The organism is Vibrio sp. OPT41 (assembly GCF_015163595.1).
Lineage (GTDB): Bacteria > Pseudomonadota > Gammaproteobacteria > Enterobacterales > Vibrionaceae > Vibrio > Vibrio alginolyticus.
The window spans coordinates 113160-170830 of record NZ_JADDYH010000016.1 but is presented as its reverse complement, the minus strand read 5'-3'; the positions used below and the strand labels follow the sequence as shown (position 1 = coordinate 170830).

At 45.5% G+C, this 57671-nt stretch carries 50 protein-coding genes and 1 riboswitch (2 of these 51 cut by a window edge); of the genes, 22 read left to right on the top strand and 28 right to left on the bottom strand.

Annotated features, from left to right (window positions below; translation table 11 throughout):
* Positions 1-259, top strand: the final stretch of a protein-coding gene (gene dhaR, locus IQP38_RS09630) for a dihydroxyacetone kinase operon transcriptional regulator DhaR (protein WP_193837536.1). Its footprint begins 1667 nt before the window's first position; 259 of the gene's 1926 nt are visible here — the last part of the coding sequence; its start codon lies off the left edge, out of view; it ends in the stop codon at positions 257-259.
* A gap of 80 nt (positions 260-339) precedes the next feature.
* Here dhaR and ptsP read toward each other — a convergent pair whose 3' ends face one another.
* From ptsP to dhaK, 3 genes are read right to left on the bottom strand one after another with little or no spacing between them, the layout of a single operon-like run.
* Positions 340-2739 (bottom strand): phosphoenolpyruvate--protein phosphotransferase, encoded by a 2400-nt coding sequence (ptsP, locus tag IQP38_RS09625; RefSeq protein WP_193837535.1) that lies wholly within the window; start codon positions 2737-2739, stop codon positions 340-342.
* 1 nt (position 2740) lies between these two features.
* Positions 2741-3376: a dihydroxyacetone kinase subunit DhaL gene (gene dhaL, locus IQP38_RS09620; protein WP_005379705.1), complete on the bottom strand. Its 636-nt coding sequence runs from the start codon at positions 3374-3376 to the stop codon at positions 2741-2743.
* Positions 3377-3391: 15 nt separating this feature from the next.
* The gene (gene dhaK / locus IQP38_RS09615; RefSeq protein ID WP_005379704.1) at positions 3392-4450 is read right to left on the bottom strand and encodes a dihydroxyacetone kinase subunit DhaK; all 1059 of its coding nucleotides are present in this window, start codon (positions 4448-4450) and stop codon (positions 3392-3394) included.
* Between the two features lie 353 nt (positions 4451-4803).
* Here dhaK and IQP38_RS09610 point away from each other — a divergent pair, with 353 nt between their 5' ends.
* Positions 4804-5886, top strand: a complete 1083-nt coding sequence (locus IQP38_RS09610; protein WP_005379703.1) for a glycerol dehydrogenase — start codon at positions 4804-4806, stop codon at positions 5884-5886.
* An 82-nt stretch (positions 5887-5968) separates the two neighbouring features.
* Here the strand turns inward: IQP38_RS09610 and glmS are convergent, their stop codons facing one another.
* Together glmS and IQP38_RS09600 are read right to left on the bottom strand one after the other, a co-directional pair.
* Entirely contained in the window at positions 5969-7801 is a 1833-nt protein-coding gene (glmS, locus tag IQP38_RS09605) for a glutamine--fructose-6-phosphate transaminase (isomerizing) (protein ID WP_033906046.1), read from the bottom strand.
* 110 nt (positions 7802-7911) lie between these two features.
* Complete coding sequence (locus IQP38_RS09600) at positions 7912-8673, bottom strand: DeoR/GlpR family DNA-binding transcription regulator (RefSeq protein WP_005379701.1); 762 nt, start codon at positions 8671-8673, stop codon at positions 7912-7914.
* A gap of 433 nt (positions 8674-9106) precedes the next feature.
* Here IQP38_RS09600 and pykF point away from each other — a divergent pair, with 433 nt between their 5' ends.
* Both pykF and IQP38_RS09590 read left to right on the top strand, forming a co-directional pair.
* Entirely contained in the window at positions 9107-10519 is a 1413-nt protein-coding gene (gene pykF, locus IQP38_RS09595) for a pyruvate kinase PykF (RefSeq protein WP_005379700.1), read from the top strand.
* Between the two features lie 157 nt (positions 10520-10676).
* Positions 10677-11363, top strand: coding sequence for a GntR family transcriptional regulator (locus tag IQP38_RS09590; protein WP_081008344.1), 687 nt, complete (start codon positions 10677-10679; stop codon positions 11361-11363).
* A gap of 54 nt (positions 11364-11417) precedes the next feature.
* On the opposite strand, the gene IQP38_RS09585 is transcribed toward IQP38_RS09590, so the two are convergent.
* The 8 genes from IQP38_RS09585 to IQP38_RS09550 form a co-directional block, all read right to left on the bottom strand.
* On the bottom strand, positions 11418-13298 hold the full coding sequence (locus tag IQP38_RS09585; RefSeq protein WP_005379698.1) for a GGDEF domain-containing protein: 1881 nt from the start codon (positions 13296-13298) through the stop codon (positions 11418-11420).
* A 110-nt stretch (positions 13299-13408) separates the two neighbouring features.
* Positions 13409-13903, bottom strand: a complete 495-nt coding sequence (gene ilvN / locus IQP38_RS09580; protein ID WP_005379697.1) for an acetolactate synthase small subunit — start codon at positions 13901-13903, stop codon at positions 13409-13411.
* Between the two features lies 1 nt (position 13904).
* Positions 13905-15629, bottom strand: coding sequence for an acetolactate synthase 3 large subunit (locus IQP38_RS09575; protein ID WP_193837534.1), 1725 nt, complete (start codon positions 15627-15629; stop codon positions 13905-13907).
* A 449-nt stretch (positions 15630-16078) separates the two neighbouring features.
* Positions 16079-17887 (bottom strand): AMP-dependent synthetase/ligase, encoded by a 1809-nt coding sequence (locus tag IQP38_RS09570; RefSeq protein ID WP_005379694.1) that lies wholly within the window; start codon positions 17885-17887, stop codon positions 16079-16081.
* Between the two features lie 293 nt (positions 17888-18180).
* Positions 18181-19140 (bottom strand): LysR family transcriptional regulator CalR, encoded by a 960-nt coding sequence (calR, locus tag IQP38_RS09565; RefSeq protein WP_005379693.1) that lies wholly within the window; start codon positions 19138-19140, stop codon positions 18181-18183.
* 553 nt (positions 19141-19693) lie between these two features.
* Positions 19694-20740, bottom strand: coding sequence for an MJ1255/VC2487 family glycosyltransferase (locus IQP38_RS09560; RefSeq protein WP_054576647.1), 1047 nt, complete (start codon positions 20738-20740; stop codon positions 19694-19696).
* A 3-nt stretch (positions 20741-20743) separates the two neighbouring features.
* On the bottom strand, positions 20744-21292 hold the full coding sequence (locus tag IQP38_RS09555; RefSeq protein WP_005379690.1) for a phosphatase PAP2 family protein: 549 nt from the start codon (positions 21290-21292) through the stop codon (positions 20744-20746).
* A gap of 152 nt (positions 21293-21444) precedes the next feature.
* Entirely contained in the window at positions 21445-22242 is a 798-nt protein-coding gene (locus tag IQP38_RS09550) for an SH3 domain-containing protein (RefSeq protein ID WP_138938987.1), read from the bottom strand.
* A gap of 517 nt (positions 22243-22759) precedes the next feature.
* Between IQP38_RS09550 and leuA the strand changes: the two genes are divergently transcribed.
* From leuA to IQP38_RS09525, 5 genes are all read left to right on the top strand, one after another.
* A complete protein-coding gene (gene leuA / locus IQP38_RS09545) occupies positions 22760-24307 on the top strand; it encodes a 2-isopropylmalate synthase (protein ID WP_005379685.1) in 1548 nt (515 codons plus the stop codon).
* A gap of 82 nt (positions 24308-24389) precedes the next feature.
* Positions 24390-25481 (top strand): 3-isopropylmalate dehydrogenase, encoded by a 1092-nt coding sequence (gene leuB / locus IQP38_RS09540; RefSeq protein WP_171344399.1) that lies wholly within the window; start codon positions 24390-24392, stop codon positions 25479-25481.
* Positions 25482-25675: 194 nt separating this feature from the next.
* Positions 25676-27076, top strand: a complete 1401-nt coding sequence (gene leuC, locus IQP38_RS09535; RefSeq protein WP_005379681.1) for a 3-isopropylmalate dehydratase large subunit — start codon at positions 25676-25678, stop codon at positions 27074-27076.
* Positions 27077-27087: 11 nt separating this feature from the next.
* Complete coding sequence (gene leuD, locus IQP38_RS09530; protein WP_005383071.1) at positions 27088-27690, top strand: 3-isopropylmalate dehydratase small subunit; 603 nt, start codon at positions 27088-27090, stop codon at positions 27688-27690.
* A gap of 335 nt (positions 27691-28025) precedes the next feature.
* Complete coding sequence (locus tag IQP38_RS09525; RefSeq protein WP_005383074.1) at positions 28026-28808, top strand: DUF547 domain-containing protein; 783 nt, start codon at positions 28026-28028, stop codon at positions 28806-28808.
* A 142-nt stretch (positions 28809-28950) separates the two neighbouring features.
* Here the strand turns inward: IQP38_RS09525 and djlA are convergent, their stop codons facing one another.
* Positions 28951-29805 (bottom strand): co-chaperone DjlA, encoded by an 855-nt coding sequence (gene djlA / locus IQP38_RS09520; protein ID WP_005383076.1) that lies wholly within the window; start codon positions 29803-29805, stop codon positions 28951-28953.
* Positions 29806-30071: 266 nt separating this feature from the next.
* Between djlA and lptD the strand changes: the two genes are divergently transcribed.
* The 6 genes from lptD to apaH all read left to right on the top strand — a co-directional run bounded on the left by lptD (position 30072) and on the right by apaH (position 36832).
* Positions 30072-32417, top strand: a complete 2346-nt coding sequence (lptD, locus tag IQP38_RS09515; protein ID WP_005379673.1) for an LPS assembly protein LptD — start codon at positions 30072-30074, stop codon at positions 32415-32417.
* A gap of 59 nt (positions 32418-32476) precedes the next feature.
* A complete protein-coding gene (surA, locus tag IQP38_RS09510) occupies positions 32477-33760 on the top strand; it encodes a peptidylprolyl isomerase SurA (protein ID WP_005379672.1) in 1284 nt (427 codons plus the stop codon).
* Positions 33750-34748, top strand: coding sequence for a 4-hydroxythreonine-4-phosphate dehydrogenase PdxA (gene pdxA, locus IQP38_RS09505; RefSeq protein WP_054579265.1), 999 nt, complete (start codon positions 33750-33752; stop codon positions 34746-34748). The genes surA and pdxA overlap by 11 nt, the downstream gene beginning before the upstream one ends.
* A complete protein-coding gene (gene rsmA, locus IQP38_RS09500) occupies positions 34745-35554 on the top strand; it encodes a 16S rRNA (adenine(1518)-N(6)/adenine(1519)-N(6))-dimethyltransferase RsmA (RefSeq protein ID WP_005379669.1) in 810 nt (269 codons plus the stop codon). The genes pdxA and rsmA overlap by 4 nt, the downstream gene beginning before the upstream one ends.
* A 75-nt stretch (positions 35555-35629) precedes the next feature.
* Positions 35630-36010: a Co2+/Mg2+ efflux protein ApaG gene (gene apaG / locus IQP38_RS09495; RefSeq protein WP_005379668.1), complete on the top strand. Its 381-nt coding sequence runs from the start codon at positions 35630-35632 to the stop codon at positions 36008-36010.
* Between the two features lie 15 nt (positions 36011-36025).
* A complete protein-coding gene (gene apaH, locus IQP38_RS09490) occupies positions 36026-36832 on the top strand; it encodes a bis(5'-nucleosyl)-tetraphosphatase (symmetrical) ApaH (protein ID WP_054579266.1) in 807 nt (268 codons plus the stop codon).
* 264 nt (positions 36833-37096) lie between these two features.
* On the opposite strand, the gene folA is transcribed toward apaH, so the two are convergent.
* The 6 genes from folA to rplU all read right to left on the bottom strand — a co-directional run bounded on the left by folA (position 37097) and on the right by rplU (position 41032).
* Positions 37097-37576, bottom strand: a complete 480-nt coding sequence (gene folA, locus IQP38_RS09485) for a type 3 dihydrofolate reductase (protein WP_054579267.1) — start codon at positions 37574-37576, stop codon at positions 37097-37099.
* A 9-nt stretch (positions 37577-37585) separates the two neighbouring features.
* Positions 37586-38059 (bottom strand): threonine/serine exporter family protein, encoded by a 474-nt coding sequence (locus IQP38_RS09480; RefSeq protein WP_005379665.1) that lies wholly within the window; start codon positions 38057-38059, stop codon positions 37586-37588.
* Positions 38059-38859 carry a threonine/serine exporter family protein gene (locus IQP38_RS09475; protein WP_005379664.1) on the bottom strand — a complete coding sequence of 267 codons (801 nt, stop codon included), beginning with the start codon at positions 38857-38859 and terminating at the stop codon, positions 38059-38061. Before IQP38_RS09475 ends, IQP38_RS09480 begins: the two co-directional genes overlap by 1 nt.
* Before the next feature lie 195 nt (positions 38860-39054).
* On the bottom strand, positions 39055-40230 hold the full coding sequence (cgtA, locus tag IQP38_RS09470) for an Obg family GTPase CgtA (protein ID WP_005383091.1): 1176 nt from the start codon (positions 40228-40230) through the stop codon (positions 39055-39057).
* A gap of 212 nt (positions 40231-40442) precedes the next feature.
* On the bottom strand, positions 40443-40700 hold the full coding sequence (rpmA, locus tag IQP38_RS09465) for a 50S ribosomal protein L27 (RefSeq protein WP_005383095.1): 258 nt from the start codon (positions 40698-40700) through the stop codon (positions 40443-40445).
* A 20-nt stretch (positions 40701-40720) separates the two neighbouring features.
* A complete protein-coding gene (gene rplU / locus IQP38_RS09460; protein WP_005383096.1) occupies positions 40721-41032 on the bottom strand; it encodes a 50S ribosomal protein L21 in 312 nt (103 codons plus the stop codon).
* A gap of 256 nt (positions 41033-41288) precedes the next feature.
* On the opposite strand from rplU, the gene ispB reads away from it, so the two are divergent.
* Positions 41289-42260 (top strand): octaprenyl diphosphate synthase, encoded by a 972-nt coding sequence (gene ispB, locus IQP38_RS09455; RefSeq protein WP_005383097.1) that lies wholly within the window; start codon positions 41289-41291, stop codon positions 42258-42260.
* A gap of 93 nt (positions 42261-42353) precedes the next feature.
* Here ispB and IQP38_RS09450 read toward each other — a convergent pair whose 3' ends face one another.
* Both IQP38_RS09450 and mdh read right to left on the bottom strand, forming a co-directional pair.
* Positions 42354-42545, bottom strand: coding sequence for a hypothetical protein (locus IQP38_RS09450; protein WP_005379661.1), 192 nt, complete (start codon positions 42543-42545; stop codon positions 42354-42356).
* Between the two features lie 113 nt (positions 42546-42658).
* Entirely contained in the window at positions 42659-43594 is a 936-nt protein-coding gene (gene mdh / locus IQP38_RS09445) for a malate dehydrogenase (protein WP_005379660.1), read from the bottom strand.
* A 359-nt stretch (positions 43595-43953) separates the two neighbouring features.
* On the opposite strand from mdh, the gene argR reads away from it, so the two are divergent.
* From argR to IQP38_RS09425, 4 genes are all read left to right on the top strand, one after another.
* Positions 43954-44424: a transcriptional regulator ArgR gene (argR, locus tag IQP38_RS09440; protein WP_005379659.1), complete on the top strand. Its 471-nt coding sequence runs from the start codon at positions 43954-43956 to the stop codon at positions 44422-44424.
* A 405-nt stretch (positions 44425-44829) separates the two neighbouring features.
* Positions 44830-45798: a TAXI family TRAP transporter solute-binding subunit gene (locus IQP38_RS09435; RefSeq protein WP_054579268.1), complete on the top strand. Its 969-nt coding sequence runs from the start codon at positions 44830-44832 to the stop codon at positions 45796-45798.
* A 291-nt stretch (positions 45799-46089) separates the two neighbouring features.
* A complete protein-coding gene (locus IQP38_RS09430; protein WP_005383099.1) occupies positions 46090-48669 on the top strand; it encodes a TRAP transporter permease in 2580 nt (859 codons plus the stop codon).
* A 45-nt stretch (positions 48670-48714) separates the two neighbouring features.
* Complete coding sequence (locus IQP38_RS09425; RefSeq protein WP_005379654.1) at positions 48715-49152, top strand: universal stress protein; 438 nt, start codon at positions 48715-48717, stop codon at positions 49150-49152.
* Between the two features lie 63 nt (positions 49153-49215).
* Here IQP38_RS09425 and IQP38_RS09420 read toward each other — a convergent pair whose 3' ends face one another.
* Positions 49216-50292, bottom strand: a complete 1077-nt coding sequence (locus IQP38_RS09420; protein ID WP_047101924.1) for an alkene reductase — start codon at positions 50290-50292, stop codon at positions 49216-49218.
* A 92-nt stretch (positions 50293-50384) separates the two neighbouring features.
* Here IQP38_RS09420 and IQP38_RS09415 point away from each other — a divergent pair, with 92 nt between their 5' ends.
* Entirely contained in the window at positions 50385-51332 is a 948-nt protein-coding gene (locus tag IQP38_RS09415) for a LysR family transcriptional regulator (RefSeq protein ID WP_005379650.1), read from the top strand.
* 18 nt (positions 51333-51350) lie between these two features.
* On the opposite strand, the gene thiQ is transcribed toward IQP38_RS09415, so the two are convergent.
* From thiQ to mpl, 5 genes are all read right to left on the bottom strand, one after another.
* Complete coding sequence (thiQ, locus tag IQP38_RS09410; protein WP_005379648.1) at positions 51351-52055, bottom strand: thiamine ABC transporter ATP-binding protein; 705 nt, start codon at positions 52053-52055, stop codon at positions 51351-51353.
* Entirely contained in the window at positions 52055-53641 is a 1587-nt protein-coding gene (gene thiP, locus IQP38_RS09405) for a thiamine/thiamine pyrophosphate ABC transporter permease ThiP (RefSeq protein ID WP_017820277.1), read from the bottom strand. The genes thiQ and thiP overlap by 1 nt, the downstream gene beginning before the upstream one ends.
* Positions 53642-53682: 41 nt before the next feature.
* Complete coding sequence (gene thiB, locus IQP38_RS09400; RefSeq protein WP_193837533.1) at positions 53683-54675, bottom strand: thiamine ABC transporter substrate binding subunit; 993 nt, start codon at positions 54673-54675, stop codon at positions 53683-53685.
* A 72-nt stretch (positions 54676-54747) separates the two neighbouring features.
* Positions 54748-54884, bottom strand: a riboswitch (TPP riboswitch).
* Positions 54885-54921: 37 nt separating this feature from the next.
* Positions 54922-55560 carry a flavin prenyltransferase UbiX gene (locus IQP38_RS09395; protein WP_033906022.1) on the bottom strand — a complete coding sequence of 213 codons (639 nt, stop codon included), beginning with the start codon at positions 55558-55560 and terminating at the stop codon, positions 54922-54924.
* A gap of 5 nt (positions 55561-55565) precedes the next feature.
* Complete coding sequence (mpl, locus tag IQP38_RS09390; protein WP_054576639.1) at positions 55566-56924, bottom strand: UDP-N-acetylmuramate:L-alanyl-gamma-D-glutamyl-meso-diaminopimelate ligase; 1359 nt, start codon at positions 56922-56924, stop codon at positions 55566-55568.
* Between the two features lie 312 nt (positions 56925-57236).
* Here mpl and fbp point away from each other — a divergent pair, with 312 nt between their 5' ends.
* On the top strand, positions 57237-57671 hold the beginning of the coding sequence (fbp, locus tag IQP38_RS09385) for a class 1 fructose-bisphosphatase (RefSeq protein WP_005383114.1). Its footprint extends 582 nt past the window's final position; only the first 435 of its 1017 coding nucleotides appear in the window; it begins with the start codon at positions 57237-57239; its stop codon lies beyond the right edge, outside the window.

Below are 57671 nucleotides of genomic sequence, written 5' to 3'. Positions count from 1 at the left end.
GCGAATTTTGCTTAACCGCAGTTCCAACTTAATCAAGCTGAACGATATTCCTGAAGACATTAAACTGAATTCTCGCCATACCGCAGAAAATACGCCAGTAATCACGTTAGAAGAAGCCGAGAGAAGAGCGATTGTTCAGGCTTGGAATCAGTGTGATGGCAAAATGCGTGATATGGCGAAAGCATTGCAAATTGGCCGCACGACCTTATGGAGAAAAATTAATAAGTTTGGGCTGCAGGAGCAAATGAAGCTGTATTAAGTCGTGAATTGGCGTTCCTATAACAAAAGTAAAACCGGCGTAAGCACGCCGGTACAGGTGTACTAACGATAAGGTATCGATTAAACATCGACAGACAACTGACGAATCTGCGCTTTTAGTCCCGGTAGCATGCTCGAACTGGCGCTGAATTTTCGCAACCCCACGCGGAGCAATGTTTCTGTGGCATTTGGATCGCCAGCCATCTCACCACACATACTAACCGGTATGCCCGCGCGATCGCCTGCTGCACACGTGAGCTCAATGGCTTTTAGTACCGATGGTTCAAAGTAGTTCACCAATTCAGCAACAGCAGCGTTACCTCGATCGGCGGCCATAACATATTGAGTCAAATCATTGGTGCCGATAGAGAAAAAGTCGACTTCTCGAGCTAACGCATCAGCATTCAACACCGCGGCTGGCACCTCAATCATAATACCAACGCGCAAATGAGTCGCATCCAAGCCGAGTTGGTTTGCTTGATGCGCCAACAGCACTTTTACTTTTCTCACTTCTTCAACCTGAGCCACCATCGGTATCATCAATTGAATATTCGGTTGCTCGTGAAAGGCTCTCAGAATGGCTCGAAGTTGAGCGGTAAACAATGACTCATGTTGAAGACACAACCGCACCCCTCTCAAACCTAAAAATGGATTATCTTCTGCTGGCATAGGATAAGCGGCTAAAGGCTTGTCACCGCCAACATCTAGACTACGAATCGTAAGTGGCTTATCACCAAGTGCGGCGGCAATATCACGATACACTTGGTATTGCGCTTCCTCAGTTGGCAACTCATCACTGTTTTGAAATAGAAACTCAGTCCGAAATAGACCAACGCCCTCAGCTCCTGATGTTAGTGCATCATCAATATCTTTCGGTCCACCAATATTGGCGAGTACTGGAATATGGACACCATCACAGGTGACTGCGGCTTGCTGAGCACTCGCTAATGCACGTTGTCGGATGCTTTGCCACTCAATTTGCTGAGCTTCTAATTCCTGCTGTACGGCATCTGAAGGAGAGAACCATAAATGCCCTCGGAAGCCATCAATAGTCACCACTTGACCAGCACGCACAGCATCAAGGCAGCCCTGAGCTTTAACGATGGCAGGAATCCCCATCGCACGAGCAAGAATCGCACTGTGAGAGGTTTTCCCTCCCTCACTCAAACAGATACCAAGCACTTTCGATTTATCAAGCCCGGCCACATCAGAAGGCATCAGGTCGCGGGCCAACAAAATACTCGGTTCCTGAATGTCGATGGCATTAGGCGTTACGCCTGTCATTTCGACCATAACTTGGCGTGCGATATCATGTACATCTGCTTCGCGTTCCCGCATGTACTGACTTTCTGCCTGGCGAAACTCTTCGGCCAACGTTTGCAGTGATTCTACCCAAGCTTGCTCGGCTATCATGCCCGTTTGAATTCGCGACTCGACCGATGCCCATAATTCTGGGTCACTGAGCATCATGCTATGAGCAGCAAATATTTCCCCTTTCGGCTGCTTCGCTTGCTCCTGCAAATGTTGAACAACCACGCCTATCGCACGCTTAACCCGTTCAATTTCATCTTGTTCACTTTGGAAATCACGTTCAGGCACTGCTGGCATTTCATGAGTAAAAAGGACAGCAGGAGCAGTAGCGATACCGTCATTGACTCGAATACCAACAACAGCACCTTCAATCTGATTTGAGGCCATGCCATCGAGCAGAGTATCTGAACTTTCTTCAGGTTCGATAATGCCTTGCTCAACCGCCTCTTTTTCTCCGAAGTGCTCATAAGCTAAGGCTTCAAATGCCTTGATTGCTTCACTGGATTGAGAGCCGAGTGCGCACAGCGTGATCGTCTCTTGGCTACGAACGCCAAGTTTCGCAATGCTGTTTAAGCTTTTCGCGTTCACACGGCGCTCGCCTTTTTTCAACCATAATTGGCAGTCAAAAGGCGCGAGTGCACCAACAATGGCCGCAGCGGGACGAGCATGTAATCCATGCGGATTTTGCACTACCCAATCAAATGTCCATTCTTGCTCAAAGTTCTCTGATACTGGCGCTATCTCAGCGGATGTTAGTGGCTGATCACCAAGGTGCTCTTGTTTTACGCTTAACGCATTCTGTGCCTCTTCGACTACCGTCGATAAAGGCAGTCCGGCGGCGGCAGCCACCGACGCCGCCATGGTTCCTTCAACAATAGGTGCCGAGATAAGGGTGACATTTTCCCTCACATGATCATCAATCAGGTCCAGAGCCATTTCCGTGCTAAGCAACGCGCTGCCAAGATCCATCAACACAACAACCCCTTGTTGATCTTGTACCTGCTCAATCGCTTCCATCACGGCAATGGCATCGGTTCCGATCGGGTTCTCTGGATCATCAATCCCAGCAGCAATCGCAAGCTTGGCTTTGCCTTGCGTCATTTGGGTGGCAAGTTCTGCCACCCCTTCGGCAAGTCGACGACTATGAGATACAACTACAATTCCCACCATCTTAATTACCTGCTATTGCCTGCTGTAGTGCTTTAATCATTAACAAAGAAGAGGTTGCACCGGGATCTTGGTGACCAATACTGCGTTCACCTAAATAGCTTGCTCGCCCTTTTTTCGCCAACATTTCAATCGTGGCAACCGCGTTCGTTTCTGCTAGCTCAACCATTTCATTAAGTAAGTGATCGGCGCTCATGCCATTTTCTAACGACGCCTTCACGCTAACTAAAACGGGTAACCAAACATCACACATGGTTTTATCACCCAGTTCCGCTTTACCACGAGACACCACGCCATCCACACCGCTTTTTAGTGCATCGACCAACTCTTCAAACGTTAGTTGCTCTCGGGTTCCGACAGCGGCAGCCGTGCGAATAAACAGCGTGCCATACAGCGGGCCACTTGCCCCACCGACACTAGAAAGCAAGGTCATGCCCGTATTCTTGAGAATGCTGCCGATATTTTGGTCCGCAAATTGCGGCAGTTTTTCAGCAACTTTTTTAAAGCCACGGTTCATATTGAGACCATGGTCTGCGTCACCAATATCACGATCAAGGTCGGTCAGAAAATCTTGATTCTCTTGATACGTTTTTGCACATAACTCTAGCCAGTGAACGATATGTTGTTTTTCAATTTGCATGTTTGCTCCCCCCTCTTACCACTTGATCGCGGCCGTATCGACAGGAGCATCGAACAGCTCCAACATCTCTTTATCTGCCTTCAGCAACGTAATCGAAACGCCTTCCATATCGAGTGACGTACAGAAGTTACCAACCATATTACGCACGATACGGAACCCTGCTTGCTCGCAGTTATGAGCCAGACGGCGGTACACTCCGTAAAGCTCTGAAGTTGGCGTACCGCCCATACCATTCACCATCACGATGTAGTCGTGTTCAGCGGCGAAAGGCTCAATGCTGGATTCCACTTCATCCCATTCACCTTCGTCACGATTCCAAATACGCAATGTGCGCTGATAAGGTGTGTTTTCAGCAACTTCAGCAAACATTTCATCCACTAACGTATCGACATCGGTGTATTTCACTCGCTTGATACCTGGTTCACCATGGATACCAACACCAAACTCCACTTCATCATCTTCCAGAACAAAAGATGGTTTACCTGCTGCGGGTACAACACAAGCATTAAGCGCCACGCCAAATGAACGACAGTGATTATTAACGCGACGAGCCAGTGCTTCACATTGCTCCAACGAATAACCTTTGCTCGCGGCAGCCCCAACTAACTTTTCAACCAATACCGTTCCAGCTACGCCACGGCGACCAGCAGTATACAGGCTGTCTTTGACTGCAACATCGTCATCCACCAACACCGACCCAACTTTGATGCCATCGGTATGAAGCAGCTCCACAGCCGTTTCAAAGTTCAACACGTCTCCGGTGTAGTTTTTAATGATAAATAGCACGCCTTCACCAGTATTCACTTGGTTGCCACATTCGTACATTTGATCTGGCGTTGGTGAAGTAAATACCTCTCCAGGGCAGGCGCCTGTCAGCATGCCTTTACCAATAAAACCTGCGTGCAAAGGTTCATGACCACAGCCACCACCAGAAACCAGTGCCACTTGCCCCGGTGTTTCCTCGTGCCACATGTAACGAGGTTCGTAGTTCGCTTTTAGCTCTGGGCGAGATAAAGCCAGACCTTCCATTTGCTGCAATACAACATCATCAACTTGGTTAATTAACTTTTTCATCGTTCTATCTCATTCCATTTATATTTTTATGTAGGGTATGAATTCATCTTAAACAGAGAAAATGCGTGCTCAACAAAAATCAATCCGTTTCATATTGAAACAAAAACTTCGGCATTATTGTTTCAATATGAAACGAAAAACGACAAATTTTCCTGAATAGTGATCGTCGCCATAAAGCATGCTGATTCTTATTACTTCTGGCAGTCGGTTTGACACAGAGGTCATAAAAGCATGGAACAAAACCAGAGATATCCTTCACCACTTACCACACCAAACCTAATATAAACCTTATCCCTACAATGGATATTCATTGCAGTCCAAAACACACATAAAAAAGGTTAAAGGTTTGAATTATGGACAAAATTATTATCAGCCCGAGCAAATACGTCCAAGGTGAACAAGTACTTACATCTATCGCTCACTATGTGAAAACATTGGGTGAACGTCCGTTAGTAATTGCCGATGAGTTCGTGACTAACCTGGTTGGTGATGACGTCAAACAAAGTTTTGCTGACGAAAAGCTTCCACTCACTATGAACATTTTTGGTGGCGAATGTTCGCGCGTTGAGATTGAACGCATCACGGACATTTGTGCCACTCAAAAACACGATGTTATTGTCGGTATTGGTGGTGGTAAAACGTTAGATACAGCAAAGGCTGTTGCGTTTTACACCAAAATTCCTGTCGTGGTGGTTCCTACCATTGCCTCGACAGATGCACCAACCTCAGCGCTTGCGGTGATATACACACCTGAAGGTGAATTTGCAGAATATTTGATGATCCCTAAAAACCCAGACATGGTCATCATGGATACGTCAGTCATCGCCAAAGCCCCTGTTCGCTTACTTGTATCGGGGATGGGCGACGCGCTTTCCACCTACTTTGAAGCTCGTGCCAACATGACTTCTGGTAAGGCAACAATGGCTGGTGGGTTAGCGACGCGTTCAGCACAAGCGCTTGCGAAACTTTGCTATGAAACCTTGCTTGAAGATGGTGTAAAAGCAAAAGCTGCGGTAGAAAATGGTGTGAGCACCAAAGCGGTAGAAAACATTATTGAAGCCAATACATACCTAAGCGGTATCGGTTTTGAAAGCAGTGGTCTAGCGGGTGCTCACGCTATTCATAACGGCCTAACTAAGCTTGAAGAGTGTCATCATCTCTATCATGGTGAGAAAGTCGCGTTCGGCACACTAGTTCAGCTGGTACTAGAAAACGCAGCGATGGAAGAGATTAATACGGTTCTTGCATTCTGCCGCTCTGTAGGTCTACCAACCAACTTATTTGATATGGGCGTTAAAGAGCTTAACCACGCTAAGTTGCGCGAGGTCGCCGAAGCCTCAACGGCCGAGGGAGAAACCATCCACAATATGCCATTCCCAGTGACGGCAGAAAATGTCTACTCTGCAATTCTAACCGCTCACCAGTTGGGTCAATAACTCACCCCCTTAAAGTGGGCTTAAATAAAAAAGCGGCACATACTCTCGCATGTGCCGCTTGGATTTTTGCTGTTAAGCGTAATTACTCAACCGTTACCGCTTTCGCCAGGTTACGTGGTTGGTCTACGTCCGTACCTTTGATCAGTGCTACGTAGTAAGACAGCAATTGCATTGGGATGGTGTAGTAGATCGCCGCCGTGATTTCACTAACGTGAGGCATCGTGATGATCTTCATTGTTTCATCGCCTTCGAAGCCTGCGTCTGCATCTGCGAATACATACAGAAGACCGCCACGCGCACGTACTTCCTCAACGTTTGATTTTAGCTTTTCAAGTAGGTCGTTGCTTGGTGCAACCACAACAACAGGCATGTCAGCATCAATCAGCGCAAGAGGACCGTGTTTTAGTTCACCCGCCGCGTACGCTTCTGCGTGGATGTAAGAGATCTCTTTCAGTTTTAGAGACGCTTCCATCGCGATTGGGTAGAACTCGCCACGGCCTAGGAACAATGTGTGGTGCTTGTCTGCAAAATCCGTTGCTAGTGCTTCAATTTCTTTCTCGAAAGAAAGTGCCGCGTTGATTTGCTTAGGAAGTGCATGCAGCGCTTCAACAATCTCTTTTTCTTTCTCTTTGCTGATGCGGCCTTGCTCTTTACCTAGTGCTGTTACCAGCATAAGTAGTGCAGAAAGCTGAGTCGTGAACGCTTTGGTTGAAGCCACGCCGATTTCGACGCCAGCGCGAGTCATGAATGCAAAATCTGATTCACGAACCAGAGAAGAGCCTGCTACGTTACAAATGGTCATCGCCGCCATATAACCTTTCTCTTTCGCAAGACGAAGTGCTGCTAACGTATCTGCAGTTTCACCAGACTGAGACAACGTAATAAGAAGGCTGTTTGGACGAGTCACAAACTTGCGGTAACGGAACTCAGACGCGATTTCTACATCACAGCTAACGCCAGCAATGTCTTCAAACCAGTAACGCGCTGTCATACCTGCGTTGTAAGACGTACCACACGCGACGATTTGTACGTGTTCTACTTTGCTTAGAATGTCTGCCGCGTGCACACCGATCGCGTCTGTCACAACAGAGTCTGCCGTGATACGACCTTCCATTGTGTTGATCAACGCTTTAGGTTGCTCATAGATTTCTTTTTGCATGAAGTGACGGTATTGGCCTTTATCACCTGCATCATGCTCTGCGTTAGATTCAACAATTTCACGCTCAACTGGCTCACCCGTTGCATCAAACACAGTGACTTCACGGCGAGTAATTTCTGCTACGTCCCCTTCTTCTAGGTACATGAAACGGCGCGTAACGTTAAGTAATGCAAGTTGGTCAGACGCTAGGAAGTTTTCACCTACACCAAAACCGATCACGATCGGGCTGCCTGAACGCGCTACTACGATGCGTGAAGGATCTTTGCGATCCAACGCTACCGTGCCGTATGCGCCTTCAAGTTGTTTTGCTGTTTTTTGTACCGCTTCTAATAGCGTTTCTGAAGTACGAAGTTCCCACTCAACCATGTGTGCGATAACTTCTGTATCCGTTTGCGATTCAAACACGTAGCCACGAGATTGAAGCAGCTCACGCAGCTCTTCATGGTTTTCGATGATGCCGTTATGGACAACTGCGATATCACCAGACATGTGTGGGTGAGCATTGATTTCAGAAGGTTCACCGTGCGTCGCCCAACGAGTGTGCGCAATGCCAGTTCCGCCGATCACTTTTGCTTCTTCTACTGCATCAGCCAATTCTTGTACTTTACCCAAGCGACGAACGCGCGTTAGGTTTGATTCGCCATCAACAACCGCAACGCCAGCAGAGTCGTAACCGCGGTACTCTAAGCGGCGTAGACCTTCAACCAAAATTTCTGCAACATCTCGTTGTGCTACTGCACCTACGATTCCACACATGTGTTTATCTCCGTTTGTAGTTTTGTTCTTCCCTAGCCATGATTTCAAATAGAGGCAGCAAGCAAAGGCCTTTATCCAGAGGGAAGTGAAATATGAAACTGATTACATCATTAGGCGCAAATGACTTTCACGCCATGTTGTTCAATCTGTACTTTATGCTCTGCTTGGATATCTGCATCGGTCACCAACACATCAACTTGATGCCAAGCGAGCTCTAAGTTTGGGATCTTACGGCCGATTTTTTCGGACTCTATCATTACGATCACTTCACGTGACGCTTCTGCCATTACCTTACTTAAGCCAACCAACTCATTAAATGTCGTGGTTCCACGCTCGAGATCGATGCCATCCGCACCGATGAATAGTTGGTCAAAGTCGTAAGCTCGTAATACAGATTCGGCTACTTTGCCTTGAAAGGACTCTGAGTGCGTATCCCAAGTACCGCCAGTCATCAGCAGTGTCGGTTCGCTCTCTAATTCATTTAGGGCGTTAGCAACATGCAACGAGTTGGTCATGACCACTAAGCCACGTTTGTCATTCAACTGTTGAATCAGCGCGGCAGTCGTGCTGCCACTGTCGATCACGATGCGATTATGATCGCGAATCAATGATGCTGCTGCTTTTGCTAAGCTTAACTTTCGAGTCGAAACATTAGCGCCCAATTCTTCGTGAATGACTTCCTTTGGGATAGCAATCGCACCGCCATAGCGGCGTAGAAGTTGGCCGTTTTTCTCTAAAGAAGCTAAATCCTTTCTAATCGTGACCTCTGAGGTTTCGAATTTCTGAGCAAGTTCATCAACGCTGACTTCTCCTAGTTCAGAAACCAAGTTAGAAATGGCGTGTCTTCTTAATTGAGTATTTCGTTTCGACATTTAAGTTTTGACTTTAAGTTTCGATGTGAAACTTATTATAGTCAAACCGAAACTTTCAAGTCCATTTATTTCGATCCAAAAAATTAATATTTCTCGATAAAACCTTGTCCTAAGACAATTCTTAAACAGTGATATTGGATTCATTCAGTGGTAGAATTCGCCACCGAAAAGAAAAAAAATTACAGAATTGAAGGCTATTTTTTTGCAACTTTCTGCATATAAAGTGGGATTAGTCACAAAAAGGTAACCAAAATCGCCGATCTTTTAGTCATAAAATGACTAAACTTGGTGAAAGACTTTCAGAATCTGAAGTTCTAATAATGAGACGAAAAATCGGTGGATGACAGGTACTAAATGTCATCAAAAACGTCCTGACTTCAGAGTAAATAACCGACTTTCAAATTGTAACTATACTTACCGGAGAGTATCTTCCATGAAAAAGACCAAAATCGTATGTACGATTGGCCCTAAAACAGAATCTGTAGAGAAGCTAACTGAACTAGTTAACGCAGGCATGAACGTAATGCGCCTTAACTTCTCTCACGGTGACTACGAAGAACACGGCACTCGTATCGCGAACTTCCGTAAAGTAATGGAAGCTACTGGCAAACCACTAGCAATTCTTCTAGATACTAAAGGTCCAGAAATCCGCACTATCAAGCTAGAAGGCGGTAACGATGTTGATCTAGTAGCAGGTCAAGAATTCACTTTCACAACTGACACTTCAGTTGTAGGTAACAAAGATAAAGTTGCAGTAACTTACGCTGGTTTCGCAGCCGACCTAAACGTAGGTAACACTATCCTAGTAGACGACGGTCTAATCGAGATGGAAGTTATCTCTAAGACTGAAACTGAAGTTAAATGTAAAGTTCTTAACAACGGTGCACTAGGCGAAAACAAAGGTGTTAACCTTCCTGGCGTTTCTGTAAACCTACCTGCACTATCTGAAAAAGATAAGAACGACCTTAAGTTTGGTTGTGAGCAAGGCGTTGACTTCGTAGCAGCTTCTTTCATCCGTAAAGCGTCTGACGTTCAAGAAATCCGTGAAGTACTTGCTGCAAACGGCGGCGAGAACATCCACATCATCTCTAAGATCGAAAACCAAGAAGGTGTTGATAACTTCGACGAGATCCTAGATCTTTCTGACGGCATCATGGTTGCACGTGGTGACCTAGGTGTTGAAATCCCAGCTGAAGAAGTAATCTTCGCTCAGAAAATGATGATCGAGAAGTGTAACCGTGCACGTAAGATGGTTATCACAGCAACTCAAATGCTTGATTCTATGATCAACAACCCACGTCCTACTCGTGCGGAAGCAGGCGACGTTGCTAACGCGGTAATGGACGGTACTGACGCAGTAATGCTTTCTGGTGAAACGGCGAAAGGTAAATACCCTGTTGAAGCGGTAACTATCATGGCTCAAATCGCGAACCGTACTGACTCAGCGCTAAAAGCTGAACTAGGTTCTCGTCTAGACAGCCCACGCCTACGCATCACTGAAGCAGTATGTAAAGGTGCAGTAGACACAGCTGAGAAACTAGCTGCTCCACTTATCGTTGTTGCAACTGAAGGCGGTAAGTCTGCACGTTCAGTACGTAAGTACTTCCCAACTGCAAACATTCTAGCGCTAACAACTAACAAGAAAACTGCTGCACAGCTAGTTCTAACTAAAGGTGTTACTCCTGTAGTTGTTGATTCAATCGAAAGCACTGACGCATTCTACGTAGCGGGTAAAGAACTTGCTCTAGAATCAGGTCTAGGTAACAAAGGCGATATCGTTGTTATGGTTTCTGGCGCTCTAGTTGCTTCAGGTACTACGAACACAGCTTCTGTACACGTGCTATAAGACTGAACTTTTAACACTTCAGTTTCTTGAGAAGGAGGGCTTATGCCCTCCTTTTTTATATGGCTTTCTTGCTCTCATAATAGGCTAATTGTATTATTTACCTCTATCAGAATTTCGTACTGTTTAATTTTATCGTCACGATTAAAGTTTCTATGAGGTGTATGTGTCTAGTCCCACTCTTACCGACAAAGTATTAAGAATGATCCGTCAGGATATTCTCGATGGCGAGCTTAAACCAGGTCAAAAACTCGTGGTTGCCGAACTCAAAGAGAAGTACAACGTAGGAGCGTCACCCATTCGAGAAGCATTGGTGCAATTATCTTGGAGCAAATACGTCAAACTCGAGCCGCAAAAAGGCTGCTGGGTTGCACCTGTATGTAAAGATGAGTTACATGACTTGTACGAAAGCCTGCAAATGGTCTCCGCATGCTTACTCAGTAAGGCAATTACGATTGGCGATGAAAAATGGGAACTGGATGTACTAACTGCTTATCACAAGTTATCCCGAGTAAAACCTGGCGAAAGCTTTTGCTGGAGGGAATGGGAAGAGCGCCAAAATCAGTTTCTTACTGCGCTGTTTGAAGGTGCTGGCTCTGTCAATATGTTTGGGTTTTTCCGCGATCTACTCACGCAAATTAAACGCTACCAATACTTCGCGATGCAGATTTTAGGCACAGGGAGCCCTGGGCACTGTAATCTCGATGAGCAAGAAATGCTGATGAAGGCATCGCTAGACAAAAAGAGTCAGGATGCTTTAGGTTATCTAGAGCGTTATTTGAGACAGTCAATACAGTGTATCGAAGCCGCCATCGACAACCAATGTCGCATACTGGCTAGCGAATAACGCTGAGACTAAAAAGCGGGGGTCTATCCCCGTTTTTTCGTTTTTGTAAAAGCACTAAGCAATATCATCATAACTATGACACAGCGATACGCAGTTACGCCCTGCACTTTTTGACTCATACAAAGCAATATCAGCACATTTATACGTTCTTGTACGATCAGAGGTTAAATCACTATACCCAGCACTGACAGTAATGCCTCTATCACTACGCATTTGAACCGCGACACGTAGCCTGTTCAATACAATTTCAGCCTCTTCTAGTGTTGTATGCGGCATGATCACTGCAAATTCCTCACCACCGACACGAGATACAAAGTCTGTGCTGCGGACTTCTTCTAGGAGGGTTTCTGCGACACTACAAATCACCTTGTCTCCTTCGTCGTGGCCTAGCTCGTCATTAATACGCTTAAAATGGTCAATATCAAACAACGCCAAACAAGCAGGAGGGCTATCAGGATAGCGTTCAATAATCCCCGCATATTGCGCCAATTGCTCTTCAAATTTTCGGCGGTTCCACAACCCCGTCAAGCCATCTTTTTCGCTTAGGTTTCGTAATTTTTCTTCTAACTCTTTTTGCCCAGAGATATCCACCAGCGACGTAATGTAATAACTCACTTTACCTGATTTGGTTAAATTCGCCTGAATACGCATTATTGCGGTAAAGACTTGATTAAACTTAGTTCGACAACGAATCTCCCCTTCCCATACGTGTTCACTCTTCAGTGTTTTCCAGATACTCAGGTTTGCTTCGAGATCTTCAGGTAAGAGAATTAAATGATGTGCACTCCAACCTTGGGCATGCTTGGTTGAGTAACCCATCATGTTTTCAAACTCTTGATTAACCATGATGATTCTATGCGAAGCATCCGAGATCATCACCGCAGTCATACCATCAAGAGCAGCTCGAGCCAACTTCGATTCCATACTATGACGCCGATAATGCAGAGCAAGGGCTGCCGTCGGCAAAGTGAAGCCGAGCACCAAACTTAGAACAAAAAATGCTTCTTGGATTAAGTCATCAATGTCCCTCTGAGCTCGGGATAATAACTGCTCATTGGTAAGATCAATAACCAGATGAAGAGGTTCGCTAGAAACAAACTGGATGGTGCGATACGCGACCAAATTCGAACCATTGTAAGCATAGCCCGAATCTTTTGAATTTAAACTACGCCAAATGTTTGGGTACATCCGGCCAAAATTAAATTGAGAGCGAGCGGGAATTATATGGCCATATAAACGAGCTGATTTAGGGCTATCAATGTAAAAACCGTCACTTTTAATCAGCTCAATATGGAAATCAAGCACTGACGAATAGTTGAGTCGAGAAGATAAATAGTCAATATCAACATTAAGGACGAGATACCCTTCGCGCTTTCCGTTAAGCGAAATAGGCATCAAAATGCGCAGTGACGGGCTATAGGGATAGACTAACTCGCCATACTCTCGTTCTAAACCTATCCCCCACGAAGCGATTTCGCCATCGTCTAAGTTCTTAGCGAATTGAAAGTAATCTCGCTCTGACTTATTTTGCAATTTGATCGCGGGCAACGCAGCGCCTGTTTCAATCTCATAATTAATCCTCACTTTTTCTCGACCAGAAACATCAAGAAAGCGAATTTGCTTATACAACTTTTGATTGATTGCGACCGAGATCCACATGTCTTCTAAGATGGAACGGTTCACCCGGTTAGGTTGGCGCAAATATTCATACAGACTTTGGCTGTGACCAAGTAGGTCACTGATCGTTTCGATTTGATCCTGAATATTGCTGTATTCACGGCCAGTATAGGCCAATTGATGTAACGCTTCTTGAGCGGTGTTCTCAACATTGTTTTCTAACAACGTCAGATATTTCTGATAGTAGTAAGCGGCAGTGAGTGCACTAAAAAATAGTGCTGTCGCCAATAAGGTGCCGACTCGCTTAGGTACTTTCACACGTCTAATGCCTATCATGCTTACTAAAACGACAATTATATCATTAATTGTTATTTTCTAAACAAAAAAGCCACTTAGATTAAGTGGCTTTTCTATATGCAATCAGAGAGTTAAGGTTTGAGGGCTCGCTCTCCTCGCGCAATGCCAACGACACCACTACGAGCAACTTCGACAACTTCGGTCACTTCGGATATCGCTTGAATGAAGGCATCTAGCTTTTCACTCGTACCCGCAAGTTGTACGGTGTATTGGGAAGCCGTGACATCCACGATCTGGCCACGAAAGATGTCTGCCGTCCGCTTCACTTCTGCTCGCGCAAAACCACTGGCTTTCACTTTCACCATCATCAGTTCACGCTCAATGTGCTCATACTCGGTGACTTCTTGCACTTTCAGCACATCGATCAATTTGTGTAACTGCTTCTGAATTTGTTCCAACTGCATCTCATCAGATGTCGTGGTAATGTTCATTCGCGACAGGGTTTCATCATCAGTCGGTGACACCGTCAAAGATTCAATGTTGTAACCACGTTGAGAGAACAAACCAACAACACGAGACAACGCACCTGGTTGGTTTTCCAATAGCAATGAAATAATGTGTCTCATATTAAGTTCTCTCCGTTTTGCTTAGCCACATTTTATCCATACCCTCACCTTTGATTTGCATCGGGTATACGTGTTCGGTTTCGTCTACGTTGATGTCCACAAACACCAGACGATCTTTCATATCCAACGCTTTTTGTAGCCCTTCTTCGAGCTGATCAGGCGTTTCGATACGAATACCGACGTGACCATAAGCTTCTGCAATCGCTGCAAAGTCAGGAACAGAACTCATGTAAGAATTAGAGTGACGGCCTTGATAAATAATGTCTTGCCACTGTTTTACCATGCCTAAGAATCGGTTGTTCAGGTTGATGATCTTCACTGGAATGTCGTATTGCATGGCTGTCGACAATTCTTGAATATTCATCTGAATACTGCCGTCACCAGTCACAACCACGACCTCTTCTTGTGGCATGGCAAACTTCACGCCCATGCCAGCCGGAAGACCAAATCCCATGGTGCCAAGACCACCAGAGTTTATCCAACGGCGCGGCTTATTGAATGGGTAGTACAGCGCCGCAAACATCTGATGCTGGCCCACATCAGACGCCACATATGCGTCACCATTAGTTAGCTTGTGCAGCGTTTCAATTACTTGCTGTGGCTTGATTCGTTCTGGAGAGGTTTCATAAGACAAGCAGTTGCGGTCACGCCATACTTGAATGTCATCCCACCATGCAGTGATAGCATCTTGATCATTTCCACTACCTTGCTCTGCAAGCAGCCCGAGCATGGTTGTCAGCACTTTTTCCGCAGAACCTACGATCGGCAAATCCACTTTCACGTTTTTCGAGATCGATGACGGATCGATGTCAATATGCATCACTTTTGCGTTTGGGCAGTACTTTTCAAGGTTGTTGGTTGTACGGTCATCAAAACGCACACCGATACCAAAAATAAGATCCGCTTCATGCATTGCCATATTAGCTTCGTAAGTGCCGTGCATACCCAACATGCCCAGTGAGTTTTTATGTGTACCCGGGTATGCCCCCAAGCCCATCAAAGTACTCACTACTGGTAGGTTCAGTTTGTCGGAAAGCTCTAAAATATGTTCATGGGCGCCAGAAATCACCGCACCACCACCGATATAAAGCACTGGTTTTTTCGCTTCTAATAGCGATTTAAGCGCTTTTTTAATCTGGCCTTTATGGCCCGACGTTGTCGGCTTGTAAGAGCGCATTGAAAGCGTTTCTGGATATTGATAAGGCAGTTTGATTTGCGGGTTCATCACATCTTTTGGCAAATCAATCACAACTGGACCAGGTCGACCTGTAGTCGCGATATAAAACGCTTTTTTGATTGTTTCAGGAATATCTTCCGCTTTTTTTACTAAAAAGCTGTGTTTGACCACTGGGCGGGAGACACCGACGATGTCACACTCTTGGAAAGCATCATTACCAATTAGGCTATTCGGTACGTTACCCGAGATAACGATCATTGGGATAGAGTCCATATACGCTGTTGCAATACCCGTAATGGTATTGGTCGCGCCCGGCCCCGAGCACACAAGTACGACACCCGGTTTACCGGTAGCTCGAGCGTAACCATCTGCCATATGAGTGGCGGCTTGCTCATGCCTTACAAGTACGTGTTTGATTTGATCGGTTTTGGCATGCAGTGCATCGTAGATATCCAAAACAGACCCACCAGGGTAGCCAAAGATCTGCTCTACGTGCTCTTCTATCAGAGATTGAACCACCATCTCTGCGCCTGACAACATTGCTGTCATAATTGCTCTCCTTAGCCAGTTTCCTCACCGTAAGGTCAACGGATTGGTCTGGTTTTACATAGTCTAGGTCTTATTCGTAGCCTAATCGAAATACTTCCACGTTTTCGGCTATGTCTTGCGTTCGTCATAACATCCCGCAAGGTTACCCAACAAATGTAACGTTTTATTATCAAAGGGTCTAATGAGAGATTGGTCTACTTTTTAAACAAGATACTAGTAATTAGAATGTTAGTAGGAATAGCAGCCACACATCTCCTATTTCACAGTACAACCTAAAAAATTAACGCTTAAAAAAAGAACATTATTTCATAAGCTTTTAGCTACAGGGTGCGAAATAGCGTTATTTGACGAGCAGAACAGAAAAAATCAATACAAACAAAAATCCCCAGCAATGCGCGATCACATCACTGGGGATTTTTTCATCAATATAAAATCTAAGTCAGCTTAAGTTACTTTTTATCCGACTTTTCCTTATACATTTCTTCAATTTCATCTTGGTATTTGTCATTGATGACTTTACGACGAAGTTTTTGAGTTGGCGTTAACTCACCATCATCCATAGAGAAAGCTCTTGGTAACAATTTAAACTTCTTCACTTGTTCAAACTTTGCCAACTCTTTTTGAAGATCGTTCACACGCTTCTCAAGCATTTCGACCACCTGGTGGTGCTTAATCAACTCAACGCGATCGTGATATTTGATATTCAGCTCTTTCGCGTACTCTTCTAGCGAGTCATAGCAAGGCACGATAAGCGCAGAAACAAACTTACGAGTATCCGCAATGACTGCGATTTGCTCGATGAAGTGGTCTTTACCAATCGCACCTTCAATCATTTGTGGAGCGATGTATTTACCACCTGAAGTTTTCATCAACTCTTTGATACGATCGGTGATGAACAAGTTGCCATTTTCATCAATGTAACCAGCGTCGCCCGTTTTTAGGAAACCGTGCTCATCAAAGGTCTTTTCCGTCTCTTCTGGCATTTTGTAATAGCCACGCATCACCATTGGACCACGAACCAGAATCTCGTTGTTTTCGCCAATCTTAACCTGTGCGCCAGGCATCGACATACCAATAGAGTCGGGGTTAAAACATTTATCATCCCAACACGATACTGTCGCCGTGGTTTCAGTCATGCCGTAGCCCAACTTAACGTTGATACCAATCGCATGGAAGAATCGACCGATGGTTTCATCCAGCTTTGCACCACCACAAGGCATAAAGTTGATTTGCCCGCCAAGTAGCGCACGCAGTTTGCTCAGAACCAACTTATCCGCCAAAGCGTATGACTTACGCAGCAAGAGCGATGGCTGACGTTTTTCTTGATGACAAGCGGCCATTTTTGCGCCCATGTTGACTGCCCAAGTAAACATGATCTTACGATGAATCGGCGCGCGAGACACTTTCTCATGAATCGCAGAGAAGATCTTCTCATAGAAACGCGGTACGGCACACATCACGGTAGGTCGCACCTGGCTCAGTGCATCACGTACTTGCATGGTGTCTTGCAAATAGCAGTTGGTCGCCCCTTTGTACAATACATAAAAGGTCCAAGCGCGCTCAAATACGTGTGACAACGGAAGGAAACATAATGACACGTCACTTTGAGAAAGGCTCAAGCGCTGATCGTGCCCTTCCAATTGCGCCGCAATGTTTGCGTAGTCCAACATAACGCCTTTTGGCTGGCCTGTTGTACCCGAGGTGTAGATCAGCGTGAGTAGATCATCTTCTTTTGCCTGATCTAAACGCGCGTCCAATTCAACTTGATATGTAGCGTCGCCTTTGGCAACAAATGCTTGCCAAGAGATAACGAAATCATGATCGCCAAGTTCTATATCATCAGACATCGCAACAATGAGCTCTAACTGTTCGCACTGGTCGAAAATGCTCACTGCTGCATCAAATTGAGGCTGTTCACCAACAAACAGAACTTTGACGTCTGCATTGTTAATGATGTACGCCGACTGGGCGGCAGTATTGGTTGGGTAAATAGGTACTGTCACGCTGCGTAATTGCAGTGCTGCGATATCAGCGATCGTCCATTGCGGCATGTTGTTCGAGAAAATGCCGATCTTATCTTGGACTCCTAATCCCTGAGCCAAAAGTGCAAGTGATAAAGCATCAACTTGCTGACCAAATTGCGTCCACGTAATACCTTGCCACTCCTCACCCACTTTATGCTTGAGTGCAACGCGTGTACCACCGTTCGCAATTTGTTCACGAATACGTTTAACGATATGAAAATCTAACTTGGCCATTCTTTTACTTACCTTTTGGCTTACAGGCGTAAGCTAATTGAGCGAACAAGTGTACTCACGGCTTGCTAAAACGCAACTGACCAGTATCAAACTTATCACTAATAAGAGACAACTATCACTTATACGTCGCGAACGTACCTCAAATTGCTGAATGATTACTCTATTTAACTTACTGTTTCGATTGTTGATTACGAAAACAAAAAGCCCCGAGAGACAAAAATCGCTCGGGGACCAATGAATTGTAAAAATTGATGATTACCAATATGGTCTAATCGAGAAGACCAAACGTCATCTTATTTTGCGGCAACGACTTCACCACAAGTGATCATCAGTTGATCGCGTAGCCAAATGTGGCCTTTATCTTTTTCACTTGATTCATGCCAGCTTAAGAAGCCGCTGATTTCTTTGTTCGCAAATGGGAAATCAAGAATTTGCAGTTGATCGCTGTTTACCGCATTTTCCGCCATCCAACGTGGTGCAATAGTCACAAGCTCAGATTGACCCACCACGTATAGTAGGTTGCTTAAACTAGAACCTTCATACGCCGCTTGGCAATCCAGTTCACGGTACGCTTGCTCTGAGAAACTACGTTGGCCATGCACTTTCGATAACTTCGCATGCTTTTCGTTAAGCAGTTGCTCAGCCGTCACACCACCTTGAATGCGTGGGTGTGTTTTTGATGCGATAACCACTAATTCATCTTTGAAGATTTCAGTACTTGAGAAACCTTGCTCATCAAAACGAGCGTAGTCGATCACGAAATCAATTTCTTGGTAGCGCATACGCTCAGACAACAAACGGTCAAATTCTGCATCTAGGTGAAGCTGAACGTTTGGTGCTTGTTGATTCACTTTTGCCATGATCTTCGGAGCAAAACGCATGTCGCAAGGGCTGCAAATCGCAAGCTTGAATAAGCGAGTCGAAGATTCTGGTTGGAATACAGAGCTAGGAAGTTCATTACGAATCAGCTGTAGTGCTTGGCGAATAGGGCCAAACAGTTGACGTGCTCGTTGCGTAGGCTGAATACCACGGCCTTGGCGCATGAATAGCTCGTCGTTAAACATCACTTTTAAGCGTGCCACGGCGTTACTTACCGCCGGCTGAGACATGCCTAGGTTATGTGCTGCACGAGTAATATTTTGCTCTTGCATTACAGCATCAAATACAGTCAGTAGGTTTAAATCTACACCACGCAAAGTGCTTTCCATACGGTAGCTAGCAATTGCGCTCATCGCGTCTTTCTTCTCTAACATTGAGTGCGCCTCTTTTGTAATCGTCAACTTTGTTCATTAAATTCATAACGAATAGAATCCCATCTCGCACAAAAGACGGCGGCTGGATTCGAATCATTTTACGAATAGATAACCTAACTTTTTATTATATTTATCGTCCGGATACTTCCGGCTCGAACTGTACTATCAACTAATCGATTGCGGTTTCGCAACTAGATTGATATTTAATCAGTAAATTTTAGCCAATTAGGTATTTATTTGTTAAATAACAAAGACTTGATAAAAACATAAAAAACTATAAAACACGTAAAAATGCATTCTTTGAGGACGTATTTAGCAAATTGATAGGACAGGCGGTCAACACAAGCATGCATTTAGCTCAGTTATTAGTTGGAATAAGAACAACAGATGACAGCTATATCTCTGATTGAATTTTGCACTTATCAGTCAAATTATCAGCAAATACACACTGAATAGAAATGAGAGAGGAAGAATAAAAATGCAGCCTTCCAAACAGAAAGGCTGCAACAAAATCGTGTCAAAAATGGAAGGAACAATGTACTGAACAACGTACTTAAATGTTCGACACGTAACTTGGAAAATCAACCTGCTCCCACAGCTGTCTGGATAACTCTGCTTTTGAATCCCATGCACCTTGCAATACCCAATGAACAATAGCCTGAGCAACATCTGGGTATTTCACACTTTCGGCTTGTTGCTCCTTTAGCCACTGGCGTACTGCGGAAATGTCTAAGCTCTCCATCGACATCGCAAGCCCTAAATCTTCTAAGGTCGCAACATTGCTCTGCTGCTCGAATTGACCCGCGAGTGGCTTTAGTAACAATTTTTTCCCCAAAGACAAGGCTTCTGAAGGAAGCTCAAACCCACCATTAGCAATGACACCACTACAGCGATGCAAATGATGCTGGAAGTTGCTGTGGCATAAAGGGCGCAGTTCTATGTTTTCTACCTGCTCACATTCGATCACATCCGGGTGATAACAGATAAACGCTTGTTGATTAAAGTGGAACAATAAGTCCGAGATATCTTCTATCGATTCGAACGGCAGATACACCAACACGAAGTCGTCGTTTTCTGCTTGGCTATCGACGGTATGCACTATTGGTGGTAACAAAGGTTGATCAAAATGATGCCAATGCAAACCAAGGTGATGTTGAGAAGGCGCAAAGTATTCAATGACGGATTTATCTAACCAACTTGCTCCCTTTAGTGGCACCGGATAACGGAAAGCATTTTGGTGGCTAATACCAATAGAAGGCTTATTTTGTTGTCTCGCTGCCCACGCAGTCACAGGTTCGAAATCATTAATGATAAGATCGTAGGACGACAGATCGAGTTGCTTAACTTCTTTGAAAAACTGCACCAAATTGTTATTCAATGCTGTTTTCGCGTAGTTTACAGAGCCTTTTTCGGTAATAAAGGTGAAGCCTCGGCGAGTCTGGTAATCGCCAAATGCTTCCATTGAAAAGTATTTTTCCGGCGCTCGCCCAGAAAACAAAAAGTTGACCTCAACATTGTGCTCTTTAAACGCATGACTCATCGCCCTTGCGCGTGCAATATGTCCGTTTCCTGTCCCTTGAACACCGTACAAGATTTTCATCAATTAGCCTCCTAACATCGCAATCGCTAATCCACCACAAAGACTGCCAAGCAGTGCACCAATGATGACATCGGTAAAAAAGTGCACACCCAATAAGATTCGCGCGGTTCCGATTAAACTTGCCCAAAAGAATGCAGCAACGCCTAGGCTCGGATAGAAATGGTCAATCAGCGTCGCCATGACAAACGCAGCGGCAGTGTGTCCTGAAGGAAGACTGTAGCGATCGGAGGGAGTAATAAAAGCAGGAAGGAGTGCACTAAGCTCTTCAGGGCGACGACGCTTAAAACTATTTTTCAGCGTCCAATAAATTGGTAGCTCGATAGCAAAAGCAAGTAAACCCGCCAGTAAAAACCAGACTCCTTGCTCCTTATCTAAATACCAAGCTAATAAACCCAACACCAAGTAAAGATGCCCGTCACCACTGTGGGAGACTCCTTTGCTGATATTGGCGACTTGTTGATTAAAACGGTGCTTAAGACAAACACTAGAGAGCGCTAAATCAAACTTAGCAATGGTTGCAATTGGCTGTGTAATTGTCTCTATGGTTCGCATGTGACCTTTCCTTACTTTGACAACGCCTTTGTGTGAAAAGTAGGAGGTTTAGGTGACAACAGCATGACGGGAATTTGGACAATTAATGACAAAGGCCAAATTAAGGTGTGCCCAACAATTTATCTATTGGGCATAACCATAAAAATAGAACATTAAGAAGGGTTTGCTGGTTGCGGTTGAGGGGTGTCTATATACCAGACTTTTCTCTTCTTGCGGCAGGCGCGCAAAGAGCCCGTCGTCATGTCGCCATCTTTTGTAAGCTCATAGCTCAGTGAGCGGCAAGTATAGTTTCCCGACAGTTCATGCTCTATACTCGTTTGCTCCGTTTTACTCGAGTTAGGCTCTAGTAAAGGGTTAGGCTGAGTAGATAAAATGTCACGATTTATCACATTGCTGCGCGCATAATCCTTATGGACATAACCTTTTATCACTCCTTTCTGTTCAACGAGAAACCAAGGTTGATCAACCACTTTTGCTAGCACATTAAAGACTTCCCCTTTCGATAATACGCCAAGCTTTGCCCCTTCAAGACTCGGTTTAGAGCGTAGGTTTAATGTGGTCTTAGAGCGGTAAGAAACATCCATAAACTCTACTGGGTTTGAAGTATCGACACCTTCAGTGGTTGGTCGGAAAACTTCCGCTTGCTGTTTCTCACTAGGTTGAACGCGGATCTTCCACCAAGAATACGTTTCCGGATCTTTACCTTTAAACTTATTTCGGCTGTCAGACTCAAGGGCAACAAGCATCTGATTCAAGAACGATTCGCGTCCCTCATAACTCAAAAATCGATCCATTTGATCATTGATAACCATGACGCTCTGCGAGTGATCATTCATAACAACGGGGGAAGCCACTTCCACATAGGTCTGCGATTGAAACAGCTGACAACCCGACAAGCTGACCAGAGTAAATACTATGGCTGAACGTCCAAATTGTTTTGTTAACCTCATTCTTTCCCTAACCCTTATTTCTTTTACCTAGTGCAACTGCACTACTATAAATGGTCATTCAAAACTTTTGCCAAACAATTCGGACCTTTGTGTGACAAGTCGCAATCCCGATGCTTGTTTTGGTAATGAAACGTCGCAAACTTGATGAGAACTTACTTCTTCTAGCACGTTTCTATCGCATCATGTCGTTTCACTTAGTGCATCATTTTTTTCAAGCAAACGAAAAGACTCATCCGATATGAATAAAAAATCGACTTTAGGGTTGACGCGCTTCATGGAGTGCGGTACTAATTTGTTAACTTAATTATGTGGAAAGCTTAACAACTATGTCAGCTCATTTTTCTATCCTGCTTAGCCTCCTCCTGATCGTGACCAGTTCGCGCGGGTAGGCTGTGGAAGAAAAATAACCACACCAATTTCTAAGAACCCGCATGAGAATGCGGGTTTTTTTATATCTAAATACTGGAAGTAAACGATTCACTTGCGCGAAAGTGCAGAAATCAGGAAGGAAGCAAACATGAACGATCAGGTCATTATATTCGACACCACATTGCGTGATGGCGAGCAAGCGTTGTCAGCAAGCTTGACGGTTAAAGAAAAACTGCAGATTGCCTATGCGCTGGAAAGACTCGGCGTTGATGTTATCGAAGCTGGCTTCCCAATCTCTTCACCAGGTGATTTCGAGTCTGTACAAACCATCGCAAAAAACATAAAAAACAGTCGAGTTTGTGCCCTTTCGCGTGCCGTTGCGAAAGACATTGATGCTGCCGCTGAAGCCTTAAAAGTGGCCGACCAATTCCGTATCCACACATTTTTAGCCACTTCCACCATTCACGTAGAAGACAAACTACGCCGCAGCTACGACGATGTACTAGAAATGGCAGTCAACGCCGTTAAACATGCACGTAACTACACTGATGATGTCGAGTTTTCTTGTGAAGATGCTGGTCGTACTCCTATAGACAACCTATGTCGCATGGTAGAAGCCGCCATCAATGCAGGTGCGAGTACAATCAACATTCCAGATACCGTTGGCTACACCGTACCAAGTGAGTTTGGTGGGATTATTGAAACCCTATTTAACCGCGTTCCGAACATTGATAAAGCGATCATCTCCGTTCACTGTCACGACGATTTGGGGATGTCAGTTGCCAACTCTATTGCCGCCGTTCAAGCTGGCGCACGTCAGATAGAAGGCACGATCAATGGCATTGGAGAGCGAGCGGGTAACTGTTCACTTGAAGAGATCGCAATGATCATCAAGACGCGTCAAGAGTTTTTGGGCGTTCACACTGGCATTAAGCATGATGAAATTCACCGCACCAGTAAGTTGGTGAGCCAGCTATGCAATATGCCTATTCAAAGCAACAAAGCAATTGTGGGTGCAAATGCGTTTAGCCACTCTTCAGGCATCCACCAAGATGGCATGTTGAAGAATAAGAATACCTACGAAATCATGACCCCTGAGTCTATTGGCCTAAAAAACCAAGCTCTGAACCTAACCAGCCGCAGCGGTCGCGCTGCCGTGAAGAGCCATATGGACACCATGGGTTACAACGAAGACGAGTACAACCTAGACGCACTGTATGCGGATTTCTTGAAACTTGCTGACCGCAAAGGCCAAGTGTTCGATTACGACCTAGAAGCCCTAATGCACTTCTCGAACTTGCGTGAAGAAGATGACTTCTACAAATTGAGCTACCTAAGCGTGCAGTCTGGCAGCGTAATGGCTACCACCAGCATCAAAATGCAATGCGGTGATGAAGAAATGTGTGAAGCAGCGGTCGGTAATGGCCCAGTTGATGCGCTTTACCAATGTATCTACCGCGTGACAGGCTACGACATCGTTCTGGATAAATTCGACCTAACCGCGAAAGGTGAAGGTGAAGATGGTTTGGGTCAAGCAGACATCATTGCCAACTACAAAGGTCGCAAATACCACGGTACGGGTGTTTCCACCGACATCGTTGAGGCTTCCGGCCAAGCATTATTGCACGTTATTAACAGCATTCATCGTGCAGATAAAATCGAAGAAATGAAGCAGAAAAAGATTGCGACTGTGTAATAACAACCGGGCTACACGGCTCAGGAAAGAACACGCTCGTTGAAATAATTAAGCTCAAAATTAGAAAACTTAAAGGATTAACATGACAGACAAATCGTACAAAATTGCCGTCCTACCCGGTGACGGCATTGGCCCGGAAGTAATGGCGCAGGCACATAAAGTATTGGATGCAATCGAAAAGAAACATGGTATTGCGTTTGAGCGTGACGAGCATGATGTCGGTGGTATCGCGATCGACAATCACGGTTGCCCACTTCCAGAGAGCACAATAAAAGCATGTGAAGAGTCTGATGCAGTCCTATTCGGCTCGGTTGGCGGCCCTAAGTGGGAGCACTTACCACCAAACGACCAACCTGAACGTGGTGCCCTACTTCCACTACGCAAACACTTCCAACTGTTCTGTAACTTACGTCCAGCGCAAATTCACTCAGGTCTTGAAGATTTCTCACCGCTACGTGCAGACATCTCGGGTCGCGGCTTTGACATCGTGGTAGTCCGTGAACTGACGGGTGGTATCTACTTCGGCCAACCGAAAGGTCGTGAAGGTGAAGGCGCAACAGAAAAAGCATTTGATACTGAGGTGTACCACCGCTTTGAGATCGAACGTATTGCAAAAATCGCTTTTGACTCTGCTCGTCTACGTCGCAAGAAAGTGTGCTCTATCGACAAAGCGAACGTTCTACAAAGCTCTATCTTATGGCGTGAAGTAGTCGAAGAAATCGCAAAAGACTACCCAGATGTCGAGTTGTCACACATGTACATTGATAACGCGACTATGCAGCTTATCAAAGACCCTGCTCAGTTCGACGTAATGCTGTGTTCAAACATCTTCGGCGACATCATTTCTGATGAATGTGCGATGATCACAGGCTCTATGGGTATGTTGCCATCAGCAAGTCTAAACGAAAGCAAATTCGGTCTGTACGAGCCAGCAGGTGGCAGTGCACCAGATATCGCAGGTAAGAACATCGCTAACCCTGTGGCACAAATCCTGTCTGCGGCACTGATGCTACGTTATAGCCTAGGTGAGGAAACGGCGGCACAAGACATCGAAACGGCAGTTTCAAAAGCGCTATCAGCGGGGGAACTAACGGGTGACCTTGCTGGTGACAACCCAGCACTTTCGACGTCTGAGATGGGCGATAAGATCGCTGAGTACGTTTTAAACTCTTAATACAAAACAGATTCATAATAAATACTAAATCCTCGGTCAACCAATGGCTTTCCTCTAAGTCATTGGTGCAATAGCAAGGCAGCAAGCCCATTTATATTAAGGCGTTTAGTTCGCTAAATAAGCTAAATAACTGGATAAACGGGTGTCGCTAACGCAGTTATTGCGGCAACGGCGATGAGGAAAGGAAGCAAACAATGGGCAAAACATTATACGAAAAAGTCTACGACGCACACGTTGCCGTCGCAGCAGAAGGGGAAAACCCAATCTTGTACATCGACCGTCACTTGGTACACGAAGTGACGTCTCCGCAAGCATTTGACGGCTTGCGTGAAAAAGGTCGTAAAGTGCGTCAGGTCAGCAAAACTTTTGCCACCATGGACCACAACGTTTCGACAACCACCAAAGACATCAACGCATCGGGTGAGATGGCTCGTATCCAGATGGAAACGCTATCGAAAAACTGTGAAGAGTTTGGCGTTACGCTTTACGACATCAACCATAAATACCAAGGTATTGTGCATGTTATGGGCCCAGAGCTTGGTATTACCCTACCGGGCATGACCATTGTTTGTGGTGACTCGCACACGGCTACACACGGTGCATTCGGCTCTCTCGCTTTTGGTATTGGTACATCAGAAGTTGAGCACGTATTAGCAACTCAAACGCTAAAACAAGCGCGCGCCAAAACGATGAAGATCGAAGTAAAAGGCAAAGTGGCTCCGGGTATCACGGCGAAAGATATCGTGCTAGCAATCATCGGTGAAACTACAGCAGCTGGCGGTACAGGCTACGTGGTTGAATTCTGTGGTGAAGCGATCACTGACCTTTCAATGGAAGGCCGCATGACCGTATGTAACATGGCGATAGAGCTAGGTGCGAAAGCCGGTTTGATTGCGCCAGATGAAACCACGTTCGAATACATCAAAGGCCGTAAATTCTCACCTCAAGGTGCCGACTTTGATGCAGCAGTAGAATACTGGAAGACATTAAAAACTGACGATGATGCTCAGTTTGATGCAGTCGTGACGCTAAACGCAGCAGACATTAAACCACAAGTCACTTGGGGTACTAACCCAGGCCAAGTGATCGCGGTAGATCAACCTATCCCAGCACCAGAAAGCTTTGCCGACCCAGTAGAAAAGGCATCGGCAGAAAAAGCATTGGCTTACATGGGCCTAGAGGCAGGCAAGTCATTGTCTGATTACAACGTCGATAAAGTCTTCGTTGGTTCTTGTACTAACTCACGTATCGAAGACATGCGCGCAGCCGCTGAAGTAGCGAAAGGTCGCAAAGTCGCGCCTCACGTTCAAGCGCTGATCGTTCCTGGCTCTGAGCAAGTAAAAGCGCAAGCAGAAGCGGAAGGCTTGGACGTTATCTTTAAAGAAGCGGGCTTTGAGTGGCGCCTACCAGGTTGCTCGATGTGTCTAGCAATGAACAATGACCGTTTGGGCCCACATGAACGTTGTGCGTCTACTTCAAACCGTAACTTTGAAGGCCGCCAAGGTCGTGATGGCCGTACCCACCTAGTGAGCCCTGCGATGGCAGCGGCAGCAGCAATTGCTGGTCACTTTGTAGATATTCGTGAACTAGACTAAGGAGCAAACCAATGTCAGGCTTTAAACAACACACAGGCTTAGTTGTTCCTCTAGATGCAGCGAACGTTGATACTGATGCCATCATTCCAAAGCAGTTCCTACAAAAGGTCTCCCGCCTAGGGTTTGGTAAGCACCTATTCCATGACTGGCGCTTCCTAGACGATGCTGGTGAACAGCCAAATCCAGAGTTCGTGATGAACGCACCTCGCTACCAAGGCGCGTCTATCTTGCTGGCTCGTGAAAACTTCGGCTGTGGCTCATCTCGTGAGCACGCACCGTGGGCACTAGCGGATTACGGCATCAAAGCGATGATCGCACCAAGCTTTGCCGATATTTTTTACGGCAACTCGATCAACAACCAAATGGTGCCAGTTCGTTTGACTGAACAAGAAGTGGATGAAATCTTCCAGTTTGTTGAGGCAAATGAAGGTGCAGAAGTCGAGGTCGACCTAGAAGCGAATGTCGTTCGTGCCAACGGCAAAGAATATGGTTTTGAAATCGATTCGTTCCGTCGTCATTGCTTGCTAAACGGTTTGGACAACATTGGCCTAACCCTTCAACACGAAGATAAGATTGCTGAGTACGAAGCGAATATTCCAAGCTTCTTGCGTTAAGACGCGTTAGTAAATACACAAATCAAGGGCTGGCAATTGTCGGCCCTTGATTTGTTTTGGGTGACTGATCTCATATCGCTTTGCTTACAGAATACCGAACGCCTCTGTTGAAATTCGTCATCCTGAACAGCGACGAAGGAGCGTGATTCAGGATCGACTACCAGAGCGCACTGTACAGATTCATACTGTCTTTACTCAAGAGTTTGTGGGTATTAGATTCCTGATATCGCTTATGCTCCTCGGAATGACAGCGAATAAAGGCCACTGATTACTGAAAGAAAACAAGCACTAAACTGGTCTACACTATCAACAATATCTCATTCAAAGGTATCTCTATGAAGCGTCTGTTATTGCTGTTGTGTGCTCTGGTTTCTTTCTCGACATTGTCCGCGCCTAAATCCGACTTATGGCCATATTGGAAACAATCGAATCAAGCCAACCAAACCCAAATTTCTCATCAAGAATGGCAACAACTGCTCGATACTTATTTAGTTGAACAAGGCGAGAATACCTTGTTTCGTTATAGCCAAGTCTCCTCTGTCGATAAAACTAAGCTGAAACAATACATCCAGCGTTTGGCAAAACTAGACCCTCTACAATACAACCAAGCAGAGCAATATGCCTATTGGGTAAACCTTTACAACGCCATCACGGTAGATCTTATTTTGGATAACTATCCAGTCGAATCAATCACCAAGCTAGGTGGTTTATTTAGCTTTGGTCCTTGGGGAGACGATGTGGTCGTGGTCAATGGGAAGGATCTAACTTTAAACGATATTGAACATCGAATTTTGCGTCCAATTTGGAATGACCCAAGAACGCATTACGCGGTTAACTGTGCCAGCCTAGGATGCCCTAATCTGCAATCTCAAGCATTCACTGCTGACAACACGCAAGCTCTACTGGATAGTGCCGCCAAAACATTTATCAACAGCAGCAAAGGCGTATCTATCCAAGGTAACACGGCACAGCTGTCTTCTATTTATGATTGGTTTGCAACGGACTTTGGTGGAGAAAAACAAATCTTCAAACACATCGCAAAGTACGCACCGCAATACAAAAACTTCTCTGGCAAAGTGAAATACGAATACGATTGGGACTTGAATCAAGCCAACTAAACTGGGGGATGTGAGGTCAATTAGCATTAGGGACATAATAGGCCAAAAGCTAAAGACACCGGCAACTCAAAGACTAAGACATGAAAAAAAAGGGCACTGAGTGCCCTTTTTTACATCCAAATGTTTGATAGAAAACGTCCGACTACTTAAAGCCTTTAACCTTCTTAATAAGATCGTAAGCGTTTTGAATCTCTTGAGATTTCTCTTTCGCGACGTTCATCATCTCTGGTGGTAAGCCTTTAGCCATCAATTTGTCCGGGTGATGCTCGTTCATCAGTTTACGATAAGCACGCTTGACGGTTTTACTGTCTGCATCTGAAGACACATCCAGAATTTTGTACGCGTCGGCCAACTGATCCGCTTGTGAAGCTTGTTGCCAGCTACCACCTGAAGATTGGCCTTGATGCTGACCATGAAAACCGCCCTGGCTTTGGAAACGAAATGCGGCTTCTTGCATTTGCAAACGACGCTCTAATTGCTCAGAAGAGAAACCCAAACCACGTGCAATCTTGTGTAGTACATTTCGTTCACTCGGGTGGATCGAGCCATCTGCAAAGGCCGCCGAGATTTGCAGCTCTAAGAAAAATTGCAACAAGTCAAAGCGACCAGCTGTCGAAATTTTCACACGAACAAGAACATCTTCTAACGGAAAGTCGCTGTCTTTACCTTCACGAAACGCGTCTTGCGCTGCGCGACGCTGTTCGCCATGCAAATTCATGCGGTCCATCATGGCTGAAGCCAGTTGGATTTCCTCTTTGGTGACTTGGCCTTTCGCTTTTGCCACATGTCCCATTACCGCAAACGCCGCTTTAAAAAACTCTTCTTGGCGCTGAGCTTGACTTGGCCCTTTTCCAAAGCCGCCAGTAGAGAACCCGGCTTGACTCAAGCGACGTGCTTTATCGAATTGATGGCCAATAAATAAGCCAAAGAGTAAACCTAGCGGTCCGCCAAGTAACAAGCCAAAAAAGGCACCCAGAATTTTGCCAAAAATATGCATTATGTGTTCTCTATCAATGAATTTTTATCGACGACGGCGGTCTTATAGTGCCGGATGCAACGATTTCCTTTATGATAATGGAATTAGTTTTATTTCGGCTAGGCCATTTCGCCTGCTTATCTTTGCAGCTATTTTGTCGTCATTATGCCACAGTGAATCAATACGCTGGGATAAATGCGACTATAGTTGATTCATTTGGCTATTACGCTAGGGTACAACAAGCCCTATAGCCATCGAGTAGTAGTGACACAGGAAAGTTCAATTCAATGCAACATTTCTCCCGCACATTTTTAGCGGCCTCTATCAGCACCGCCTTGTTTGTACCCACCACTCAAGCTGAAGCGAATATCCATGATAGTGTGCAGGAAATGCCCGCCACAGATCAATGTTTGGTCGATACAAGTGGCGAGGAGGACGCTCTTAATACCCCAGTAGTGGTAGAAGCTGACACCCTGCAAGCCATCAATGGTGACAAAGCTCAGTACTCAGGTAATGTACAAGTCACCCAAGGCCAGAAGAAAATTACCGCAGATAGCGTAACGCTGCACCAACAAGACAACGTCGTGGTTGCCGAAGGCAACGTGACTTTCAATGACGGCCAAGTCAAAGCTCGATCTGATCGTGTTACTAACGACATTAATCAAGATACGTTTTCACTTGAGAACACCGATTATCAGTTCCTTTGCCAACAAGGCCGAGGCACTGCAGCCTATATCGCTCGCACAGGTCAGTCGGTTTATGAACTCGAAGACGGCTCTATCACATCGTGCCCTCAAGGCGATAATTCATGGCGATTGGTTGCGTCAGGCATCGATGTTGACCAAGATGAAGAGACAGCGACGCTGCACCATCCTCGATTTGAAGTGTTAGATGTGCCTGTTTTCTATGTGCCGTATCTAACCATGCCAATTGGAGATACGCGTAAAACGGGTTTCCTCTTTCCTTCTTTATCGTATGGTTCTAGTGATGGTATGGAAGTCGAGGTGCCATTCTATTGGAACATCGCGCCTCAATATGACATGACACTCACCACGCTCTATATGCAGCAACGTGGTACAAAACTCGATACTGATTTCCGCTACCTAACAGATGGTTGGGGAAATGGGGAAATCAAAGGCGAATACCTCAATAGTGATCGCAAATATCAGGACGAGTCTCGTTGGGGCTACCAAGTTAAACACGACGGTATCATCAATAAACAGTGGATAGTCAAAGTCGATTACTCAAAAGTGAGTGATATTGATTACTTCCTCGATCTCGACTCCGACATTGGTAACCGTGAAGATGGTCAACTGGTTCAAGAAGGACAAGTACAATATCGTTCTGACTTCTGGGATGCCTCGTTAACCGTTCGTGACTTCCAAATCTTATTGAAAGAAGAGAACCGCCCTTATCGCCTGCTTCCTCAGTTAGACTTGAACTACTACACGCCGTTGTGGGGAGACTACCTTAACTTTGACGTGAAGAGCCAAGTGAGCCGCTTCGATACCAGCGATGCTGCGCGACCAAATGCGACCCGTGTTCACATTGAACCAGGGCTTACATTACCACTCTCAAACTCATGGGCAACGTGGACAACAGAAGCGCGTGTGCTCTCTACGTATTACTCTCAAGACTTAACGGGTTTGACTGATGTAAACTTGCAAAACCAGTTGGATGATGAAGTTTCTCGTGTTATTCCTGAGTTCCGTACGCATGCGCAACTTTACTTAGAGCGAGATACAAGCTGGATCAAGGGCTACACCCAAACACTGGAGCCTCAGCTGCAGTACTTGTACGTACCTGAAGAAGATCAAACCAACATCTACAACTACGATACCACCTTGCTACAAACCGACTACTACGGGCTATTCCGCAGTCGTAAGTACAGTGGCATTGATAAAATCGCCTCGGCGAACCAGTTAAGCTACGGTGCGAGTACTCGCTTCTTTGATGATGACTATAAAGAGCGTCTTAACGTTTCATTTGGTCAGATTTACTACTTCGATAAAAAGACCAAACTGAGCAACAGCCCAAATCTTCCGGATGAGACAACCAATTACTCATCATGGGCGATTGAAGCTGATTTCAACTACAACGATTACTTGTTCTATCACGGTGGAATTCAATACGATATTGATTTGAGCTCCATGCAGTTGGCAAACAGTACCTTGGAATACCAATTCAACGGCGGCTTTATTCAGGGTAACTATCGCTACGTTACGCGTGAATACATCGAAGATACGATCATTCTCGAAAACCTAGACACAATTACTCGTAAAGGTATTTCTCAAGCAGGTATTGTAGCGGCCTACGAGTTCAACCCGAACTGGTCTGCGAGTGGTCAATACTACTACGACCTCAATGAAAATGCGGACCTAGAATGGTTAGCGAGCCTACGTTACCAATCTGACTGTTGGTACATTGGCGTCACTTACTCAAACCAATTGCTTGGTTGGGAAGACCAAGCTATCGGCAGCACCGGGGCATCACCTGAATACGAAAATAACTTCAGCGTTAACTTCGGTATTCAAGGCTTTGCGACCAACCAGCGTGAAGACACTGCTGTCAAAGAACTGGATGGTTCTGACAACGCGATTAAGTACGGCCGCCCATTCTATCTGAACAATTAATCAAAATAGGCGTCTTAAATGAATAAGACGCCTATTCAAAAATACTGACGGAATTTTAAATGAAAATTTGGAAATCAATCTTATTCACGACCCTACTCTCTTGCGGAGCGGTTGCAGCACCAGTAGAGATCGATAAGGTTGCGGTCATCGTGAACGACGGTGTAGTTCTACAAAGCGACATCGAAACAGCGATGAAAACGCTGCAAGCCAACGCTCGTCAAAGTGGAAAGAGCTTACCTTCTACCAGCGTATTAAAAGAACAAGTTGTTGAAAAACTTATCATTGACACATTGCAAGGCCAAGAAGCTGACCGTATTGGTGTGCGTATTGACGACAACCGTTTAAACCAAGCGATTGCAGAGATCGCACGTAATAATGAGCAATCGGTAGAACAACTCGCTGCTTCTGTAGAAAGTGAAGGTTTAAGTTACCCAGAATTCCGCGAACAAATTCGTAAGGAAATCGCCGCATCAGAAGCTCGCAATGCACTGGTTCGTCGCCGTATTAATATCCTTCCAGCAGAGGTCGATAGCCTTGCTGAGCAACTATCACAAGAAACCAATGCGACTGTTCAATACAAAATTGGACACATTCAACTGCGCTTCTCTGACGATAAAGAAAAATCTGCTGTAGAAGCAGAAGCTAAAGCGCTCGCGAAAAAGCTAAACGAAGGTGCAGACTTTACGGAGATGGCCTACACCTACTCAAAAGGTCCTAAAGCTTTACAAGGTGGTGACTGGGGCTGGATGCGTAAAGAAGAGATGCCGACCATCTTTGCTGATCAGATCAAGATGCAAAACAAAGGCAGCATTATTGGTCCTTTCCGTAGTGGCGTTGGTTTCCACATCCTAAAAATAGAGGATGTAAAAGGCCTAGAAACGGTTGCGGTAACGGAAGTAAATGCGCGTCATATTTTGATTAAACCAACCGTGATTCTGAGCGACGAAGGGGCGAAGAAGCAACTGAATGAATTTGTACGCCGCATCAAAGCCGGTGAAGCAACGTTCGCTCAATTGGCAACACAATACAGTCAAGATCCTGGCTCGGCAGCACAAGACGGTGAACTAGGTTATCAAACACCAGATCTTTACGTGCCAGAATTCAAGCACCAAGTAGAAACTCTGCCAGTTGGCTCAATCAGCGAACCGTTCAAAACCGTTCACGGCTGGCATATCGTTGAAGTGTTGGATCGTCGCCAAGTTGACCGCACTGACTCAGCGATGAAGAACAAAGCTTACCGTATTCTATTTAACCGTAAATTTAATGAAGAAGCGGGCGCATGGATGCAAGAGCTACGCGCAAGTGCGTTTGTTGAAATCGTGGATGACAACAATGACAACTAATACAATTCGTAGAATTGTCGTAACCGCAGGGGAACCTGCGGGTATCGGCCCAGACTTAGTGCTTGCCCTATCGAAAGAAGATTGGGCGCACCAAATTGTCGTCTGTACCGATAAGAATATGCTGACGGAGCGAGCCAAGCAGCTTGGCATCGAAGTCCAACTGTCTGATTACAATCCAGAAGAAGCACCTAAAGCACAAAAAGCGGGCACGCTTATCGTTGACCATATCCAAATATCGGAACCTGCGGTCGCAGGCGAGCTCAATGAAGCGAATGGCCACTATGTACTAAAAACGCTAGAAAGAGCGGCTTTAGGCTGTATGAATGATGAATTTGATGCTATTGTCACCGGCCCTGTTCATAAGGGGGTGATTAATCGCGCAGGTGTTGCATTCAGTGGTCATACTGAATTTTTCGCCGAGAAGTCACAAACGCCGCTAGTCGTAATGATGCTAGCAACGGAAGGACTACGCGTGGCGCTGGTTACAACACATATTCCTTTAGCTTATGTGTCCAAAGCTGTCACCGAAGAGCGATTAGAAAAAATCATCGATATTCTTCATAAAGACCTTGTAGAAAAGTTTGCTATCGCACAACCAAACATCTACGTTTGCGGGCTTAACCCTCATGCTGGCGAAGATGGCTGCTTAGGTCGTGAAGAGATCGAGACCATCACTCCGACACTGGAAAAAATTCGACAAGAAAAAGGTATCAACCTGATCGGCCCTCTTCCGGCTGATACCATTTTCAATGAAAAATATTTAAATGATGCTGATGCTGTTTTAGGCATGTACCATGATCAAGTATTGCCAGTATTAAAATACAAAGGCTTTGGTCGTTCAGTAAATATTACTCTTGGTCTACCTTTTATTAGAACATCGGTGGACCACGGTACTGCATTAGATCTGGCAGGGACAGGTCAAGCGGATACAGGGAGTTTCCGAACAGCGCTCACGCATGCGATAGATTTGGTAGAGAAGAAACAATGAGAAATGATGTCCATTTAGGACACAAAGCGCGTAAACGTTTTGGTCAAAACTTCCTGAACGATCCATACATTATTGATGGAATCGTATCAGCGATTAACCCAAAACCAGGTCAAAACCTGGTTGAAATCGGTCCTGGTCTTGGTGCAATCACTGAGCCAGTAGGTCGTGAAGTGGATAAGTTCACAGTTATCGAATTAGACCGCGATCTGGCGGAACGCCTACGTACTCACCCTGAACTGGCAGATAAGTTGACCATCCATGAGGGTGACGCTATGCGTTTTGACTTCACTCAACTAGTGAAGCCAAACAACAAGCTGCGCATTTTTGGTAACTTACCATACAACATCTCTACACCATTGATGTTCCACCTTTTTGAGTTCCATAAAGACATTCAAGACATGCACTTTATGCTGCAAAAAGAAGTGGTAAACCGCTTAGCCGCCGGCCCTGGCAGCAAAGCTTACGGCCGTTTAACGGTAATGGCTCAGTACTACTGTAAAGTGGTACCGGTACTGGAAGTACCGCCAACGGCATTCGTTCCACCACCGAAAGTGGATTCTGCCGTTGTTCGTTTAGTGCCTTACGAAGAGCTGCCATGCCCGGCGAAAGATCTGCGTTTGCTCGATCGCGTTTGTCGTGAAGGCTTTAACCAACGTCGTAAAACAGTTCGTAACTGCTACAAATCGTTGTTAAGCACAGAAGTACTAGAAGAGCTAGGTGTTAATCCAAGCATGCGTCCAGAGAACCTGACGCTAGAACAATTCGTCGCAATGGCGAACTGGCTTGCGGATAACCCGCAGCACTAAGAACTCAAACAATGAGCCAAACCCTTGTAGGTTTGGCTTATTATTATTGGGATATTACGTTTCTGAGGAGTGCACATGGACGTCATTCAACCTTGCATCAAAATTCAAGTTCACACCAAATACATCGAAGAACAGTCCAACCCAGAGCTACAACGCTACGTTTTCGCTTATATCATCACCATCAAAAACCTTAGCCAGCAAACCGTACAGTTAGTGAGCCGCCGCTGGCTAATCACAGACTCGAATGGCAAGCAAATGACGGTTGAAGGTGACGGAGTGGTAGGCCAGCAGCCCTTTATTCCAAGCAATGATGAATACACGTACAGTAGCGGAACCGCGTTAGAAACCCCTGTCGGCGTTATGCAAGGACACTACAAAATGCTGGATGAGAAAGGGCAAGAGTTCATCACCGAAATCGAACCATTTCGCTTGGCTGTTCCAAATGTTTTAAATTAGTAAATTGGAGATTCAGTGGCTACCTATATTGTTGGTGACATCCAAGGCTGTTTTGATGAATTGCAGCGACTACTAGAAAAAGTATCTTTCTCTGCGAAAAAAGACCAACTTTGGCTTGCTGGTGATTTGGTCGCCAGAGGGCCTAAATCACTAGAAACGTTACGCTTTGTGAAGTCACTTGGCGCAAGCGCAATCGTCGTGCTTGGTAATCACGACCTTCACCTTCTTGCAGTGGCTCACGGGATAAAAAAGGTCAAAGACAAAGATAGAACCGCACCTATTTTCACGGCCCCTGACAAAGAGGAACTACTGACATGGCTAGCTCAGCAACCTCTAATGGCCGAGCATGACGAGTTCGTGATGTGTCACGCTGGCATATCACCGCAGTGGAATCTAAAAACAGCGAGAAAGTGTGCCCGTGAAGTTGAGCGCATCATCCAAAGTGAAGAGCTGCCTTGGCTATTAAAAAACATGTACAGCAATCAACCTGATTCCTGGGATGACTCTCTACAGGGTTTGGACCGATACCGTTATATTATCAATGCTTTTACGCGGATGCGCTTTTGTTTCCCTGATGGTCGTTTGGATATGGATTGTAAATTGCCACCGCAACAAGTTTCCGGTAACGAACTTATTCCATGGTTTGAGGTGCCTAAACGTATCCACTTAAACAAAGCGGTGCTCTTTGGGCACTGGGCTGCACTGCAAGGTTATATGAACAACGAAGTCATCGGGCTAGATACTGGCTGCGTTTGGGGCGGAAGACTGACCATGATCCGTTGGGAAGATAAGAAAATTTTTACTCAGGATGCGTTAAGTTAAACACTGAATAACAGTCGATAATCCATAGTAGGAGGAATACCTGTCACTTAACACCTCCTGTAGGGTCAACGAGCCTTAACGAGACTAGGAATCTAATATCCTCGCGCGGCGAATAGATAGAAATACCTTTGACAACAAAGTACTCGTATAGAGGCTCCTGAATCTCGCTCTTTCGTCGCTTTTCAGGATGACGGTAGGTTGGGATGGCCGCTCGCTGTTATACGAACGGCATTACCGTATTAACTACGCGGTGTTAATCTCGAATTACTTTTCTAACACAGTAAAGCGCATGTTGTAGGCGTTCTTCTCATCGGCTTGATACATTTCTGAGTAAGTTTCCTTAAATTGATCTCCCCAATCTGGGAACTGAGTATCACCATCAATGGCCGCTTCAATGTGTGTTACATACAGTTTATTGGCCATAGGCAGACAAGTGGTGTAAATCGCACCACCACCAATGATCATCACTTCTTCCACATCACCTGCGACTTCCAGAGCTTGCTCAATCGATGTTACGGTAGTGACACCTTCGATCTTTAGTGTCTCATCACGGCTAATAACAATATTCAAGCGACCTGGTAAAGGGCGACCAATAGACTCATAGGTTTTGCGTCCCATCACAACCGGTTTTCCCATGGTACAACGCTTAAACCAAGCGAAATCGGCGGGAAGATGCCAAGGCATTTGATTGTCTTTGCCAATGATGCGATTGTCGGCCATCGCGGCAATCATACTAATGATCATGTTAGGTCCTTATACAATTGGTCTGCGGCGATAGAATAACAGCCCTGGAACCGCAAGACCAACAGCTAAACCTGCAATAATAAACATGGCCTTAAGAAAGTTTTCCATACAGGTTGCGACAAGCTCGGGTGAGTAGCCAACATGATTGATTTCTACCATAGCGATCATTGCTTTGTACGCAAACACACCCGGCACCATCGGGATCAAAGCAGCCACAGTAAACACTTTTGGATGCGCGAGAAAACGGTGAGACCAGTACACACCGATCATCCCAACTAACGTCGCAGCAAAAAAGGTTGCCCACTCAATAGGAATGCCAAACTGCATCATCAAGTAGCGGCTACCATGACCAATCGCGCCACCAACAGCGCAATACACTAAGGCTCTTTGTGGCACGTTAAAAACCAATGCAAATCCTACGGCGGGAATCGCCGCAAAAAACATGTCATTCAAAAGGCCAAACATCAAATCAAATAAACTCATTAGATAGCCCACCCCCAAATTCCAGTTACACTCATCGCAGCAACGATCCCCAAACATGTCGCCAACGTTAGTAAACTAGCCATCACAAATCGAGCAATGCCCATATTAATGTGGCCTTTCAACATATCTGCGACAGAGTTAATGAGTGGGAAACCAGGTACAAGCATTAATACCGACGATGCCATTGCTACGGTAGGTAGATTACCGATTTGGTAAATTTCCGCCTGTGCTGAAATTAAGGTAGTCACAAAAGCGGTCGCAGCAAAGTTCAATAGAGGGTTGAAATGACGATGACCAATTTCTTGGCGAACGATCATGCCACCAGCTGAAGCTAAAAAGGTCATGATGAATACTCCCCAATCACCACCAGCTAGATGACTGAATGCCGCACAAGACAAGCCAATCATAAACACCACCAACCAGCGGTTATAACGCTCTGGACTGATAGCGTTCAGCTTTTTCTGCGCCATGGTTGAATCGAGCAAACCACGTTCCATCATGATACAGATTCGTTGAATTTGCGTAATAACGCGCATATTGATGCCACGATCAGCACAGCTTCGGGTGGTGGTGATGCAGTGTCCATCCATTACCGTCGTCACAACCAATGCATTAGCTGATAGTGCTACCGCAACTTCATTCACCCCACAAGCAAGGCCAATACGACGCATAATATCGCTCACAAGAGTACTTTCAGCACCATGAGCAAGTAGCATTTGTCCGGCTTGGGCGACAAGACGAGAAATCGATCGTTGAGTAGATACCGCCAACTCTCTAGGCGGTATGGTTTCTAGAGTCATAAATAAGTCTAATTCCTTTTAGGGTGTTACTCATTCATACGCGCGAGGGCCAAACTAACCCTCAAAAAACACGACGTATCGGTTATTGTGCCGTAAATCACATCACCTAAATATGATTTAGATACAAAAAAAGCCGCAATAAATAATTGCGGCTTAATGAATTATAGGCAAACAGGCATTGTTTGACCGTTCTGATTAGTCACGAACGTAGACAACGTGACCGTCATCTTCTTCATCGTCCCAGTCATCCCAATCGTCGTCGTCATCTTCAGTGATAACGTCTTTACCCGCCATCGCATCTTTATGGTAATCATCCCACATGAAGTTAACTTTATCTTCTTCAGCCACTTCTTCCTCTTCGCGAGGTAGGTTATCCATAAAGTCAGCCAGTTTGTAACAAAGCTCTTTAGTACCGTTACGATTGATCGCCGAGATCTTAAAGTACTCGTCTTCCCAACCTAGTGCGTCTAAGATTTCTTGGATCTTCTCATTCGCTTCTTCTTCAGGCATTAGATCAACTTTGTTGAACACTAACCAGCGCGGCTTACTTGCCAGTTTTTCGCTGTATTGTTCTAGTTCATCAATGATCGTCAATGCATTTTGCACCGGATCGGACTGATCAATTGGCATAATATCGATCATGTGCAGCAACACTCGACAACGCTCTAAGTGCTTCAAGAATCGAATACCAAGGCCAGCGCCATCTGCTGCACCCTCGATCAAACCAGGGATGTCTGCAACAACAAAACTTTTCTCTGGTACGACACTTACGACACCCAAGCTTGGGATCAAAGTCGTGAATGGGTAATCAGCGACTTTCGGTTTTGCTGCTGATACTGCGCGGATAAAGGTTGATTTACCAGCATTAGGTAGACCAAGCATACCCACATCAGCAAGAAGCAATAGCTCAAGGCGAATTTCGCGTACTTCACCTTTTGTACCCAATGTTCTCTGACGAGGCGCGCGGTTTACTGAAGATTTGAAACGCGTGTTACCTAGACCGTGCCAACCGCCTTTTGCGATCATCACTTTCTTACCGTGTTCAGCAACTTCCGCCACGATTTCATTTGTGTGGATATCCACAGCGCGCGTACCCACAGGTACACGAAGAACGATGTCTTTACCACGCTTACCTGTACAGTTACCACCGCGACCGTTTTCACCACGCTCAGCTTCGTAGAAGCGCTGGAAACGGTAATCAATCAGGGTATTTAGGTTTTCATCGGCTTGGATATAAACATCACCACCGTCACCGCCATCACCGCCATCAGGGCCACCTTTAGTGATGAATTTTTCACGCCAGAAACTGACAACGCCACTACCGCCATCACCAGCCTGAACTTTTACTACCGCTTCATCTACGAACTTCATCTTTTACTCCGACTACTTCGTGCGTGGATTAAATCTTACTATGTCATCCGACAATTTTAGCAGATGACAGATCTAAGCTCCCAGATTCAAATCGCTTAGGATCTTAGCGAGAAACTTCGATATGTCGACTGCAACAAATAAAAAACCCCGCCGATTCGGCAGGGCTTTTGAATTCAGCTTAAAGCTATTAAGTAATTTGGTTAAAAACCTAATTACTCAGCTTCGATGCTTACAAACTTACGGTTCTTAGGACCTTTCACTTCGAACTTCACTTTACCTTCAGTAAGAGCGAATAGAGTGTGGTCTTTACCGATACCTACGTTGTTACCAGCGTGGAACTTAGTACCACGTTGACGAACGATGATGTTACCTGCAAGTACAGATTCACCACCGAAACGCTTAACACCTAGACGTTTGCTTTCTGAATCGCGGCCGTTACGAGTAGAACCACCAGCTTTTTTGTGTGCCATTGTTAAACTCTCCTAATAGATTAAGCGTTGATACCAGTGATCTTCACTTCAGTGAACCACTGACGGTGACCCTGTTGCTTACGAGAGTGCTTACGACGACGGAACTTAACGATTTTAACTTTATCGCCACGACCGTGTTGTACAACTTCAGCAACAATTTTGCCGCCCTCTACAAGAGGAGCACCAACTTTGATGTCTTCGCCGTTAGCAACAAGAAGAACTTTATCAAATTCTACAGTTGCACCAGTTTCAACGTCTAATTTCTCTAAACGAAGAGTTTGACCTTCGCTTACACGGTGTTGTTTACCACCAGATTGGAAAACAGCGTACATATTTTACTCCGCTTTTTCCGCACAGCCTTTCTTGAGGGTGTGCGCTAAACTAATCATCAATAGGGCGCAGATTCTACAGAATAGATGCTCCTATGACAAGCCATATTTTGAAAAAATTGGCGAAAAGCTAATCGCCAAAGAAAAGTGCGGCAATCATGCCCTTTAGTAATGTATTAATCAACGTTTTTTAGTGTATTATTCGACAATTATATAAATCGAATAAGCCTTGCAGGGTCTAACTTCAGCCGGATATACGATGGATTTTAAAACTATCCAAGCGCTTACTGCCGATGACATGGCAAAAGTGAATGAAACAATTCAAGCCCAACTTAATTCTGATGTCTCTTTAATCAACCAGCTCGGTTTTTATATCGTGAGTGGTGGAGGCAAACGTCTAAGACCGCTTTTAGCGATACTGTCAGCCCGTGCACTTGGTTACCAAGGCAATGGTCATACAATGGCAGCTGCGTTTATTGAGTTCATCCATACAGCGACTTTGCTGCATGATGACGTGGTAGATGAATCAGACATGCGCCGTGGTAAAGCCACTGCGAATGCAGCATTTGGCAATGCGGCTAGCGTATTAGTTGGGGACTTTATCTATACACGCTCATTTCAGATGATGACGGAACTAGGATCCATGAAGATCCTTAAACTAATGAGCAATGCCGTAAACGTGATCGCCGAAGGTGAAGTACAGCAGTTGATGAACTGTAACGACCCTGACACGACAGAAGAAAGCTACATGCAAGTCATCTACTCTAAGACTGCGCGCTTATTTGAATCCGCAACTCAAATCGGTGCGATCTTAAATGACGCTCCTGAGCATGTGGAAATTGCAATGCAAAATTACGGTAAGTATCTAGGCACTGCGTTTCAGCTCATTGATGACGTCATGGATTACACTTCTGATGGCGAAGACATGGGTAAAAATGTGGGTGATGACTTGGCCGAAGGCAAGCCAACTTTACCTCTACTCCATGCTATGCGTAATACCACACCAGAAAACGCCATCATGATTCGTGAAGCGATTGAGAAAGCGAATGGCATGGATCGCTTAGAAGAAATTCTTGCGGTCATGAAAGAAGCAGGCTCTCTGGAATACACAACGCAAAAAGCTCTAGAAGAAGCAGACAAAGCAATCGCAGAACTATCAGTGTTGCCAGAGTCTGAATACAAACAAGCGCTTGTTACTCTGGCTCATGTCGCTGTACAACGCACGAAGTAATCAATAGCTACCCATAACGCAAGGCTTATAGCTAAAAGGAAGAGCATGCTCTTCCTTTTTTACGTTTGATACCTAATGACGACGCCCGAGACGCTAGTAATATCTGTCACTACCGCCATGCAGTTGTGGATCATCTTCTATTTCATCAAAGCTAACAGCGAGCTGCTGTTCAGTCCCTTGTTTGGACAACAATACCGTCTCTGCTTCATGGTCGACCACTAATATCGTACCGACGCCTTGTTGGCACTCAACAACCATGCCTTTACGGATTCGACTCGCTTCCATCATCTTCTCCTTCACTACGTGGTTTTATTCGACCATTTTTACGAAGTTGAGAAATCAAGGATCAAAAAAGCCGATCAAAATGATCGGCTTTCTTCTTATATAGGCTTTCTAGATTACTTTGCGAATTCAACACCAATGTTGATGTCGCCATTTAGTGTTTCTAGCATACCGTCTAATGCAGACTTTTCGTAATCGCTGAGTTTGCCGTAGCTTAGTACTTCTTCAACGCCTTCTTTACCCAGTTTCACAGGTTGCGCGAAGTAAGTCGCGTGTTCGCCGTCGCCTTCAACGTAAGCGCACTCAACTACGCCTTCTTCACCTTGAAGAGCACGAACCAGAGACAGACCAAAGCGACATGCAGCTTGGCCCATTGATAGTGTTGCACTACCACCACCCGCTTTAGCTTCTACAACTTCAGTACCTGCATTTTGAATACGTTTCGTTAATGCTTCTACTTCTTCAGCTGTAAACTCAACACCTTCTACTTGAGACAGTAGAGGTAAGATCGTTACGCCAGAGTGACCACCAATAACTGGCACGCGAACGTCACCTGGATCTTTGTCTTTTAGCTCAGCAACAAACGTTTCTGAACGGATAACATCCAACGTTGTTACACCAAATAGACGACGCTTATCATAAACACCCGCTTTTTTAAGAACTTCAGCAGCAATTGGCACTGTTGTATTTACAGGGTTTGTGATGATACCAACACAAGCTTTCGGACAAACAACCGCAATCTTCTCCGCTAGCGATTTAACGATACCAGCGTTTACATTAAATAGATCCGCACGATCCATACCTGGCTTACGCGCAACACCAGCAGAAATTAGCACAACATCCGCGCCTTCTAGTGCTGGAGTAGGATCTTCACCAGCGTAACCTTTGATAGAAACTGGCGTAGGGATGTGGCTAAGATCAGCGGCCACACCAGGAGTTACTGGAGCAATATCATATAGGGCTAGATCAGAACCAGCAGGAAGACGGTTCTTAAGTAGAAGGGCCAGGGCTTGACCGATGCCACCAGCGGCACCAATAACGGCTACTTTCATGTAGTTCTCCTTGAGAGTATTTCTCTTATAAACGTATTCGTAGGGTAGTTTGTAACCAACTTAAATAAAGCTATCGGAATCACAACTTGATTACAATCAATTAACGCTAGCTTTGCGACCTCGCGCAACTCGCTGTTACCGTGCTACAAATGGGGCTTGGATTATTCTTTTATTCTGTTGAAATGACAAGGAATTCAAGAAAACAGATACAGCCCTACTTCAGCGCGCTAAAGAATTCTATGTGGTTCATAGTTTACAGTGACGCATCTAACATAATCCTGGGACTCTTTGGCACTGCCTGAATATATATGCGAGAATATGCAAAATTGCTGACCCGTAATAAGAGATTTGTAATGACTATGCGCAATTCAGAAAAACAAGACAACTTAGTTCGCGCCTTTAAAGCCCTGTTAAAAGAAGAAAGCTTTGGCTCACAGGGCGAGATTGTTGACGCACTCAAACAGCAAGGGTTTGAGAGTATCAACCAATCTAAAGTCTCACGTATGCTGACTAAATTTGGCGCCGTCCGTACGCGCAATGCAAAAATGGAAATGGTTTACTGTCTTCCTGCTGAGCTAGGTGTCCCAACAGTCAGCAGCTCTCTGCGTGAACTGGTACTAGACATCGATCGTAATGCAGCGTTAGTGGTAATTCACACCGGCCCAGGTGCAGCACAGTTGATTGCTCGCTTGCTTGATTCACTCGGTAAATCCGAAGGTATTCTTGGCGTTGTCGCGGGTGACGATACCATTTTCATTACGCCAACCATGGCAATTACGACTGAGCAACTCTTCAAATCAGTGTGCGAGCTGTTCGAATATACTGGTTAAGTTCTATAAAGCTTCAATCAGCTAACTCATTGTGGGTTATAAAAGAAGTCTCATTTTGTAGCCCATAATTTATGTAAATTTTTTGCTTACTCCGCTCATTATTCAACCACCCATTTTGTGATTAACATCACGCAATTGATCTTTTTCATTTCAGTCACTAAACGTTAATTAAGTAATTGTTATAAAAAGAATTAAATCACAAATTGAATCCTATCCCCTGATACAAAATTCAGACTTATCAACTATAACATTTAACAATTGGATAATTTTCTGCCAATTTTTTGTTATGATTCGCTCGCTTTTTCAAACGATTGGATTGAAAAAGGTGCCGTTTCCAAATAGGAAACTCCAGAAGTGATTTATGGTTATTTCCGGGTAAATAATGAATATAAGGAAGGGAAATTCATGGCATTTAACAAACTTCTCAAAGTAGGCGCTATCGCTGCAGCCGTAATGGGCGCAAGCGCAGTTAACGCTCAAGAGTTTATTACCATCGGTACTGGCTCTGTGACAGGTGTTTACTACCCAACTGGTGGTGCTATCTGTAAGTTGGTAAATAAAGGTCGTAAAGACCACAACATCCGTTGTTCAGTAGAATCGACTGGTGGCTCAATTTACAACGTTAACACTATCCGTGCAGGCGAATTAGATTTTGGTATCGTGCAATCGGATTGGCAGTACCACGGCTACAACGGTACGAGCAAGTTTGAAGAACAAGGCCCGTACAAGAAGCTACGCGCAATGTTCTCTCTTCATACAGAACCTTTCAACATCATTGCGCGTGCAGATTCAGGTATTGAAAACGTTGAAGACCTGAAAGGTAAGCGTGTAAACATCGGTAACCCAGGCTCTGGTGACCGTGCAACGATGGGCGTTGTCATGGAAGCGATGGGGTGGACAAACGACAGCTTCAAATTGGCGTCTGAGCTAAAAGGCTCTGAACGCTCTCAGGCACTTTGTGATAACAAAATTGACGCCTTCATTTACATGGTCGGCCACCCGAACGGTTCAATCAAAGAAGCAACCACATCATGTGATGCGAAGCTAGTTTCAGCAACAGGCCCTAAAATCGATAAAATTGTTGCCGACAACCCATACTACGCCTTTAGCTCAGTACCGGCTGGTATGTACCGCGGTACAGACAAAGACGTAAACAGCTTTGGTGTTGCAGCAACAATGGTAACGACCTCTGATGTTTCAGACGATGTCGCTTACAACGTGGCAAAAGCTGTGTTTGAAAACTTTGATACCTTCAAACGTCTACACCCTGCATTCGCAAACTTGAAGAAAGAAGACATGGTGAAAGCTGGTCTTTCTATTCCTCTTCACCCAGGTGCAGAAAAATACTACAAAGAAATGGGTCTAATTAAGTAATTTCCTCAGACTCTACATACAGGCAGGAAAGAATATTTTCTGCCTGTTTGAGCATACAGGTTGTAGCACGTTCTAACTGTATGCTTCATTCGCCAGTTTTCTTCTGAAAACTGCGAGCTCATACCCAAGAAAACTTAAACGCCGCCTAACAGAGTATCCAACAATCAACACTTTGAGTTCAGGCAGCAAAATACTCGAAAGCAAACTTCGCTCCATTCACTACACTGATAGAGGCGAAGTGTGGTTCTCGATAAAAATCAGACAGGACCATCAATAATAAGGAAAAAGTACATGGCGACGAATCAAGCTCCGTCACAAGATGTGCAAGAAATGGTGGCTCAGGCAGACACAGGTGCACGTAGCCCTTCGGGAATGCAAGGACGAATCCTTTGGTTTGTTCCTCTGTGTTGGTCACTATTTCAATTATGGTACGCATCCCCGTTACCATTTATTTTCAATTTTGGCGTACTGAACGACACGGAAGCGCGATCTATCCACCTTACTTTCGCGATCTTTTTGGCTTTCACTGCTTATCCAGCGATGAAGAATTCTCCTCGCGATCATATCCCTCTTGTTGATTGGATACTCGCGTTGGCTGGCAGCTTTTCAGCAGCCTATATATACCTTTTTTATACCGAGCTAGCAGGACGCTCAGGCGCACCGACAACGGTTGATATCGTTGTTGCTGTTATCGGTATGATCCTCCTTTTAGAAGCAACACGCCGAGCACTTGGTCCACCATTAATGGTCGTGGCTGCTGTTTTCCTTACTTACACCTTTGCAGGCCCTTACATGCCTGACGTTATCGCGCACAAAGGGGCAAGCTTGAACAAGGCCATGTCTCACTTGTGGCTAACAACAGAAGGCGTATTTGGGGTTGCGCTAGGTGTTTCTACCTCTTTTGTCTTCTTGTTTGTATTGTTTGGAGCAATGCTGGAACGCGCTGGTGCTGGTGCTTACTTCATTAAAGTTGCCTTCTCGTTACTTGGCCATATGAAAGGTGGTCCAGCTAAAGCGGCCGTTGTTGCATCAGGTTTATCTGGTCTGGTTTCTGGTTCTTCAATCGCAAACGTAGTAACAACTGGCACCTTTACGATTCCACTGATGAAGCGTGTTGGCTTTCCCGGCACAAAAGCGGGTGCGGTAGAGGTAGCGGCTTCAACCAATGGTCAGTTAACACCGCCAATCATGGGTGCAGCAGCATTTTTGATGGTGGAATACGTCGGTATCTCCTACGTTGAGGTGATTAAAGCCGCCCTACTTCCAGCGCTAATCTCTTATATTGCTTTAATTTACATTGTTCACCTTGAAGCGTGTAAAGCAGGCATGACAGGGCTTCCTCGTCGCCACAACCCAACACTAGTACAAAGTCTGCTGTCCTTTACTGGCACAATCTTAGGATTGTGTGTGATCAGCGCATTGGTTTACTACGGAGTGGGCTGGACAAAGGACGTCTTTGGTGATGCCGCGACACCAATTGTTACCGTCGCACTATTAATCGCGTACGTTGGGTTGGTGAAAGTCTCAGCAAATCACGTGCAAGATGGCGCAATTGAGATTGATGCAGAATTAACAGAAGTACCTGATCCTGGCCCAACCGTTAAGTCAGGCTTGCACTACCTACTCCCTATCGTCGTATTGGTTTGGTGTTTGACTGTCGAACGTTTCTCACCTGGCCTTTCGGCATTCTGGGCAACGGTGTTCATGATTTTCATTTTGCTTACTCAACGTCCGTTGATTGCACTGCTGTCAAAGCAAGGTGACATGCTTCAGCAAACCAAAGATGGCTTTGTCGATCTTGCCGAGAGCTTAGTTTCTGGTGCGCGTAATATGATTGGTATCGGCGTTGCAACCGCGGCAGCGGGCACCGTTGTTGGTGTTGTTACACTAACGGGTATCGGCCTAGTGATGACCGACTTCGTCGAGTTTATCTCTGGTGGCAGTATCATTCTTATGCTGCTGTTTACCGCCATCATTAGCTTGGTTCTGGGGATGGGTCTGCCAACAACGGCGAACTACATCGTGGTCTCTACGCTAATGGCGCCGGTTATTGTTACGCTCGGCGCGGCGCATGGCTTGATTATTCCGTTGATAGCGGTGCACTTATTCGTTTTCTACTTTGGTATTTTGGCCGACGATACCCCACCTGTAGGTCTTGCAGCTTTTGCAGCAGCCGCAATTGCGAAATCAGATCCAATTCGTACCGGTATCCAAGGTTTTACTTACGATATTCGAACCGCTATTTTGCCGTTCATGTTTGTGTTCAATACCCAGCTATTGTTAATGGGGATCGACTCTTGGTGGCATTTGGCGCTCACGGTCATCTCATCGATCATTGCAATGCTGATATTCTCTGCGGCAACTCAAGGGTGGTGGTTCACGCGTAACAAGTGGTGGGAAACAGTCCTATTATTAGTACTGACGTTTTCGTTTTTCCGTCCAGGTTTTTGGTGGGACATGCTGTACCCAGCGAAAGTTCTTTCTCCTGGCGTTGAGGTAGCTCAAATCACGGAAACACTAAATGTAGGAGAATCATTGGAGTTACGTGTTGCCGGTGAAAACCTTGAGGGCGACTACATTGAGAAAACGGTTCGTCTTCCATTCGAAGACAGTGCGACAACAGCAGACGCACGTATTTCATCTATGGGTCTAATGCTGACCGAAAGTGACAACAAAATGATTGTCGATATGGTTGAATTTGGTAGTCCAGCAGAGTCCGCAGGTATCGACTTTGATTGGGAAATCAAGTGGGTTATCCAGGATGCAGACCGTCCGATGAAAGAGTGGGTGTTTGTACCATGCTTAATGATTTTGCTGGTGCTTGCAATGAACCAAAAACGTCGTGCTCGTAAGGAACAATTGAGCGCATAACCGATTTGGCCCCGAGGATAAAGGGGCCTTAATGAGAGACATTGAATGTACAAACAAATTCTTGTTCCGGTTGATCTAAATGACCAAGGCTTTTCAGACCGAGCGGTTGAACTAGCGGTTTGGCAGGCAAAGCAAGCAAATGCTCAAATCCATCTTCTGACGGTACTACCTGGTATTCACATGTCGATGGTTGCCACATACTTTCCGAAAGATGCTGCGGCCAAAATGAAGCAAGACGTGAAGCAGCAACTAAAAACTTTCGCTAATGAGCATATTGCTGAAGATGTGGTTTACCAAGTGCATGTTGCTGAAGGCAAGGCCTACGCGACCATTCTTGATTATGCAGAACGTTTAGGCGCAGATCTCATCATTATGCCAAGTCACAAGCGCTCTAAAATCAATAAAGTAATGCTTGGCTCTGTCGCGAGTAAGGTTGTGGAATATTCTCCAATCAATGTGATGGTCGTAAAACCGCAAGGCTAAGTAAATACAGAAACGAAAAAGGACGCTAACATTAGCGTCCTTTTTATATTAAACAAGTAAGGGTTATGCCATCACTGGGTAATCGGTATAACCTTCTGCTCCACCCAAATAAAAGTGTTCTGGTTTCGCCTCATTAAGAGGTGCATTTTTCTTAAATCGCTCAACTAAATCTGGGTTTGCGATAAAGGGAACGCCAAATGCGACCACATCAACTTTGTTTTCTGCAATTGCTGTTGCCGCTTCTTGTGCACTGTAGCCCACGTTCGCCATTAAGTGACCTTTATAGTTTTCGCGTGCTGGCTTGAGAACATCTGCTTTTTGTACGCCTTTCAGATCCGCACGCATCACGTGCCAATAAGCAAGATCGAAAGAATTAAGTTGCTCTGCTAAGTAACGCATCAAGCCAACTGGATCACTGTCTTTCATGTCATTAAATCCATTTAGCGGAGATGTGCGCAGACCGACTCTTCCAGGTCCCCACACCTCAACGACTTCTTTCACTATCTCAAGTAAAAATCGAGCACGATTTTCAACCGAGCCACCGTATTCATCGGTACGTAAATTTGAGCCGTCACGAAGGAAGTTATCAATAAGATAACCATTGGCGCCATGTATCTCGACCCCATCAAAGCCGGCTTTCTTGGCGTTTTCTGCACCTTGTTTAAACGCCGCAACAATGGAAGCTATCTCATCCACTTCGAGTGCTCGTGGTACCGTATATGCTTGCTTACCCGAAGGGGTATGGACTAATTCATCACGAATGGCCAATGCGCTCGCCGCTACAGGTGTTTTTCCTTCATTCAGATCAGGATGACAAGCTCGTCCCGCATGCCAAATTTGCAGTACAATCTTACCGCCTCTCTCATGAACCGCATCCGTTACCTTTTTCCAAGCTGCGATTTGCTCTTCGCTGTAAATGCCCGGCTCTGCCATGAAAGCAGACGTACCTTCCATCACCATGGTGCATTCAGCAATGATAAGTCCGGCACTCGCACGTTGAGCGTAGTATTCAACCATAAGGTCATTAGGAATATGGTCCGCACCAGCACGAGCTCGCGTTAAAGGCGCCATAATGGCACGGTTATCTAATGCTAATTGACCGAGTTCGATAGGAGAAAATAAGTCTACAGAGTTGGACATGGTGTTTACCTCAAATGACAATAACTTGATGGCTAAGGATGAGGTGCCAGACTATAATCAGATTAATATTGAAACAATATGGATAATTGAAAGTGATTGTTCGCAATTTAGAAACAATTGACTTTAGAACGCTTTCTATCTTTGTCACAAGCTGTCGACTACTGAGCTTAACCAAGTGCGCGCTGGAGTTAAACCTACCAAAATCTACTGTTAGTAAAGCCATAACCAAACTCGAACAACACTTTGAAGCCAAACTGCTAGAGCGCACAACCCGAAAGTTAGTGATCACCGAAGCTGGCCAAATGGTTTTAGAGCGTGCTGCAAGCTTAGTTGAGGAATTCCACTCAATTGGCCATGACGTACAGGAGATGGAACAACAGATCCAAGGCCGGCTGCGTATTTCCGCGCCACCAGCGTTGGATGCGTATATGGCGGAACACATCTTTTTGCCATTTTTAAAACAATGGCCAAAAGTACAAATTGCGTTAGAAGCATCGAACGATTTTGTTGATCTGTTTTCACACGGCTTTGATATGGCAATTAGAGTCGGTCAGATAGTTGATGATCGATTGATCGCAAAAAAATTAGGCTATACCACTCGAGTCCTGGCTGCTAGCCCTGAGTATTTAGCTGAGTTCGGCGTACCTGAAACGCCAGAAGATCTGACAAAACACAACTGTTTGAGGTATCAATATGTTTCAGAAATAGGGCCTTGGACGCTGATCTCACACGATAATACCGTCAATGTTTCAATAACCAGTAACTTCTCAAGTACAACTGTAGAAGCAATATTGAAAGGCGCACTTAAAGGACTAGGCATCGCTAACTTACCTGTGCAGAACATGACGCAAGAGCTAGAAAGTGGCACCTTAGTCAGAGTGTTACCGCAATGGCACACGGTACCAATGCCTATTTATTTAGTCTATCGTCCTGGAGCAAACCGCCCACGGCGTGTACAAGCAATGATTGACCATATCATGAGCTTAAGATCTCAATTTGAATTTGGCCCTCGGCATGGTTTGTGTTGCGGAGAAGCATAACCTAGCAACTATCAGGCACTAGCATGCTGCTCGGATAAATGCCGCAAGCTTCTCACTAGCATGCTGTTCACTCAATGCAGACATATCACCCGCGGCTTCCACTTTACCATCTGCCACAAACACAAAGTGGCTGGCAATCGCTTTGGCATCGCTTAAATGGTGCGTGACCATCAATACGGTTATTCCCCGCTCTGCTGCGAGTTTTTTTACCAAGCTCAGCATCTCTTCACGCAACACCGGATCAAGCGCCGAGAACGGCTCATCCAATAGCCACATGGGATGAGGCTGAACAAAACAACGCGCTAAGGCAACACGTTGACGCTGGCCACCAGAAAGATGCTCTGGCAAACGGTCGAGGTACTCTGCAACACCAACTTGCTGCGCGGCTTGTTCAATCTGACGATTTTGGTCCACCGTAAGCTTTAGCCCTGGGTGTAAGCCCAAACCGATGTTGTCACGCACCGATAAGTGAGCAAACAAATTGTGCTCTTGGAACAACATAGAGAACGGACGCAGATAAGGCTCTTTACGCACAATGGACTCACCATCAACACAAATATCACCACGGTCAGGATGGATGAATCCTGCCACCAACGCCAGCAAGGTTGACTTCCCTGCCCCACTTGGTCCCATCAGCGACACAATCTGTCCTTGCTCAATCGTTAAGTCAAAACGAAACAGTTCACGTTGGTAGGTGTACTGCACATCATCCAACACTAACATTACGCTCTCTCCTTCGTTTTCAATACTTTCTCAATCAAGGCAAAACAGCCCACACTCAACAACAATAAGGTCACCGATACCACCGCAGCCGCGTCCATCTGATAGCTGCCAAGCAGCTGGAATAAATACAGAGGTAAAGTGCGGAACTCTTGTCCGCCAAACAACGCAATAGCACTTAAATCGCCAATCGCAAACATAAAGCTGATCGCAAACGCATGTGCAAACGGCTTGCGTAGCGCCTGCCACTCCACCACTTTAAACCGTTGCCAGCCACGCATGCCTAAGCTGGCACATACATACTGATACTGTTGTTCAATGTGCAGCATTGGCTGCGCTAGCGTTTTGATCACGTAAGGCAAAGCCATCAAACCGTTCACCAAAATCACGACAAAAAATGCCAAGCTAAAAACATCGGTAAATGCGCGCAGTAGTAAGAATAAACCGGTGCTAATCACCAGACCTGGAGTCACCAAAATAACGGTGCCGATTAACTCAATCTGATCGGCTCGCGTGTTTTTGTACTGCAACCGCCAACGGCGACTGGTCAATAGTATGGACACCCCTGCAGCGACCGCAAGCGCGCTAGCGACACAGGCGACTTTGAGGGAGTTCAATAGCGCAGACCAAAAACGCTCATCGGTTAATACTGTCCAAACTTGTTGGTTGATGCCACTCAGTAACACCATCAATAACGGCGGTATTACCAGTAAAAAGGCACCTATGATCCAAAAGCTATCCCAAGCTTTTGACCACCCATGATCCTTCGTTAAATATTGCTGTACCGATGTGCTTCCAGCACTGATAGAAACAGGCCTTGTTAACTTCTGCACTCCAATAGCAAGCAGTCCACATAACAGCATCTGCCACAGCGCCAATAACGCCCCAGCTTGTAAATCAAAATCAAACTTAATCGCTTGGTAAATGGCCAATTCAATGGTGGTGGATTTTGGCCCGCCCCCCAACGCCATTACAGTGGCAAAACTGGTAAAGCACAACATAAACACCAACCCACAAACGTGGGGAAGCTGCTGCCTTAAACGCGGCCATTCTACCCAGCGAAACTTATCCCAATGGCTCATCCCAAGATGCGCGCAAAGCTTATGCTGCTCGGCAGGAATAGACTCCAAGGCTTGCAGAAGCAATCGTGCCGCGTAAGGTAAATTAAAGAACACATGGGCGAGTAAAATGCCGTTCAAACCGTAAATAGAGAATGGCAGTTTAGTGTCGAAACTTTGCAACCACTGCGCCAACAAACCACTGTTGCCATAAATCGCTAACAGCCCAAAAACACCAACCAAAACCGGCAAAACCAGTGTCGATGCAAACAGCTTAAGCAGTAATGATTTACCAATAAATTGGCGACGCGAAAGTGCGTGCGCTACTGGAATGGCAAAGCCAACACTGAGCAATGTGGAAAGAAACGCTTGGTAGAAACTGAACTTGGTGACATGTTGATAGTACGGGTCGCCCCATACCACAGACACATCAAGTGAAGGGGCTTGAACAATCAAAGCACCTAGGGCAGAAATAACAAAGGTCGCGATGATCATCGCGACCCCTAAACCTATTTTTGGAACAGAATTCAAAGGTAAAACCTATCTCATTCAGATGAGGATGGAAACGTCAGCTAAAACGTCAATGCGCTTTGCCATTCGCGAATCCAAGACTTACGCATTTTTGCCACTTCATCAGCACTAAAGCTCAACGACTTGCTTGGAACACTCAAAGTTTCAAAACCTTTAGGTAACTCAACGTCAGTGACTGGGTACATCCAGTTACCCGTTGGCATCGCCGATTGGAACTCATCACTTAAAATGAAACTCATAAATTGATCAGCAAGTTCTGAATTTTTTGCCCCTTTCACTTTAGCGGCTACTTCAACTTGCATGTAGTGGCCTTCAGCAAAATTCGCCGTAGCAAACTTCGAATCGTTTTCCGCAATTAAGTGGTACGCAGGTGAAGTGGTGTAAGAAAGCACTAAATCGGACTCACCATTGAGGAACATAGAATACGCCTCAGACCAACCTTTCGTGACCGTTACGGTTTTGCTCGCTAGCTTCTGCCACGCTTGCGTCACATCGTCGCCATAAATAGATTTCATCCATAGCATTAAGCCTTGGCCCGGCGTTGAAGTCCGCGGATCTTGGTAAATCACTTTCAGATCGTCGCGCGTTTCCACCAGCTCTTTCATGCTTTTCGGCGGATTAGCCAGTTTCTCTTTGTTGTACACAAACGCGAAGTAGCCGTAATCGTACGGTACAAACGTCGTGTCACTCCAACCGTTTGGTAACACTGTGTTAGCCGTATCCACATTGTGCTCGGCAAGCAGATCGGTTTTCTTCGCTTCTGCCATCAGATTGTTATCCAAACCTAATACGATGTCCGCTTTGCTATTACCGCCTTCAAGACGAAGACGATTCAGAATCGACACACCATCGTCCAACGCTACGAAGTTAACGTCACAGCCACATTTTACTTCAAAAGCTTGCTCGATTTTAGGACCCGGCCCCCAATCTGCGGCAAAAGAGTCGTAGGTATAGATGGTTAATGTGTTTTCAGCGGCAAACGCTGAAGTAGAGGTGATTGCAGCTAGGGCAATCAGATTTAGAGTGGGTTTCACTGCTCGCTCTCCATGAGTATTTCAGAGAAATAAGTTGAGCGGCACAGGGTTTGAGGCGGCTATTAAGGACTTCCAATATCCAGACTCAATTCCTACGCCAGCATTATCTGGTTCAGGTAATACGGGTCCCTAGTTAAACACTTAGGTCTCAGCGCCCCAATGCATTGATTGACTCAATGCTAAATGGGTTTGCTCCCCGATGAGTTGGATGGATTGTAAAGGTATTTGAGTGGTTACACAATCAGCTCACGAGCGCTGGTCATAACCCCAACGAGGCACCAAACCTTGCTCAATACCTAAGTGGTCAAGAATTCTCGCCACCATAAAATCCACTAAGTCTTCAATACTCTTTGGCTGATGATAGAAGCCTGGAGCTGCTGGCATGATGGTGACGCCCATTTGCGACAGTTTGTGCATGTTCTCCAGATGTAGCGTTGAAAATGGTGTTTCGCGAACCACGAGCAACAGCTGCCCGCGCTCTTTCATTACCACATCAGCGGCCCGCTCGATCAAGTTATCTGACATACCATGCGCAATCGCTGCAACGCTTCCCGCAGAACATGGGCAAACCACCATTTGCTTTGGTGCAGCAGAACCAGACGCAACCGGTGAGAACCAGTCATCTTTACCGCAAACGGTGATGTTATCGGGATTGCAGTTCAGGTGCTCTACCAATGCTTGCTGCGCTGCTTCTGGACCACTTGGCAGCTTAAGATTATGCTCGGTTGCCATCACAACACGAGCTGCCGAAGAAATCAGAACGTAGACATGATAATCCGCCGCAACCAAGCATTCTAAAAGACGAAGGCCGTAGGGAGCACCAGAAGCCCCCGTTAATGCCAACGTGATGGCTTTTTTGTGAGAGGGTTGTGTTTTGTTTTGCATATCAATCAGGCTTTTTGTTTTAACTGCTCAAGAAGTTTTCCGTGAATACCACCGAAGCCACCATTACTCATGACTAGAATTTGGTCACCTGCTCGCGCACGTTCGACGATCTTGGCTACAAAGTTATCTATATCCGCATCGACAAACGCTGGCTGTTTGCATTGGTCGGCAATGTCTTGCACAGACCACTCGATATTATCTGGCTGGAACAAGAAGACTTCATCTGCACTGTGTAGTGACTCTGCAAGTGTGTTTTTGTGTACACCACGCTTCATGGTGGCAGAACGCGGCTCTAACACAGCTAGGATGCGTTTTTCACCTACCTTGTTACGCAAACCACCGACAGTAAGTTCAATTGCCGTTGGGTGATGCGCAAAATCATCGTAAACCGTCACACCTTGTTCTTCACCTTTCAGCTCTAAACGGCGCTTGGTATTGATGAAACGCCCTAATGCTTGGCAAGCAAGATCCGGAGTGACTCCAACATGTCGTGCAGCAGCGATTGCCATCAGCGCATTATCCACATTGTGGTCACCCACCAAATTCCATTCGACGGTACCAACCTTCTCGCCTTGCAACGCAACGTCAAATTTTGAGCCATCAAGCACTAATTTGTGCGCTTGCCAGCCACCATTCTCACCAGAGAACTGTTTTTCAGTCCAGCAGCCACGCTCTAATACATCCGCTAACGCCTGATCTTTTCTCGGCGCTAAGATCAATCCATTGCCCGGTACAGTTCGCACTAAATGATGGAATTGGCGCTTGATCGCTTCTAGATCATCGAAGATATCAGCATGATCAAACTCAAGATTGTTCATGATTAAAGTGCGAGGATGGTAATGCACAAACTTAGAACGCTTATCGAAAAAAGCACTGTCATATTCGTCCGCTTCAACGACAAAAAACATACTTTCACCCAAACGAGCAGACACTCCGAAGTTACCGAGTACCCCACCGACTAAGAAACCCGGTTGATAACCACAATCTTCAAGTATCCAAGCAAGCATGCTCGACGTGGTCGTTTTCCCATGTGTACCCGATACCGCCAATACCCAACGATCATGCAGCAAAAACTCGTTGAGCCACTGCGGGCCAGAGGTGTAACGCATATTAGTGTTGAGCACATGCTCGACACAAGGGTTGCCACGGCTCATCGCATTACCAATCACCACAAGATCTGGTTGAGGGTCGAGTTGAGACGGGTCAAAGCCTTCAATAATTTCAATACCTTGAGACTCAAGCAGTGTGCTCATTGGCGGATAAACGTTGGCATCAGAACCAGTGACTTTATGTCCTAATTGGCGCGCTAGAATCGCTGCGCCGCCCATAAATGTGCCACAGATACCCAAGATATGAATGTGCATAAACTAAACCTTGTAATGCGTTTTTTAATGCTTTCATTATCGCGATTACCGCCTGAAAAGCGAGTGACTTTAGCCTTCTTCTTGCAGTCCCTTTCACAAATATGACAAGGTTGAACACAGACTGTACAACCTCTTGCTTACTGATGAATCCCTCAAACAAGTCTACAAATAAATTGAGATCTCAAACAGTTACTTCATTACCATTAAAAAGATCTGCGACTTAAACTTACATCCAGCGCAATCGTTTAACATCCATAAAGAGATGCTCACTTGCGCACTACCCCCAATGAAATGAAAATGTAAGGATTAACCATGTCAGGACTGCGCACCCTAGGCGAGTTCATTGTCGAAAAACAAGCGGATTTCCCCCACGCTAGCGGTGATCTATCATCCCTTTTAGCCTCCATTCGTTTAGCTGCAAAAATCGTTAACCGCGAAATCAACGCAGCGGGTCTCGGTGATATCACTGGTGCTGTAGGCACGGAAAATGTCCAAGGTGAAGATCAGCAAAAGCTCGATGTTTACGCGAACGATAAGTTCAAAGCCGCGCTTGAAGCTCGTGATCAAGTGTGTGGCGTTGCCAGTGAAGAAGAAGACGAAGCAGTTGCGTTCAATAAAGAACTCAACCAAAACGCCAAATATGTAGTACTGATGGACCCACTTGATGGTTCTTCTAACATCGATGTGAACGTCTCTGTTGGTACTATCTTCTCGATTTACCGTCGTGTTTCTCCAATCGGTACTCCA

What these genes read in the sequence shown, in the direction of transcription:
- IQP38_RS09420 (WP_047101924.1), bottom strand. Translation starts at nt 50,292, where the DNA reads ATGTCCAACTCTGTAGACTTATTTTCTCCTATCGAACTCGGTCAATTA.
- rpmA (WP_005383095.1), bottom strand. Translation starts at nt 40,700, where the DNA reads ATGGCACACAAAAAAGCTGGTGGTTCTACTCGTAACGGCCGCGATTCA.
- djlA (WP_005383076.1), bottom strand. Translation starts at nt 29,805, where the DNA reads ATGCATATTTTTGGCAAAATTCTGGGTGCCTTTTTTGGCTTGTTACTT.
- leuA (WP_005379685.1), top strand. Translation starts at nt 22,760, where the DNA reads ATGAACGATCAGGTCATTATATTCGACACCACATTGCGTGATGGCGAG.
- pykF (WP_005379700.1), top strand. Translation starts at nt 9,107, where the DNA reads ATGAAAAAGACCAAAATCGTATGTACGATTGGCCCTAAAACAGAATCT.
- mpl (WP_054576639.1), bottom strand. Translation starts at nt 56,924, where the DNA reads ATGCACATTCATATCTTGGGTATCTGTGGCACATTTATGGGCGGCGCA.
- ptsP (WP_193837535.1), bottom strand. Translation starts at nt 2,739, where the DNA reads ATGGTGGGAATTGTAGTTGTATCTCATAGTCGTCGACTTGCCGAAGGG.
- ilvN (WP_005379697.1), bottom strand. Translation starts at nt 13,903, where the DNA reads ATGAGACACATTATTTCATTGCTATTGGAAAACCAACCAGGTGCGTTG.
- dhaL (WP_005379705.1), bottom strand. Translation starts at nt 3,376, where the DNA reads ATGCAAATTGAAAAACAACATATCGTTCACTGGCTAGAGTTATGTGCA.
- mdh (WP_005379660.1), bottom strand. Translation starts at nt 43,594, where the DNA reads ATGAAAGTAGCCGTTATTGGTGCCGCTGGTGGCATCGGTCAAGCCCTG.
- surA (WP_005379672.1), top strand. Translation starts at nt 32,477, where the DNA reads ATGAAAATTTGGAAATCAATCTTATTCACGACCCTACTCTCTTGCGGA.
- rplU (WP_005383096.1), bottom strand. Translation starts at nt 41,032, where the DNA reads ATGTACGCTGTTTTCCAATCTGGTGGTAAACAACACCGTGTAAGCGAA.
- IQP38_RS09425 (WP_005379654.1), top strand. Translation starts at nt 48,715, where the DNA reads ATGTACAAACAAATTCTTGTTCCGGTTGATCTAAATGACCAAGGCTTT.
- argR (WP_005379659.1), top strand. Translation starts at nt 43,954, where the DNA reads ATGCGCAATTCAGAAAAACAAGACAACTTAGTTCGCGCCTTTAAAGCC.
- apaG (WP_005379668.1), top strand. Translation starts at nt 35,630, where the DNA reads ATGGACGTCATTCAACCTTGCATCAAAATTCAAGTTCACACCAAATAC.
- folA (WP_054579267.1), bottom strand. Translation starts at nt 37,576, where the DNA reads ATGATCATTAGTATGATTGCCGCGATGGCCGACAATCGCATCATTGGC.
- IQP38_RS09475 (WP_005379664.1), bottom strand. Translation starts at nt 38,859, where the DNA reads ATGACTCTAGAAACCATACCGCCTAGAGAGTTGGCGGTATCTACTCAA.
- calR (WP_005379693.1), bottom strand. Translation starts at nt 19,140, where the DNA reads ATGTTAGAGAAGAAAGACGCGATGAGCGCAATTGCTAGCTACCGTATG.
- IQP38_RS09450 (WP_005379661.1), bottom strand. Translation starts at nt 42,545, where the DNA reads ATGGAAGCGAGTCGAATCCGTAAAGGCATGGTTGTTGAGTGCCAACAA.
- dhaK (WP_005379704.1), bottom strand. Translation starts at nt 4,450, where the DNA reads ATGAAAAAGTTAATTAACCAAGTTGATGATGTTGTATTGCAGCAAATG.
- IQP38_RS09525 (WP_005383074.1), top strand. Translation starts at nt 28,026, where the DNA reads ATGAAGCGTCTGTTATTGCTGTTGTGTGCTCTGGTTTCTTTCTCGACA.
- IQP38_RS09560 (WP_054576647.1), bottom strand. Translation starts at nt 20,740, where the DNA reads ATGAAAATCTTGTACGGTGTTCAAGGGACAGGAAACGGACATATTGCA.
- IQP38_RS09480 (WP_005379665.1), bottom strand. Translation starts at nt 38,059, where the DNA reads ATGAGTTTATTTGATTTGATGTTTGGCCTTTTGAATGACATGTTTTTT.
- lptD (WP_005379673.1), top strand. Translation starts at nt 30,072, where the DNA reads ATGCAACATTTCTCCCGCACATTTTTAGCGGCCTCTATCAGCACCGCC.
- IQP38_RS09610 (WP_005379703.1), top strand. Translation starts at nt 4,804, where the DNA reads ATGGACAAAATTATTATCAGCCCGAGCAAATACGTCCAAGGTGAACAA.
- leuB (WP_171344399.1), top strand. Translation starts at nt 24,390, where the DNA reads ATGACAGACAAATCGTACAAAATTGCCGTCCTACCCGGTGACGGCATT.
- glmS (WP_033906046.1), bottom strand. Translation starts at nt 7,801, where the DNA reads ATGTGTGGAATCGTAGGTGCAGTAGCACAACGAGATGTTGCAGAAATT.
- IQP38_RS09430 (WP_005383099.1), top strand. Translation starts at nt 46,090, where the DNA reads ATGGCGACGAATCAAGCTCCGTCACAAGATGTGCAAGAAATGGTGGCT.
- rsmA (WP_005379669.1), top strand. Translation starts at nt 34,745, where the DNA reads ATGAGAAATGATGTCCATTTAGGACACAAAGCGCGTAAACGTTTTGGT.
- leuC (WP_005379681.1), top strand. Translation starts at nt 25,676, where the DNA reads ATGGGCAAAACATTATACGAAAAAGTCTACGACGCACACGTTGCCGTC.
- IQP38_RS09570 (WP_005379694.1), bottom strand. Translation starts at nt 17,887, where the DNA reads ATGGCCAAGTTAGATTTTCATATCGTTAAACGTATTCGTGAACAAATT.
- IQP38_RS09575 (WP_193837534.1), bottom strand. Translation starts at nt 15,629, where the DNA reads ATGACAGCAATGTTGTCAGGCGCAGAGATGGTGGTTCAATCTCTGATA.
- ispB (WP_005383097.1), top strand. Translation starts at nt 41,289, where the DNA reads ATGGATTTTAAAACTATCCAAGCGCTTACTGCCGATGACATGGCAAAA.
- IQP38_RS09600 (WP_005379701.1), bottom strand. Translation starts at nt 8,673, where the DNA reads ATGTCGAAACGAAATACTCAATTAAGAAGACACGCCATTTCTAACTTG.
- IQP38_RS09555 (WP_005379690.1), bottom strand. Translation starts at nt 21,292, where the DNA reads ATGCGAACCATAGAGACAATTACACAGCCAATTGCAACCATTGCTAAG.
- IQP38_RS09550 (WP_138938987.1), bottom strand. Translation starts at nt 22,242, where the DNA reads ATGAGGTTAACAAAACAATTTGGACGTTCAGCCATAGTATTTACTCTG.
- leuD (WP_005383071.1), top strand. Translation starts at nt 27,088, where the DNA reads ATGTCAGGCTTTAAACAACACACAGGCTTAGTTGTTCCTCTAGATGCA.
- IQP38_RS09395 (WP_033906022.1), bottom strand. Translation starts at nt 55,560, where the DNA reads ATGCAAAACAAAACACAACCCTCTCACAAAAAAGCCATCACGTTGGCA.
- cgtA (WP_005383091.1), bottom strand. Translation starts at nt 40,230, where the DNA reads ATGAAGTTCGTAGATGAAGCGGTAGTAAAAGTTCAGGCTGGTGATGGC.
- pdxA (WP_054579265.1), top strand. Translation starts at nt 33,750, where the DNA reads ATGACAACTAATACAATTCGTAGAATTGTCGTAACCGCAGGGGAACCT.
- thiQ (WP_005379648.1), bottom strand. Translation starts at nt 52,055, where the DNA reads ATGTTAGTGTTGGATGATGTGCAGTACACCTACCAACGTGAACTGTTT.
- IQP38_RS09435 (WP_054579268.1), top strand. Translation starts at nt 44,830, where the DNA reads ATGGCATTTAACAAACTTCTCAAAGTAGGCGCTATCGCTGCAGCCGTA.